Source organism: Paenibacillus sp. GYB006, from assembly GCF_036577645.1.
Lineage (GTDB): Bacteria > Bacillota > Bacilli > Paenibacillales > Paenibacillaceae > Paenibacillus.
In genome coordinates, this window is the sequence record NZ_JARBDA010000006.1 from 115,343 (window position 1) to 173,013 (window position 57,671).

Sequence of the window (57,671 nt, forward strand, 5' to 3'; positions counted from 1 at the left end):
ATATCTACCGGGTTAGAAGCGATTAGGAAAATGCCATCAAATCCGCTGTCCATGATTTCACGTACGATCGTTTTGAAGATTTTCGCATTTTTATCTACAAGATCAAGACGGGTTTCACCTGGTTTTTGCGGCAAACCTGCTGTAATAACAACAAGGTCAGCATCTTTGCATTCTTTATAAGAACCACTCCATACTTTGGTTGGAGAAGGTGCGAATGGTACACCATGATTAAGGTCCATTGCTTCGCCTTCGGCTTTTGCAGCATTTACGTCAACAAGAACGAGTTCCTCAGCAATCCCTTGGTTAATCATAGCGTAAGCGTAACTGCAACCTACTGCTCCAGTACCTACCAATACAACACGATTAATTTTATTACCTACCATAATAATAATCTCCCTTCAATCTCAAAAGCTGAATTTTTGTTCTTAATAAAGAGCCCAGTTTATTATCCCAACAACAACGAGTAAAATTACACTGATCTTGATTGTAAATTTAAACAATTCATTCTCTTTACCCGCAAGACCTACTGCCGCTGCAGCTACTGCTACCGATTGTGGCGAGATCATTTTAGCCATTGCACCACCCATTACGTTCGCAGCAACCATAGCTTCTGGCAAAATGCCGATTTGATTTGCCGTTACAGCCTGCAATGGTGCAAATAGAGATCCGCTGTTAACAACAGAACCGGTCAAGAATACCCCAATCCAACCCAGAATTGGTGCGAACAATGGGAAGATACTGCCCGTTGATGCAAAAGCAAGACCGAGTGTTGAAGACATACCTGAATAGTTACAAATGTAAGCAAATGCAAGCACGCTGCAAATGGTAATAATCGGGATGTACAATTCTTTAAACGTTTCTACTGCTGCTTCTTTAATGATGCTTCCTTTGATTCGATAAATCAAAATGGTTAGAAGCGCTGCAATGACAATTGCGGTAGTAGTAGATGAGAATAAATCAAGATTAAATACAGCAGCGTAAGGTGTCTCTTCCGGAACAACCGGAGGTTGTCTCAGAATTTGGTTGTGAACTCCTTTTATAGGGAAACTGAAGACCAGATTGTTAAGCGGTCCACCTGCTGCGAACAACGCTTTGACTGGTTTCAGTGAGAACAAAATAACCATAATCGTTAGCAAAATAAAGGGTAACCAAGCAAAAGCAACTTGTCCCAAACTATATGTTTCTTTCTTAACCGCTTGTTTCGTTTGTTTCGCTGATTCCTCTTTATCCAAACGGTAAATTTCTTTTGGTTTCCATACACGCAGGAAGAGTGCAAGCACAACCAGACTGACAAGGGCAGAGATAATATCTACGAGTTCAGCACCCAGGGTATTAAGTACAATAAACTGAGTGATAGCAAATGAACCTCCGCTTACCAGGATCGCTGGCCAAGTTTGTCTCATTCCTTTAAATCCATCAATTAAGTAAACCAACAGAAAAGCAATCATTAAACTGATAATCGGAATAACATACGATGTTCGGCTTGCAACATCAAGTCCAGAAAGTCCCGTAAGCGTAGCTGGTGTCGTAACAGGAATACCCATCGCACCATAAGAACCTCCGGCAATGTTAGCCACAAGACAAAGACCAGCTGCATATACAGGCTTGAATCCCAAACCAATCAGGATTACCGCTGTAATTGCCACAGGAGCACCAAAGCCAGCCGCTCCTTCCAAGAATGCACCAAAGGAAAAAGCAACAAGGAGTACTTGCAACCGCTGATCTTCGGTAATTGTTGCTATACTATTCTTGATTATATCAAATTTTCCTGTTTTTACCGTAAGTTTGTACAAGAAAATTGCTGCAAGTACAATTGAAGCTACTGGCCATAAACCAGCGAGTACACCATAGAAACCAGTACCAACCACTTTAACGAAAGGCATTTTATAGAAGAATAGAGCAACGCATGCTGCAACAACGATGCTGAGAATTCCTGCTACATAACCTTTCATTTTAAAGACCGTTAAAGCCACGATAAAGAATATGATGGGTATGGCAGCCACCAAAGCAGATAGCCATATATTGCCCATCGGGTCGTATATTTGATTCCAAACCCCCACTTGTATCCCACTCCTTAATCCTAATTGTTTAGATATTGTGAGCCGCGCTAGATTATCCTATTCACATTGCCGACAAAATAGAGATGCTTGTCTTCTAATCCAAGTATGTGAAAACTTTCACTTCGAAGTGATTAAAAAAAGCCGCTCATTTTCATTTATGATGTTTGTCACAATGCCCGGCCGCGTTTTTTTACTATAGCGATACTTATAGGTTTTGTATGTGATTTTCATCACACAATATAGATAATACATTATATTCCAGTGAACTATTTTCTAACTTTTTCTAATAATGAGATGATAATCCCCTCAAATTCCCCTCACTGTGACTTTATTCCCTAATCTTGATATGATGATCATAAGCAGATAAACTAGGAAGGTGATGAGATTTATGACAGTAAAAAAGGCAGTAATTCCTGCTGCAGGACTTGGAACCCGATTTCTTCCCGCTACAAAAGCCATGCCAAAAGAAATGATGCCAATCCTGAATAAACCAACCATTCAATATATTGTCGAAGAAGCGATCGCTGCTGGAGTAGAAGATATTATTATCGTTACCGGAAAGGGAAAAAGAGCGATTGAGGATCATTTCGATCATGCTTTTGAACTCGAACAGCTGCTTGCTGACAAAGGAAAATCCCTCGCTTTGGAAGAAGTTCTCTCTTCCTCTAACGTGCCCAATATTCATTATATCCGTCAAAAGGAACCAAAAGGTCTTGGCCATGCAATCTGGTGTGCTCGTAAATTTGTCGGAGATGAACCATTTGCGGTTTTACTTGGAGATGACATTGTTGTAAATCCTGTACCTTGCTTGAAACAATTGATTGATGAGCATGAAAAGGTAGGCGCTTCCGTACTGGGGGTCATGCAAGTACCCGATGAAGAAACACACAAATATGGAATTATGGAACCGCTTGAAAAAAGAGGTCGAAGTTATTCAGCACTGCGATTTGTCGAGAAACCGAAATCTGGATCCTCTCCCTCCAATCTTGCGATTATCGGTCGGTATGTACTGACACCTGATATCTTTCCGTTGCTGGAAGATCACCACATTGGTCTTGGCGGTGAAATTCAGTTAACTGATGCCATTGAGAGATTAAATCAAATTACGCCTGTATACGGTTACGAATTTGAAGGTAAACGATATGATGTAGGTGATATACTAGGATTTCTTGATACGAATATTGAATTTGCCCTAGCTAATCCTAAGTACCGCGATGAGGTATTACGCATGTTACATACCAAACTTGAGAATCCCTCTTTACAACGATAATTTTACAAGGATAGAGTATGTTTTGATTAAAATAAAGGAGTATGTCCCATGTTATGAGACATACTCCTTTTAATGTTTCTGCTTTGCTTCTTTAATCCGACAACATTCTGTGTTAGCCCTCAAATCTACTTTACTTCTTCGGGATAAGGATCAATCATACGAATCGTGCCATCCGAATTGTACGTAAGCTCCGCAAATTTTACGCAACGCTTGTAATCAATGCCGCCGGAAAGAGAACAATCGTGATAGAATAAATACCATTTCTCCTGGAATTGCACAATTGAATGATGTGTTGTCCAGCCTATTACAGGCGGTAAAATGGTGCCTTGATATGTGAAAGGTCCCATCGGACTGTCACCGATCGCATACACCAGCTTGTGTGTCGAACCCGTAGAGTAGGACAGATAATATTTGTCATTATACTTGTGCATCCATGGTCCTTCAAAATACCTGCATTCCTCGTTGCCTGCGGTCAGCGGCTGTCCTTCCTGGTCCACGATAACAATCTCCATCGCTTCGGAAACCATTGAGAGCATATCTTCACTTAGCTTCGCTATTCTTGGACCAAGCGCCGGCTCATCCGGAGCTGGACCTTCTGCATCTTCCACATAGCTTCCCGTCTGCCACTTCTCTAATTGCCCGCCCCACAGCCCGCCAAAGAGCATGTAAGCCTGTTCATCTTCATCAATAAAGACAGCAGGATCAATACTGAAGCTGCCCTGAATATACTGTTCCTCGGGTTTAAATGGACCTGCCGGGGACGATGACGTAGCTACGCCGATGCGAAAAATACCTTCATGATCCCGTGCAGGGAAAAACAAGTAATATTTTCCGTTTTTGAAGACGGCATCCGGTGCCCACATCTGACAAGACGCCCACGGGACATCCTTTACATGCAGCGCCTCACCGTGGTCTGTCACGGGTGAATCCAGATCATCCATTGATAAAACATGGTAATCCTCCATCTTATATTGATCACCATTGTCATTAATTGGACCGTCGTGATCCAAATCATGGGAAGGATAAATATAGATACGACCCTCGAACACATGAGCTGACGGATCGGCAGTGTAAATATGAGTGACTAAAGGTTCATGCGGTTTAGGCTGTTTAGGCATGGTAGACATTCAAATAACTCCTTCCAAAAGGTATAATGAATTGCTCTTTTATATCGATGTTCTACAGGTTCAAGTTATTGCATTAGTTCCTCTTGTTCATATTTAGATCAGGAATTCGGGCAACTCGCTGATAAGCTTCCTTGGGATGATGAGCCTCATCAAATAGGAAAGGCCAGTTTTTGCGTCCTCTGACCGGAAAATCATCAAGCCAGGTATAATCGTCAGCAGCTCCCCAGAAGGTTACGGCACTGATATGTTCACGATACTCATAAAGCACGCGGAAAATGGACTCATATCTTGCGGCTTGTAATTCCAGCATGTCCTGCGTAGGTTGAGCAAGATCCGTGCGCCTATCTTCGAAGCGAAATACCGACACATCCAGCTCAGTAAGCTGCAGCTGTAGACCTAGCTCTGCATACCGTTCAATCGCGGCACGAATATCATCCAGAGATGGATCGTACAGATTCCAGTGTGCCTGCAAACCAACGCCATGAATCGGCACACCTTGATCTAACAAGGAACGAACGAGGCGATAAATGCGCTCCCGCTTATGCGGATGGGACTCATTATAATCGTTATAGAACAAAAGCGCCTGAGGATCTGCTTCATGGGCGAATTCAAAAGCTTTGGCAATGAAGTCCTCTCCCGCAATATCCAACCATTTCGATGGCCGTAAAAATGCATTCTCATCATTCGCATCATCTGAAATCGCTTCATTCACGACATCCCAGGAGTAAATGACGTCTTTATATCGGCCAACGACGGTCTGAATATGCTTACGCAAACGTGCAAGTAATACATCACGTTCCGCAAGTCCTCCTATTCCATTCTCGAACAACCAGCCTGCAGTTTGGTTATGCCATACCAGTGTATGCCCGCGCAGCGCCATGTTATGCTCTTTGGCAAATGCAGCTATGATGTCCGCTTTTTCGAACGTGTACACCTCTTCCTGCGGATGCAAACTTTCGAATTTCATCTCATTTTCTGCTGTTAAGCTGTTGAAGTGATATGCTAGCAGTGATTCTTGGGTTACAATTGTTGTCGGATTAACCGCTGCTCCCATCTGGAAAGCGTCCTTGTATAAATCCTTCAGTGAAGCTTCTGTTCTGATCGGTTCCATGTTTCCCCTCCTCTTCTCTTGCCGTTCACCCGCCTCGTATGCATTACTGCGAATCAAACAAGATACTCAAACCAGTCGAAGCGAGCAGGTGTCTGACTTTCCTGGCCATTACCGGTAGCATATAGCCCGACCACTGCCCCGGTGAAGCACATTTTATGCACAAAAGCCTCTGGAGAGATTGCACGGGCTGTACCTGAACCTAAACGTAACCAGTTCTGTCCATCCTCCGAACAAGTTAGTGTATATTCCTTCTCTGTCGATTCGATTCGGAGTAATAGTTGCTCCGTTCCTAGCTCGCTCTCATGCACAATTTCGGACTCTCCACGTTCCGTCAGGCGGGCAAAAATAATATTCTGACCTGCCGATCGCCTAATGCCAATTTCATAATGTGCATCCTCATCTCGGCGAATACAAAGCCCCGCCTCTTCTCCTTCGAGAACCGGCACGAATGATATGCTAGCGGTAAAACTGGCATTGAGATGTTGCTGTCTTCGGCCAACAAATGTGATCTGCCGGGTGTCGTTAAGCCCTGCTTCATGACCATACAAAGTAAGGAAACCTGGTCTTTCCGTAACCGTACATTTCCCATCTGTTGGATTGCGAACATACAGCCAGTGCGGTCCAAGCTCTGCGTCAAAGTCCTCCCGGCCAACAACGATTGCTTCATTCCTGTCTAAGATAGAAGGTGCTGTCATCTCTAACCGCTGGACTGACATATCCAGGCTAACTGTCCCTTCATTGTTGTCGATGTGCGGCCAACCATCCTTCCAAACGACAGGTGCGAGAAACGTTTCTCGTCCAAGCACGCTGTATCCGCCATCTGTCAATCGAACACCAAGGAATACAGCCCACCAGTCGCCTTGATGATCTTCGACTAGATCGGCATGACCCAGATACTGGATAGGATGATCCAGATCACGATGAGTTAGAATCGGCTCAGGGTAGCGTTCAAACGGACCATACGGCTTGTCACTTCGGCCGATGATTTCACGGTGCTCCTTGGCCGTACCTCCAGAAGCGGACATCATGTAATACAAACCATTGATCTTATATAAATGCGGTCCTTCCGTCCATGGACCGCCATCTCCATACCAGACGATTTGCGGATTAGAGAGTGCCTCTCCTGTAGCAATATTGATCTCATACTGAATGGCGTGAGAGTCGTAATCGGCGCCTTGCTGAGCAGTAACATACACTTTGCCGTCATCATCAAAAAACAACGATGGGTCGATCCCTCCATAAGGAATGCGAATCGGATCTGACCAAGGCCCCGCGGGGTTCGTTGCCGTAACATAAAAGTTACCGATGCCTCTCACATCTGTCGTAATCATATAGAAAATGCCTTCATGATATCTAAGTACAGGAGCATAAATCCCGTCAGAACTTTTCTGTCCCGTTAAATCAAGCTGGCTGAACCGATCTAGCACATTGCCTATCTGCTCCCAATGGATTAAATCCCGGCTCCGAAAAATCGGAACGCCGGGGAAGTATTCAAATGAGCTGCAGATGAGATAAAAATAATCTTCTGCTTTCACGATACTAGGATCGGGATAGAACCCAGGAAGGATTGGATTCGTGTAACGGATCGTTTTTGATAATAGCTGATCCTTCATCTATTCCTTCACACTCCCTACATTAAGTCCTACAACAAAGTATTTTTGCATGAACGGGTAAACCACTAAGATTGGCACTGACGCAACAATGGTAACTGCTGCTCGGATGGAAATCGGCGTCACCTGGGTTGCGTTTTCCATTCCCACACCGTTGGCAACTGAAGGATTGCTGTTGGCATTCATACTGGAAGATAAAAGTTTCATCAATTCATATTGCAGTGTGCTCAGTTCTTGACGAGACGACGTGTATAGAAATGCATCAAACCAGGTATTCCATGCACCGACCGCAACAAAAAGGGCAATGGTTGCAAGAACAGGTGTACATAACGGAAAGATGACTTTCCAAAAAATTTTGAATTCTCCCGCACCGTCGATTTTTGCTGATTCGATCAAGGCTTCTGGAATGGTATAAATATAAGTCCGAATAACGATAAGGTTAAATGCACTGATAAGTGATGGTAAGACATACACCCAGAACGAATTAATTAAATGCAGGTCTTTGATCAGGAAATACCCTGGAATAAGTCCTGCGTTGAAATACATTGTGAGAACAAAGATCGTAGTAATCAGCTTACGGAAGACATAATCTCGCCGGCTCAGCGTATAGGCCAGCATACTAGTCAAGAAAATATTCAACACGGTGGATAAAACGGTACGTGCCACAGAAACTAGGAATGCGCTATAAATGGTACCTGAAGCAAATACTGCTTTGTAATTCTGCAGGGTGAAATCACGAGGCCATAAGTATAATCCTCCCCGAATGGTATCATTTCCTGCATTAAATGAAACAACGATCGTGTTCAAAAATGGATACAGTGTCACTGTCACGAGCATGATCATGAAAATGATATTGAAGGTATTGAACAGGATTGGTTCGATGGTTCCGTTTCCCGAGCGGCGTGTAGAAACTACCGCTGAACCAGACAATGGTGTTTTTTTCATCATAACAGCCTCTCTTCCCCAAGCCGCTTGGCGGTCCAATTCGCAAAGAGCAACATGGTAATGCTGACCACAGATTTGAATATCCCGCCTGCAGTAGCGAGTGAATAGTTGCCTTGTGCAATCCCGTATTTAAGCACGAAGATATCAATCGTTTCTGACCAATCAACAACAAGTCCGTTGCCAAGCAAATATTGAACCTCAAAGCCCGCTTCTAGAATATGTCCGATAGACATAATCAACAGGATGACAATCGTAGGCTTGATTCCTGGCAAAGTAATATTCCACATTTTTTGATAGCGGTTAGCTCCATCGATGTCGGATGCTTCATACAGCGCCGGATCAATAGAGGCAATGGCTGCCAAATAAATGATTGTATTCCATCCCACTTCTTTCCATACATGGGAGGCTGCGACGACTCCCCAGAAATACTTTCCTTCCGTCAACCACAGGATCGGCTGATCTATCAAATGCAGTTTCATTAGAATATCATTGACAATCCCATCGGAAGCAAGCGATGTTGCCACGATGCCGGTAACGATAATCCAGGATAAAAAGTGAGGCAGATAGGAAATGGTCTGCACCGTCCGCTTCCATAGTACCTTTTTGATCTCATTAAGCAGAAGGGCTAGAATAATGGCAGTTACAAATCCGAGTATTAAGTTGATAATACTCATTCCTAGCGTATTGCGAAGTACGCGTAGAAAGTTGTCATCTGTGAACAAAAATTTAAAATGTTTAAATCCCACCCAAGTTTGATCCGAGAAGCTTCGTGCAGGTTTGTAATCCTGAAAAGCCATCGTCCAACCCCAGACAGGTACATATGAAAAAGTGATGATATATGCTAACAGAGGAACAGACATGAATATGAGCTGTTTCTGTTCTTTAATCGTTTGCCAGGTCAGCCGCTTGTTTTTCGGTTTTTTCTTCGGGCTGTGGGGCTTGGTGCCCACTACAATTTCCTCCATAAATATCAAACTCCCTATCCATCTTTGTCATGAAAAGAAAAACGTAGAGTAGCGCATCTTCCATATAACAACGTGTTAAACATTCTTTTTGAATAAAAAATCGGGAAGGAAGGATACCTTCCTTCCCGATAGAAATAGCCTTACTTCGCAGACCAGTTATCAATTCTCCACTGCAATACTTCATTGATGCGATCTTCATAAGCTTTAACGTCCAGTTTTTGAATCTCAGAAACGTATTCATTCCAAACACCGTCAAATTCAGTTGGTTTAGCCAGAATTGCTCTAGGTAAATACTTGGTAGACGCTTCGGTCAACTTCGTATTTGCAATCTTGGCTGGAGATCCTTCAACCAGATCAACTGACCATGCTGGGTAATAAACCGGATTTTCCGGTGGAGCACTGAAGAAGTCAATATAGCTGTTAAATCCGTATGCATCCAAAACTTCTTTATCAAACGGTTTCAGGCTTGCTTGATATTCTTCCGGCTGATTACTTGCCGAAGTTGCGTTTCCATCACTGAAGTAACCTTCCAGCTTCGGTGCAGTTGCATAGAAAGCATCTGCTTTGTTTGCAAGCTTCCAAGTCGCGTCGGTTGCTTTGTCACGCTGTTCTTGTGTCTTCATGAAACGTCCTTCGTCGTTAACATAGTAATCTTCGTCCACAACACCCCAAGTGAATAACTTCTGCCAATCTTCTTCGATCAACTTATCAAGTACTTTGATAATTTTCACTGGGTCTTTGGCACTTACCGTAATACCAAATCCATTGTTTAAGTTCAGTGCTGCACGGTCACGGTAATAGTCTTGCGTGCTGGTGTCAAATACAAGCGGGAAACCTACATATGTTCGTTCGATTTTATTTTGCGTTATCAAGGAATCTTCCGCTTGTTGGAAGTTCCACTTCTGGTCGAACATGCCGAGTACTGCCCCACTGGACAATTTAGCCATGTACTGATCATAGTTTTGCGCAAACGCTTCCTTATCTAGCAAGCCTTTGGAATTAATTTCATTGAGTTTTTGATAATACTGTTTGGCATAATCTTTATCCGCAAAAATCTCGGCTTTGCCATCATTTACAACCACACCGCCATCATTTGGATGACCGATCAAATGTTGTGGTGCGTTTAGCAAGCCCCAGTTTTTCCAGTCATAGTTCAGTACTTCAAAACCAATGGTTGGCTTGCCGTCGATCGTTGGATACTTCTCCTTATATTTCTCGATCAAGTCAAAGTACTCATCGAGTGTCTTCAGTTTTGGATATCCAAATTCCTTCAACACTTCTTTTTGAACCCAGAATGCAGGTCCGCTGTAATAAGTATCAGACACTTCACCGTTATATGCCCCGTAGTTAGGCAGATAGTAGATATGTCCATCATTAGGGTCCTTCATCTGATTCCAGTACTTCTCGTAGTGTTTCTTCAAATTAGGTGCGTGTTCCTCGATCAAATCTTCCAGTGGAATTACCGAACCTGCCGCTGTCAGCTTGGTATCCGCAGAGATCAAGTCTGGATAATCACCACCAGCAATCATAACGCCGAGCTTTTGGTTCTTGTCACCGGCCAAAAATTCGAAATTAAATGTAACGCCAAGCTCTTCCTTGATTTTCTTGTAGATTTTGTTGTCTGCAGTTGGCTGTTGTCCGGCCTCGTTTAGGAATACCGAGATTTCTATCGGATTATCAGTTCCAACTTCGCCGCCCTTACTGTTTGTTTCTCCGCTGCCTGGTTCACTCGCACTGCCGCCTGAGCAGCCGGCCAGTACTACACCCAGTGACAACAACAATGTTGCCCCCGCACGAAAAAACGGTTTTTTTCTTTCCCCCATAAAGCACCTCCAAATTTTGGTCTTGCCATGTTGAAAGCCCTTACATTGCGTAATTTCATTATAGATTTAACGTGTCATGGAAACTATATCTGAATTATAGCTTTTTCCGAGAAAAGTACAGGTTTTCTTATATTTGGACATTTTTATTATAATATCTAGAAAAACTTCAGCGTATTGTCTTCTTGATATTGCAAGAAAAGTTCCCTCTATAGGCGGTCTGGCTTCTTTGCTGATACGTCGTTATATACTTTTCTTATAATCATTAGGCGACATGTTCATCCGTTTTTCAAATTGCTTTAAAAAAAGAGGGTAGCTTGAATACCCGATCTTTTCTGAAATTTCACTGTTTTTGTACTGATTCATCTGGAGTAAACGGCAAGCTTCCTCAATCCGCAGATTATGAAGCATTTCATTAAAACCAATCCCATTTTTACGTATTAGTAACTGCCCTAAGTAGGCCGGATGCAAGAAGAAATGTTCCGCCAGCATCTTAATGCTCAATCCCTCACGAAAATGCACATGAATATAATCATTGATATCTTGCACAATGCCTTGGGCTTCAGCAGGATTTTCCTTAAGCAAAAGCTCAAAGCAGACTCGTCCGCACGAATACAGCATGTCCATCAGAACATCAAAGCTCAGCAGAGCTTCATCCAGATTAGGAATTTCGAACAATTGGATTGGAATTCCTGAATTCTGCGCCATCTGCTTACCCATATACGCCCGAATCTCATGAAGAAGATAGATCACAAATTTTTGAGCTTCATCCGGATGGACCCGTGTTTGAAGGAAGGTCTGCTGCATATACTCTACGACAGATTGGTAGGCTGCGTGGTCAATGAGCTGAAATGCTGCCAGTATGCGCTCCAGTATCTCCAGCTGATTGTAATGCTTTGAAAAGTGCTGATCCTTGAGCTTGTCATAATCCAAAATCATGCTGTTATCCTCTTCATAAAAGGCATGCAGCAGCGCCTCTTCTGCCGTTATTTGGGACTGCCTAATACGAGTCAGTGAAGACACGGCAGAACCAGCAGCCATAAATGCACGAAAGCTCGCCAGACGGCGAGCCATTGCTTCCAGTTGTTTTCTAATGGGTGCACTCGATTCATGAGCAGCATCACCGAATACAATGGAAACCAAATTATTTCGCAAACGAATCATGTAAACGGGATCCCCTTGGTTTAAAAACTCTGCAGAAAGGCGGATCCACCGAGCTGCATTCTCTTGGGGCCCCTGAACCAGACATACATTCCATACTTCGGCGGACGGGGAGAGAGACTCTATCACCTGATGCGCTTCTATGGATAACTCTTTCCCCATGAGCGTCTCCTTTATTGACAAAATCTCGTGTTCTCGCTGTACGACTTGTCCAATATGAAGCTGTTCCTGCTCTTTGATTAGTTCTTGTACTACCGCACGAATTTCAAGCACTGCTTGATCCTCATCAAGAGGTTTGAGCAAATAACGAGATACTCGAAATTTAAGTGCTTTTCTTGCATATTCGAAATCACTGTATCCCGTTATAATAATGAATTTAGTCGACCCGTTTCCTCTTCGCCGCCACTCCTCAATCATTTCTAGTCCATCCATCACTGGCATATGAATATCGACCATGACAAGATCTGGCTTCCATTCCTCCATCCGCTTTAGTCCTTCCGCCCCGTTCTCACAAACACCGCAAATTTCAAATCCTAGCTGTTCCCATGGAATCCAAAGCTGTAAGCCCTCAAGCGCCCATGGCTCATCATCAATGAGCAGCACTTTAAATGTCATTGTCTCTGCCTCCTTCTCCACCTTGATTCTCAAGCAGCTGTAGAGGAATTTCAAAGGACACCTCGGTCCCTTCACCCAATTTACTCACAATTCTAAAATTCACTTTATCGTCATAATACAATTCAAGACGGCGATAAACGTTCCGAAGGCCAATATTATTTCCTCCACATTCCTCTTTGCCCCTCATATGGTACATCACCTCTTGCAGCCGTTCTTTATCCATGCCCTTGCCATTATCAGATACAACGATACGCAGGCAATCGCTCATGACTTCAGCTCGGATTTTCACATAACCAAGCCCTGGAGTAGCTTGTATCCCATGCTTGCACGCATTTTCCGCTAATTGCTGGATGCTCATTTTTGGTATTTTATAATGCCGTGCCTCATCACTGATATCAATGTAGTACTCAAACTTATCCCGGAAACGGAATTTTTCAATCCCGAGGTACATTACTGTAAAACTCATCTCCTCTTCCAAGGTAACCAAATCATCTTTCCAATTTAGAAGACGACGAAGCAGCTTGGACAGGTCTTTGATAATGTCTTTAACATCTACATAATTGTTCTTGGTACTAACCACGAGCAGCGCATTCAATGTATTGAATAAGAAATGGGGATTCATCTGGCTTTGTAATAAATTAAGCTCAGCGCGTATACGCTCGGCCTCTAAACTTCGTTGCTGAATTTCAAGCTTATACACATTGTTAATCAAGGAGTGGATCTGGGCGGTCATCATATTAAAATTACGGATCAAATCACCGATTTCGTCTTTTCCGCCATCGATGTTAATCAGATCGAATTTCTCGTTCCCCACCTTTTGCATATGCCTCGACAGACGTTTTACTCGGTAATTATACGAACGCAGCATAATATATATGAAAATTGAGGTAATTAAAGTAATAATGCCTGCCAGCATGCCAAAATAAAGCTGCATCGACAGCATCGCTTGTTTTGTTCGTGTTTCCTGAGGCACGCCAATCAGTTTCCATCCCTTCACATAGCTGGCATCACCGATTGGAACAATATGTAAGTCTTGCTCTGTCGCCTTGCTCGTATCAAATAACGCATAATCGCTGCCCATTTCGCCCTGGTACTTATCATTTGCAGATACGATAATTTGATTTTGGGCGTTGACTAGATAGAGATCGAGTGAGCTCTCTTCTCTTGCCATCACGTCATAAAAACGATTTAGATAAAAATCAATGCGCACCAACTTCTGATAAGCATTGTCCGCATAGTAGTAGTCCATTTTTTCAATAACGCTAAAATAAGATGAAGTCATCGTCCGATCATTAGCTGCCTGATCGCGATATGCGACCACTTGCAGAGGTTCCCCCACCGCTTCCCATCTCTTAAACCAGTTGCTCAAGCGCACCGAGCTATCTAGATAGTAATAATCGCCTCCAGGCACGATGGTTGGATTGTCCGTGTAAATACCAATTCGCTGAATTTGGTTATTCACAGGAATATAGGAGGTCACTCGGTGACGAAGCTGCGCATCAAGCGTCCTGTAAAAATCTAGTTGTCCATCGTACTGCCGGTCCATCGATTCAGACAACACCTTATCCGTGATTAAGGCATGACTGACAGCAACACCGCCGTCAATCATGGTATGGATATCCTTTCTTGCCCGCTCCAGTGAAATTTGTAAATTTTGTTCTTCCCGTTCTTTGATCAGCCCAGTCATTCGGTCCATAAACAGAGAATTACTCACGATGATGGGAAGCAAAATCCCAATAATATAGATCAGCATAAACTTGTAATTCAGGGGAATATCGTTCACGATGCCGCGAAATCGAAATTTCTTAAACATGGTTGTTATCGCCATCCTCCATTTGTTACTTATCAAGTCGTCATCATCGTTGTTTTCGATATGCAGAAGGTGCCATCCCGGTCATTCGTTTGAACTGACTTACAAAATAGTCGACATTGGGATACCCTGAATTCAATGAAACCTCAGCAATATTGAAACGACTCTGGCGCAACAATCGTTTTGCTTCCTCCATTCGTTTGTCATTTAAATATTCTCGAAAAGATTTGCCGGTCTGCTGTTTGAATGCTTGCCCTAAATAGTTAGCATTCATATGGAACTTTTGTGCAAGTTCCTGTAGTTGCAATTTTTCTCGAAACTCCTGATTAACGTACTGCACCACCTGAAAAATCGTGCTGTCCTCTTTTACTTTCCGCAGCTCCATCAGCATCTTCATCGCATTCTGAGTTAGCCTTAGCGCATATTCTTGAATCGCAGAATAGGAGCTGATTCCGGTAGTAAGACCCAGCGTATTTTGCATGTCTTGCATAAACTGATCCACATCTCCATCCAGCTCCTTCAACTGCTTACGAACACCCATCTCGAGTGCAAGTAATTGAACCCTGGCATAATCAATATCCGATACCGGCATCAGAGAATCAGAGTTAGCAAGCAGATCGTGCACTGCTCCTTCCAATTTTTCCTGTTCACCCGACAAAATCGTTTCCATCAGAATCGTCAACGCTTTCTGATTCACACTCGTCATACCCTCATTCTGTGGTAGATCCTCATAATGAATAATGCCATTTTCTCTTTGATAGCGCTTCCATTTAAGTGCAAATAATGCTTTTTCGTATGCCTGCTTCGTAGCCCCTGCTCCGCCTGGATGATGTCCAAGTGCCATAGTCATTTGCGTATGACTGGAGTACAGCTCATAGAGTTCTTTTCCAAGTACCTCCATCCGCTCCTGGGATGGTTCTGCCATCGCAGAGAATACTCCTACTCTTCCTTCTGCATCCGTAAAGAGCTCGGCGCGATAAGCACACGTTAGGCTGCGAACCTGCGATTTTATGTCTTCCTTATAAGTCTCCGTCTCAATTAAGAGACAGGCGATATTCTCATGGCCTTTCATTTGCAGTATCGCTTCTACTTCCGTTTTTAGTATGCTGCAGTCTTCGCCCTGGAGCAGTCGATTGAACAAGCTATTTACATATAAAGCATGCTCGCGTTGATGTACATCCTCGAAAGCCTGCTCTTCCTGAATTTTACGGCTGATCTGTTCCAGAACATTTTCTATCTCAACTTCATCAATGGGTTTAAGCAAATAATCCTCGACACGCTGTTCAAGCGCTGTTTTCGCATATTCAAAGCTATCATAACCGCTTAATATGACGAATCTAGGCGGCTTAGCCAGTTCCTGCATAGAACGGTCAATCAGTTCGAGACCACTCAGAGAAGGCATATGAATATCTGTAAGCACCAGATCCGGCTGAAGATCCTCGATTAAGGACCAGGCAGCATGTCCGTTTTCGACCTCTCCGCAGATTTGAAATCCATATTTGTCCCAATTCACCATGGTTCGCAAGCCCTCCAGCACCCATGGCTCATCATCCACCAATAAAACATTCATCATACTTGCTTCCTCCTTCATTTGAATGAAGCTTTCACGGTGTTCGAAAGCGAATGTAAATACTTGTTAAAATAACAATATTTATTGTAATATATCACATTTTCGCATGAATTGCCCAGACTATGATTATCGCTTACGTGAGCGACGGATGACCCAGCGGATGAGCTGATACAGTACAAATATGACTCCAAGCAAAATAAGCGTCCGGGTCAGCGAACGTTCAACGATCTGAAATACTTGCTTCCACTGTTCACCAAACACGTAACCAATAGAGAAAAATACAGTGACCCAGATGGCTGTGCCTGCGTAGGCGTACGTTGCTACTGTACGGTAAGGGAGACGGATAATGCCGATGAAATAGCCGATAAATTGTCTCACGCCGGGAACAAAAAAGACGTATAGCAACAGCTTGTCCCCATATTTATCATATCGTTTCCTTGTCTTCTCTAGGAACTCCGGATGAATAGACAGCCATTTTCCAAACCGATATACAAGCGGAGTTCCAAACCGATAACCAATACTATATGTAATCGTTACACCTAGAATGGCACCTGCCAGGGCAAATAAATAAGCAGGAAGCCAGTGCAGCAGACCTAGGTATACTAAATATCCCGTATATGTTAACGTACTATTTCCCGGAGGAATGGGCAAAGCAATAAAATCTAAAGGCAATCCGATAAGTAATACATAGTACCCGTATTGATCGAACAATCTTTCTACTACATCAATCAGATTCATGAAGTCTCCTTATGTACAGAAATAAATGTATTTTCTCTTCTAGAAATAGTAATCCAAATGTAGAACTTTAATCAAGTTTACCCTTCTGCCTTTCAAAAGAATCATAGAGAAAAGCAGAAGGTTCTTGCGCATGGTTTATAGCGGATGTTTCATCACAGAAGGTGCAATCAGGGGAAGCCCCAGCGGTAAGGTTTGAATGACTTGACTGCTAAGAATATGAACGGTATCCGTATCGTTCAACCAGTACTCCGCAGCATACCTGGTAACAAACGGTCTTCGCTTCCCACGACACAGTTGAAACCATTCCGAATTTCCGTTCAGGGAATCCTCCGTAATGATACTTCCCTCGGGTAAGCCAAAAGTGTAGTTTTGCCCCCTTATTATTTCAGTAATTTCTTGTTCAGTGCTTGCCGTAATGTCCATCCCTGTAGGAATTTGGCGAAGCTCCGGTCTTGATAAAGTGACCGCTTTCTTCTGAAGCTGATGATAGTCCGCCTCTTCTCCAACAAAGCTAACGCGATGTTTCTGTCCATCAGCTAACCAGTGTAGACTTCCTGCTGTACTCTGAATCCATCGATAGTTTGGATATAGATGGTAGGCGTATTTATTTAATTCAGGAGCGTTTTTTGTTCTTCGTATTTCTTTTGTTCTCAGAACAAGTTCATGGGGATTTCCCCACTTGGCTGCATAGAACTTCGCATTATGATCATTCGTCTGCTGGAACTGATCCGCAAGTCTTTTCATACTCACACTGCCATAATGGTGAATAAAACTGTCTCCTGCCACAGCTAATTTGCGGTCTAGTAAGCGAATACGAATGTTCCAATCTTCATCTTCATAGTTTCCGATGCGATATCCTTCGTCCAAATATCCAACTTCTGAGATAAGCTCACGCCGAAACAATAGACAGAATCCCACAAGCCTGTCTGTTATCCGCCACTGAGAAGGATCGGGGACACTGTATCTTTCCGCAAATGCCCACATGTCCTGGATCCGTTGATAAGATACTTCAATCTGCTGGTCTCCTCCAATGTAATTCGTGACGGGACCCACGGCTGCGATCTGCTCATCACTCTGTAGACAATGGAGCATATGAGTTAACCACCCTTTTGTTACTACTGTATCATTGTTCAGCATGACGATATAGTTGCCTCGTGCCATCATCAGCCCGTGATTAATTCCCCCTGAAAACCCGCGGTTTTCTTCAAGAATTGTATAGCGTATCCCTAATTTTTGATTCCTTAAATAAGCTGCTGTGCCATCACTTGATGCATTGTCCACGACAATGATCTCGTACGGCACGTCGGTGTTTGCCTTTATACTGTTAATGCATTCTTTAAGATAAGCAAGCTGATTAAATGTAGGAATAACAATGCTGGTCCCATCCATGTAGTTCCCATATGATACTGTCCCTGCTTTTAGGCCCTCTTCATAGCCCAGCAGGTATCCATCTTGATAAGCAGGGTTGGATCGCTGTGTGACTGCTCCTCCTTGTTTTTGCTTCCTTTTTCTAGAGATGATCCCTTTATTGCTGAAACTTTTTTTCATACGGATTCCCCTTTTATCAGCCAGGTGCTGCTTCATTCTTTATCATTTCATCCGCAACATGACCTATATCAATAGCAACCTTTCGGTACGTTGAAGCAATCCGCTGACAGATGACGACAGCTGGGACACCCGCTGCTACAAGTGCAATATCATATTCGTATTCCAAACAGGAAGCAAGAACCTGGTCGATGTCAGAAAAATCAGAGACCGGATAGATTGTACCGGTCACATTGATTCCTTTTTCCCGCAGGACCTGCGCTGTACTTACAGCTTTGTTCCCGATCAGCAGTATGCGCCTTCCGTACAGAAGCGGTATCAAATACCCTGTGTGATACAGGCTGTAGTTTATAGTAGAAGTCGTGAGTCTCATCTCTCTGATAGGCAGCTGGTAATGCTTGAATATACGAAACATCAGCATCTGAAAAGCTGGCTTACGTGATACAGGCACCCCGATATAATCAGCAGATTTAATCGCTTCGATTAAAGACATCTGTACAGAAGCATCAGGTACAGGCACTCCAGCATAAGGTAGGAATGCCCCTAACTCATCGACTTCTGCTGGAGACATCACTGTATCATAAGCAAGACTTAGCAGCTCCCCATCACCAATCCTTACCAGCGATAACGGCCTTTTCTCAACGATTGCAGTCCACAAGAGATCTCTAACCTCCGAGATGCCTGCAAGTTGCAACATATGAGATCGATAATACTCAAGTCCTGCCTGGATTATATCTTCACAAGTGACATCAGGCAGCAGCATCCCGTCAGGCATCCATTTCTCTACGAGGGCCTCTCCACCTGAATAAATTGCTTCTCTATATAAGGAATGAAGAGAAGGTTGATTTTTTGATTCAGCTTTCACAGCCTGCTTTCTTTTATTTGTTAACTGCTTGTCAGCCGGTTGCTTAGAAGCCTTACGACGGCGCTTTGACCCTGCAGAGGTTGATCTAGAGCCGCGAAAGTTACCTCTTCCTCTCGCTTTGGCCCTTAATTTGAACAAGTTTTTATTGGAACGACTCCCTTTCTTATGTTTGGAGACTTGCTTGCGACTCATTTGGACCACTCTCCTATGGCAGCAGGTCTTTCATTTTTTCGGCGGCCTCTTGTAAAGATTCAAAAGTCCCTGCATCACTCCAAAATCCAGGAACAATATCATACTCTAATCCTCCTGCTGCGGCATAAACATTGTTCACGTCCGTAATTTCAAGTTCTCCCCTTGCCGAGGGAGCAAGTCCGCTGATGAGCTGAAATACGGAAGCATCGAACATGTAGAACCCAGTTACACTATAATCAGACTTAGGTTGATCCGGTTTTTCTTCAATATGAGAAATAAGGTTTTTGTTAGCTGTGTCAAATACAGGGACGCCGTACCTTCTCGGATCATCCACTTCTTTCAGCAGCACCCGGGCCGTTCCTTGTGGCTGTTTTGCATAAGACGCAACATAGGGACTTAGATCATCTGCGAACAGGTTATCCCCCAGCAGTACGACGAATTTCTCCTCTGGCAAAATAAATCCTTTGGCTAGATCTAGCGCTTCAGCGATTCCACCCGCCTGTTCTTGGATTCGGTAGGTAATGCTCACGCCAAAAGCTGCTCCGCTGCCTAGAAAGTCGGTGTATAGACCTGAAGACTGCTTACTTATGACCATAAAAATATCCTTTATTCCCGCTTTACGCAAAGATTTAATTCCGTACACAATCATAGGATACTTCCCGACTGGCAACAGGTGTTTATTTAAATACAGGGTAAGCGGACGAAGACGTGTTCCTGTTCCTCCTGCAAGGATTACTCCTTTCAAGTCTATCCCTCCTTCGCATCATGTGACTTATCAATAAATTGCAGTGGATCGACCTTCCACTTCTCCATATATAACATCCGATTGCGGTTAAGAATTTGCTGTAATTTATCCTTTTTTTCTTTATTAAAACTTGCACTTCCCTCATGATGGACCAGAATATTACCCAAAACGAGGAGACGATATCCCGCAAGCCGAGCACGATAACAATAATCATCATCTTCATAATGACCTGGGCTGAATCGTTCATCAAGATAGCCGATTGTCTCAAGAACCTCACGTTTGAACAAAAAACAGAGGCCTACAATCCGGTTTACTTCTAACCATTTCTGAGGGTCCGGCCTATTATGTTCAGTCACTATTTGTTGAAACTGTTCCACCGAGTGAAACTCCACCGGAATCTGCTGAATCCCACTCGCATAATTGGTGACCGGACCTACAATTCCAATAGAAGGGTCACTATAAAGTCCTTGCAAGAGCAAGGTAAGCCAGTCTTTCGTAACCGTTACATCGTTGTTAAGCAGCAGCAGCGATTCCCCTCTTGCCAACCTTAACCCTGCATTACAGGCGGCAGGAAATCCTCCATTCTTCGGTAAAGAAATGAAACGAACCTTCTCCGAAGCACAATAGCCAAATGTATCATCCGTAGAACCATCATCCACGACTATAATTTCATAAGGTTCATCCGTGTACTGACGGATGGAATCGATACATTGCTTTAGCCAACCTCTCCCATTAAATGAGGGGATCACTATACTCGTTAGAGGGTAATGGTTCATTTGGCATTCCTCCAGCGCGCTACCTCTACTCTGCTTAAGAGAGAGGCTTCGGTTATTGCCTCAGCTTCCGCATGTAAAGTGCTTAGCAGCGATGACAGAGCCTCTGCATGATCTCCAATAATCATTTGTTCCACCGAATTCCCTTTCCCCACATTCCCTATTCTGCGGCGATTTTTTGTAATGACATCAACAGATGCAGCCACCTGTACAGTGCACCCTTTTTGGATTGCTGTCGTTTGAGCAAGCGGCGGAACAACCAAGCTAGAGTATCCTATCGTTTGTATACATTTTTTTGACAGGGCGTGCGGAACAGAGATAAGGGAACTTGCACCCAGATCTCGCCTGTTCAGTACCGAATTCAGATAACTTTTCAGACGTGTTACCGCATCCTGATTTGCAAAAGACGGTAAGTAGGAACGAAGATCATTTAGAGCCATATCTACCCCTGTATCTACAGCATATAGAAAAGGAGCCAATTGTTCTGCTTTGATGACCATATCACCATCTGTGAACAATACCGTATCTGCGGTCGTCATTTGAGCACCGATCGCCCGCCCGACATCATGACCGACCCGCTCCGGCTCATAGATAATTGTCACGAGGGGGTATTCTCTCGCCAAAGCATAACTATTGTCGCTGCATCCATTGAGTACTACGATGATCTCTTGCAAAGGCAGTCTGCTTAGTTCATTTAAAACAGCACCCAGCGTTTTTTCTTCATCTGATGCGGATACAACGGCTGCAGCTGAATGCGCAAGTGGCAGCAATATAGGCAGGTTAGTACTTTTCTTTTTGAGATAAAAAGCATGCTGATAGGCTTCTGCAATCTGTCTAACTTGACCATATGGCAGGGGTTTCGTTACGGATTGAAAATACCATGACGTAAATTCCGCATGCACATTTTGTATGGATTTTGAGGACTGGCGACGCAGTTTCTTCGAAGCAGCGAGACCTGCCTTTACTCCTAGTATCCGAAGGGTCTTAGGGACAGATGAGGTGCGAGAAACATGGATTCGCTTCACGCTTTTATTTTTCCGCTTTCGCGGCTTTATCGTTTTCTTTGCAGTGGAGTTTCTCATTCTCCTCACCTCGTCTCATTCACTTCACTTCACTTCGAACTAACTGCCGATCTCGATATAGATCGGTGTAACCTGCTCTTGGACCATAGTTCTCGGTCAGCCAATGTACCGCTTCCTGATGATCTCTGAGAATAACCTCTGTGAGTAGATCTGCTCCGCCTTTGCGCCGAGATGGATTCAGCTGACCCACGGGAATAGGATGAACCGCCTGAACATTCAGATCTCTTACTATTCCTATTGCCTGTGCAAGCGGCGGAGAGCCAAGGACACTTGATCCAATCGTTTCATATGCCTTACGGCTAATCGCATGAGGAACTGCCGTCAGTGAAGCACCCCCAAGGTCGGACCTTCCAAGCATAATATTTAACACATACTTGGCTTCGACGACCGGATGAACCGGTGTGCGCTGTATCGGACCTTTATAGTCGTTAAGTGCAATATCAACACCGGACAGAACTGCCTGAACAAACGGCCGAAGCTGATGAGCCGGTATGACCATATCCCCATCTATAAACAAAAGCACACGTCCCTTTGCTGCTTCTGCTCCCACACGTCTCCCGACATCATGACCGAGCGGATCATGATAACATAACACTTGGGCTCCCGCTGTCTCCGCTCGTACGGCTGTCTCATCTGTAGAGCCGTTAGCCACCACGATTACTTCACTGGATGGATGTATTCGGCGGCCCTCGAGGACTGCTTCTGCAATCGTAGATTCTTCATTCATCGCAGGAATAATAACCGAAACTACCGGTTCATCAGAAGGAATACTCCGGGTCAGTGCCATGAATTGATCCTGCTCTAGTTGGGATACCGTCGCCCAGATGGGTCTAGCTCTCTTGCTTCTGCGTTTCTTGTTCTTACTGCCAGATCTTTTTATTTGATGGGTTCGATGAGGTGTCATGGAACCTTTCTTTGTTTTTTTTCTAATCATTCCCGGGCGTTTAGGTTCTGAATTTTTTCCTGATCCGTTTTTTCTCTTCTGCTGTCTTTCGCTCAAATCTCCCATGCGCTGTATACCTCCCTTGCAGGCCTCCAGCATATAGATGGAGTTATCACGTACATCTTATGACCATTGTCATTTTTGGAAACGGCAGTTGCCCTTCCTTTTCTGAATAACCTTCTGGGGTGAACAGATCAACATAGGGCTGTAATCTTAGCATTCTATGCTACCCTTTGGGCGGCTGACACTGTTAGTCATATCTCCTCTCTTCCCCCGCCTCTCTGCGGGTTAACTCCCAGACTCCCGAATCAGGCTTGTATCATTTCTGCGAGTTCAGCTGTTGCCCTACCCGGGCTGTTCTCTTTTTTCATAGAATAAGAAGAATAACAACTAGGACAGGAAATAAAGAGGAAGGGGTATGGTGATGAACCGTGTAGGAATTTTACTGGATTCGAGTATACTTCGGGGCATCCCTGCAGGTAGAACTAGACAGGAATGTCTTGCTTGTTATGAGCTTGCTGCTGCTAGCTATGGTCTGACTGTCTGTTATCTAAGATTAGAAGATGTGGACCTACTTGCGGGAAAATGCAAAGCTTACATTCGTAAAAATCAACGTTACCAAATTCATCATATCGAAATCCCTAAAGTAATTCACAATCGGGCCATGCATTTCTCTAAAATCAGTCATTACTTAATTGCTGGTCTCATTCAGCGCGGCATTACTATTTTTAATGTGCGAAACCGTTATGGTAAAGATGAGATTTACCGATTGCTCATGAACAACACGGAACTATCCACTCATCTGCCGGAAACAGAACTTGCATCCATCGGGGCGATTCAGCGAATGCTCGAAAGACACCGTGATTTGATACTTAAACCGGTAAGCAGCAGTATAGGAAAAGGAATCATGCGTATCATTCACGAACATGGAAATGGGAAGATTTATATCTCATCGGCTCGAGATAAAAAGCAGGTTCATTATCCGATCAAAAAAGGAAAATTGCCTCCTGAACTATACGCTCGTATTCGGGAAAAGAATTATCTAGTGCAAGAACGGATTCCCCTAGCCACCTATGTAGGGCGTCCTATTGATCTTCGTGTCTCTGTGCAGCGAGGAAGCACGGGCTGCTGGCATGTCACGGGGATGTATGCGAAGGTTGCTCCGCCGGATCATTTTGTGACCAATGTGGCTCAAGGCGGAATGGCATTGCCTTATGACGTAATTCATCCCTTCGTTCTTCCCTCGTACTCATTACCTGCTGTTGTCCAACAGATCCATCACCTGGCTGTAACAGCCGCTCGGCATCTTTCCCGTACGTTACCTGGTCTAGCTGATCTAGGATTTGATATGGCGCTTACTTCACAGGGAGAAATCTATTTCATCGAATGTAATGGCAGAGACCAGCGCTACGGTTTTCGTAAAGCAGGAATGGATAAGGAATGGCTGGAAAGTTATAAAAGACCTATAGCGTATGCAAGATTTTTGTTGGATCAGGGCTAAGGCATCCTCTGAATCTCTCTATGCAGATCATTTGAATACGAAAAAAGCTGTATTGATTTCGCCTGCGTTCTGTGTCAATATAATGCAGAGTGGCCGGGCTGTAGAAACCCGGTCTATAAGGTACGTTTTATAAGGGGGATATGCATGTCGAAACCATTGCTTCGTCTGATGACAGAGCTTTCTTCACGTAAATGGATCTCCCGGATTACCGGCACTTTTTCGAAAAGCAGCGCAAGCCGACTGCTGATTCCATGGTTTATTAAAACATATGAGATCCCTGCACATGAAGCAGAACTTTCACCCAAAGAATATCCCTCACTGAATGCCTTTTTTACGAGGAGATTACAGACCGGTGCAAGAATGATTTACGAAGAACCAAATATGCTCCTGAGTCCTGTGGACGGTAAGATTACAGCGATGAGTCCTATTACGGGAGGAACACTCCTAAATGTAAAAGGCCATGATTACACATTATCAGACCTTCTCAACCATTCGCCTCATCTTGAAAAGTATAAGAATGGCTGGGCTTTTGTCCTGTATCTCAGTCCCAAAGATTATCATCGAATCCACTCTCCCGTATCTGGAAAATTGGTAGAAAGTGAACATATACGCGGTAAAGTATATCCTGTGAATGATTTTGGTCTTCGTCATATGAGATCGGTGCTCAGCCGAAATGAAAGACGGATTACATATATCAAACACGAATTTGGTGAGATCGCGGTGGTCAAAGTCGGGGCCATGAATGTAAGCAGCATTCAATATACAGACAATACAGCAACCGCTTGGGAACGCGGAGATGAGCTTGCTTATTTTGAATTTGGTTCTACAGTGGTTCTCCTCTGTGAAGAAGGAACTTTTGAACCGAACCATGATCTTTCTCTAGGACAAAATGTGAAAATGGGGCAGCCTCTTGGCTTGTTAAAGCCTAAAAAATCACGTTCCGTTTCCACTCAACCACATACCTAAAAAAAGCAGCCGCTTTCAGGATATCCTGACAAGCTCGCTGCTTTTTATCTATGGCCAATCATCATAATATGGACTGAGATTTAATTATCATTAACGTTAGAACCATATGTCTTCTGCCGGTTTACGACGCATACGCGTGCGGAATAAATTCCACCCTTTACCCGAGCAGCAACGATTACGAATTCTCCGTATGCCGTTCACGATTACACCCTCCTCACTGTACAAGCATCTTCAATCTACTATTTCAAGTAAATACCCTGCACAAAAGAGTTTGAAACGGTCTTGTCTCACCGAATTTCGGATGGACTCTTTCCTGTGTACTGTTTAAATTGCCTGCTAAAAAAGAAAATATCTCGATATCCCAGCGCATCGGCAACTTCAGTAACATTCATACCTGCATGAACCAACAGATGCTCGGCACGTTCAATTCTCATCTTTATAATATAAGACTGTACCGAATAACCGACCAGTTCTTTAAATTTAATTGAAAAATAACGCGGAGATAACCCTGCACGTGCAGCCAAATCCTCCACACGATGGTTAATTCCCGGATGCTGCCTTACGTAATTTGCAATCTCCTGGATCGCTTGTGCAAGCTGATTACTTACTTTCCTTTCCTCAGGCTCCTCTTTGTCAACCCGAAGCAGATGAATCATCAGCTGTTTAAGGATCAGTTTGATTTCTTCCTCTCTGCCATACGAATTAGACAAGAACAAACGCACATACCTAGCCAGCATGTGTTCAAAGTCAACCGTTTCTCTCAGTTTGCGATAAGGATCAGGAACTTCCTCTACCAAACCTTCCACATCAAAATGAATATATGTCAGGACAAACGGTTTTTGTGGATTATGAGTCGCACTCGTATGGTCACCAGGTCGAAATAAAAAACAGCTTCCTTTTTGGGCAGAAAAAGGTTCATCATTCAGGATAACGGTACCTTCTCCGCTCCACACATAAAATAAATCATAGTTTTGCATCGGTTTTTCGCGCTTCTGCCATTTCCAGCCTGGCTCACAGACAATCTTGGCGACGGCGGGCAAAATCACAAAAGACGACGGTGACGCCTGTAACATGTCGTCCTTCCTCCTTATAAAAGTGGTTCCTATGTACTTTTTCTATTATAGCGTGAAACGTCTTGAAAAAAAACAGACGGCTGCAGCGATCTGTGAAGGTTCTTAGTCGAGGAACGAATAAGGATGTAGAGAACCGAACTTATAGTGAATTTTGCCCCTTCCATACAGATCTAACATAAAAGTAACGCGTTCATGCAGCCGGAGCTCGCCCCTAAAGCCTTTTTTCCGTGACGGCACTAGGTGTTGATGCTATAATATGAGGCAGTAAATGGTGACTATCCGGGCTGCGTCTTATATTAACACCTTAGAAGGTCAGAACGGATGCAATTCAAAGACTTGGAAGGATGAATAAAATGAATCCACTAGCTTTACAGCTGAACGAAAGCATTCAAGCGAGCAGTAATCATGTGTACGACATGCTCTCGAAGCTTGGCAAAGAACTTTATTATCCGAAGGAAGGTATTTTGAGTCAATCAGCAGAAGCTTCTAGCCGTGCCAAGAAATATAATGCTACAATCGGAATCGCCACTGAACACGGTAAACCGATGCACCTTCAAGTCATTCAAGAAAAATTATCTGCCTATAAACCACAGGATTTGTATCCTTATGCACCTCCTGCAGGCAAACCGGCTCTCCGGGAAGCATGGCGTAAGAAAATGCTCGAAGAGACCCCCTCTTTACAAGGAAAATCATTTGGTAATCCCGTCGCTACGAATGCACTCACCCATGGTCTCAGCATTGTTGCTGACCTATTCGTAGACGAGGGAGATGCTGTTATATATCCAGATAAAAACTGGGAGAACTACGAACTGACTTTTGGAGTTCGCAGACAGGCTAGACTCATTAACTATCCGCTGTTTAATGAGAACAATCAGTTTAACAGCGCAGGACTCAAAGAAGCTCTTCTCGCTCAAAAAGATCAAGGAAAAGCGATTGTTGTACTTAATTTCCCGAATAACCCAACAGGGTATACTCCAGGGGCTGAGGAAGGCAAAGAAATTGTGGCTGCCGTGAAGGAAGCCGCAGACGCAGGCATTAACGTGGTTGTCGTAACCGATGATGCTTATTTCGGTCTCTTCTTTGAAGACTCACTGCATGAATCCCTGTTCGGAAGTCTGACTAACATTCACCCGCGTATTCTGCCTGTAAAAGTGGACGGCGCAACGAAGGAAGAATTCGTATGGGGGTTCCGTGTTGGCTTCATTACCTATGGTCATGAAAGTGCTGATGTATTATCTGCACTGGAGCAAAAAACGCTGGGTATTATTCGGGCAACGATTTCAAGCGGTCCACACCCATCCCAGACTTTTGTACTCGATGCACTGAATTCGCCAGAATTCTCTGAACAAAAACAAGAGAAGTTTCTCATCATGAAAGCAAGAGCTAATAAAGTAAAAGCTCTGCTCGATAGTGGAAAATACAGCGGTGCTTGGGATTACTACCCGTTTAACTCCGGTTATTTTATGTGTCTCAAGCTTACAAAAGTATCTGCTGAAGAACTGCGAACTCATCTGCTGAATGAGTACGGAATCGGCACGATTGCCATTGGCGAACACGATCTTAGAATTGCATTTTCTTCCCTTGAAGAAGAGCAGCTAGAGGATCTGTTTGATCTCATTTATCAGGCTGTTCAAGATTTAATTCAGGAGTAGAATTCCACACTTCCTGTTCCAGATTCCAGACTACGCTCTAAACAATCATAAAAGGGAACTCCGTTGCTCTTCAGCACGGAGTTCCCTTTTTTTTCACACATTAAGGCGTAAGCCCAAACCCTCAAGGTACACCTGTCATACAATACGTTGTACGCTTCGTTAAGAGGCGCACGACAAACCGATTTGAAAGGGGAATGTACAATGTCTGGATCTGAAGAAAGAAGCGGATATGGATACGGTGGAGGTTACGGCGGAGGTCACGGTGATGGCAAAAGCATTGGTGCAATCCTCGTACTCTTTATCTTGCTCGTGATTATCGCTAAATCGTTCATGAGCTACAGCTACTAATCACAGACCTGTTCTTGTAACCATTACAAGACAAAAGGCCGGGATATCCCGGCCTTGTTTACTTCCAAGCGGATAAATGGCAGGGACCTATATCATCATGTTGATCCTCCCTGCACCTTCCGTTTATTCCGCATCTTCCTCGTTTGACCACTTCTTACGTTCCGAAGTTCGGAACCAGCGGGCGATGAGTATACCTATTACTAACGTAATTAAGGTCTCTACCCATCTGCCCCACCCCCCAATGAATAGAGGGATGAATAATAAGATTGCTCCCGCCATCTGTAATACATAGACAAAACCAAGTACCTGCTCTCTTCGGCTTTGTGGTGTCACAGGATAAATATGAATCCAAAACGAATCATGGTGATTTCGCCGAAGTCCAGACAGCTGAATTCCTAGCAAGAATAAGAAGAACAAATACACTCCGCTTCCCCATAAACTGCCTGCTGTCCAATATACGAATAATCCGCCAATTACCATAAGCCTTACGGTAATTCCAAGCAAATCACTGCGCAGGAACGTTTTGAAGATAAGATACTGAAATGCGGCCTGCTGTCCCCACCGAAGCCGATCAGCAAGCGGTGCCAGCCACTTCCGGGCATGAACCCGCTGACGAGAAGCAGGAACTTCCACAAACCAACCTAACGTCTTCATTGCTCGTGAACTTTGGTTTTGTTCTGTCTCGATCAGATATTCCCAGTGTACAGGCAGCTTCACTGGAAATCGAAGAGAAACCAGATATAATCCGGCAAGCAAGGCAATAAAGATCAGACTTAGCGCAAGCGAATGCCATAGAAATGCATATAAACTTACTACAATAAAGCCATATCTTAATACTCGATATCCTAATCGAGCGGACCGTGATATCATCTGCTGCTCGATCCAGCCTCCGTAGCTGGCGAAGTATTTAAGCAATAGAAGCACAATTAAGAATAGATAAAAGGGCTTCGGCTCTCCTTCACTGCGAATATAAAGCGGCCATAGAAGAATGATTAATAGAACCAGACCTACCGACTTATAGACGATCCCTCTTACAAAACTGTTCTGTAAATACAGATTCATTCGATATTCCTGAGGTCTTAGGAAGACGATATCTGCCTGCTGTAGATAGGTTCTAAAGCTGCTGAAAATTACGGGAGGAGCAAGTACAACAAGCATTACCAGACCAATCGGAAATCCTTCAGGAATATCCTGAACAAGAGCGGTATACCATGCGGAAAAAGCAATCAGGGCGAACCCCATCATCACCGCTACCCCGCTCTGCATTACATATCCTAGATAAGGAGTAATCTGATTCCAGAATGCAGAACGCCTTGTTTTCCATAGCTGCTTCAGATCCATCTTCAATCCCTGCCTTGTACAAGTTGATAGAATAGATCTTCAAGCGGAGCTTGCTTCATGCCGAACTGTTCACGCAGTTCTGTGAGTGTACCCTGTGCAATAATTTTGCCGCTGTGAAGAATGATGAACCTGTCACAGTAATTTTCAATAGTCGATAGAATATGTGAACTAAGCAAAATGGAAGCGCCCGATGCGCGAATTTCCATCATAAAATCCAGTAAAGACCGGATACCAAGCGGGTCAAGACCAAGGAAAGGCTCATCGATAATGTAAAGCGGCGGTCTAGCGACAAAAGCGCTCATAATCATCACTTTTTGCCGCATCCCTTTGGACAAATGAGAAGACAAAGTATCTTTCTTATCTCTCATTCGGAACATGTCCAGCAAATGATCAGCCCGTTCCTTAAACTCTGCTTTGGTCACATTATAAGCACGTGCTGTAAATTCCAGATGCTCCATAACGGTCATTTCCATAAACAGTTCCGGTGATTCAGGAACAAAGGCCATCCCGCTCTGATACGACTCTGGATCTTCTTCCCTTCGTTTCCCTTGAATCAGAACCTCCCCTTGCTGCGGAACCATCAGGCCGAGTATATGCTTCATGGTCGTACTTTTCCCCGCCCCGTTCAGTCCAATCAGGCCTACCATTTCACCAGGAGCCACCTGAAAATCAATATGATGCAGCACGGGTTTTTTGGCACTATACCCTCCGCTAAGATCATTAATTTGCAGAATCGGTGATTGTTCCATGATATCCCCCGCTTTCTTCTATATTAGGCTTATTGCTCTTTTTTCTTGTCCTTAAGCCATTTTGGAGCTCCTTTGTTCTTCCGATCGCGTTCTCTCTCGTTCTTGCGTCCTGGAACAGCGGAGGATTGCTCACGATCTTTCGCACTGCTTGTGCGAACCGCTGGTTTTCCATGTGAAGAGGAAGCAAAAGAAGAAGCTCCTTTTTTAGTGAATGATCGCTGAGGTCTATTGGAGGAAACGGCCGATCCATCTTTTATTTCTCCACCTTGCATTGCCCGTTCGTTCAGCTCAATGCCAAGTTCTCTAGCGAATTTACGCATGATAAAGGTCTCTTTCTCCCCAACAATGGATACAACAGTCCCCGTCTTGCCCATCCGTCCTGTTCTGCCTGCACGGTGAACATAATGATCGGAGTCAAAAGCAGGGTCAAAGTTAATAACGAGCGGTAAATCTTGAATATCAAGACCACGTGCAGCTACATCACTGGCAATGAGAAGTTTAATCTGTCCATCACGGAAAGCACTCAAAACCCGGGTCCGAGTCATTTTATCCGCATCACCGTAAAGAGCAGCAGCAGAGATACCCATGTAGTTCATTTTGGCTTCTACTTCCGAAATCGTCTCCGCATTATTAGCGAACACAATCGCTTTGGTTGGATCAAAATGACGCACCACGCGGCGAAGCATATCAATTTTCTCGCGCTCACCTGCTACAAAATACAAATGTGTCAGTCCTGTTGCCGTCATTTGCTCCGGATCAATACCAATCGAAACAAAATCTTTCATTTCACGTTCAGCGAGTCTCCGTGTTCCTTCATCCACCGTAGCGGATAAAAAGACGAGCTGGCGATCTCTGAGTGCACTGCGCAGAATATGATTCACATCACCTGCACCGCCCAGCTGAAATACTTGATCGGCTTCATCGATAACGATTGTTTTGACCTGATGCATTTTGAGTTTACGTACTTCAATTAATTCACGAACTCGGCCCGGTGTCCCTACGACAATCTCCGGATGCTCTTTCAGCTTTTCGATCTGACGTTTGATGGCAGCACCGCCAATAAGGCCGAGTGTCTTAATTCCCTTATATGCGCCGTACACTTCTGCTTCTCGTACAATTTGCATAGCAAGCTCTTGTGTCGGAGCAAGAATGACTTTTTGTGTACCTTTTACATTCGTATCTACCGTTTCCAGAAGCGGCAGTAGGTACGCTAATGTTTTTCCAGTTCCGGTCTGGGAACGAGCAAGGACATCTTTTCCTTCACGTATCACAGGAATCGTCTGTTCCTGTACAGGAGAAGGCGCTGTAATCCCTTTATCCGAAAGCAATTGTATTAAATCCGGGTGTAACCCGAGTGAATCAAAACTTGTTGTCATTTTTAATAGTCCATCCTTTGTTTGAAAATCGATTATATTTCATTATATGCGAAAACAGGCGCTGTACCAAATGCGATCTTTTTTCGCGCCATAAAAAAACAAAAAATAAAGCCCCTAAGCTTATAATTAGCCAGGAGCTTTCCCTTTATTTTCGGTTCATGAGTCCATAGGTCAACCTATCTGCAAATCTGGGAAACAACTGATAAATCCGCATGCCAAAAGCCGCTGATCGGGGGAGATTTACCTCTTCCTTGCGGCGGATGATCGCCTGTACAATCTTATCAGCAACGTATTCGGGTTTCATGATGAAGCCGCCTAGATTTTTCATATAACCGCCGTCCGGATCTGCCTGTTCAAAAAAAGGGGTGTCAATGGGGCCCGGGTTAATCGTTGTTACGTGAATGCCCGATTTTCTATATTCCTGTCTCAGTGCATTGCTAAAGCCGAGAACCGCATGTTTCGTCGCTGTGTAGGAAACCGATTTTGCCGTTCCAATCTTTCCTGCCATAGAGGCAACATTTACGATTTGACCCTGCCCTGCTTCCAGCATATAAGGCAATACGACTTTCGTTACCCGTACTGTTCCCATATAATTCACGTCCATCATATCTTCAAATGAAGAAACAGGCATATTAACGAACGATTCAAATTGTCCATAGCCCGCATTATTAAGTACGATATCAATTTTCCCGTACTTTTCTATAATTTTCTCTACGCAAGACTGTACTTCCCTTGCATCTGTTACGTCCATCTTCAGCCATTCATGAGTACCACCTATGGACTGACTGATATCAGTTAGCTTTTTCTCTGATCTTGCCGTCAAGATCGGAATCGCACCCTCCGCACTCAGCTTCTGTGCACATAAAGCGCCAATACCGCTTGATGCTCCTGTAATCAGTACCACTTTGCCTTGTAACCTCATCGCCATTTATCCTCCAGCCTGCAGTTCGCTTATTCTTATTATGATAATGCACCCGTATGTAAAAAACAAAACTAGAATAGCGAGCTGCTGCTTAGAGAACGGTTTAAGAGATCATAACTTGAATATCCAGCTCTCCAATGCCGTCCATTGAGATCGGAATACAAAGTGCCTGACTGACGAGGTCCATGCCGGGATGAGAGGATTTCACTACCTGCGGCGGAGTAATATCAACAGAGTATCCCTGGTTATATAGGATCGTACTTGCATTCCCGCTAATCATATTACCGAGTTCTGAAATTGCGCTCTGCCCCATCTCATCCATCTCAGCAATGATAAATCCGCCCATCATAGCGGATACGATACGTAGTGCCACCTGTTCCTCAATTCCAAAAACAACGTTGCCGTTCAGTTGTCCTGTCATTCCGATCATGATCCATATATGGTCCTCTAAGTACTCCACATTTTTGATACCCAGTTGACCGGTGGAAGGTGATTTTTGAATCAATTGTTCAAATACGAGCCGTGCGGACTCCAAAAACGGATTAATCACTTCGGCTTTCAACAATTTTGCCCCCTTACTGAGTTAATGGTCACGACCCAAAAGTCCCATTATAATTAACATTATTATACTTTAAGCCACATTTCAATTCATCACGAATTAAATCTAAAGGCCCATAATAACTGTTATCGACAGATCAGAAGGGATTGTTTATACATGAATAAGAAAGTCGTATCCATCGAAAGCAAACAATTAGGTAAGTCCAACGATTCACCAGCTCATTTTCCTAGTTCAAAAGACCTCCATTCCTGTTCTTACCACGTGAAACCACTAGGTGTATAACGGTCCGGTGGTACAGAGGGATCATCATCCTCTGCTGCTTCTCTTTCCCCTTTTGATAAATCGACCTTCGTTAAGAACCACATCCCTGCTAAGAAAAAGAACATAACGGACAAGATCGCAAGCCGGCTTGTGCCTGTTAAGGCTGCGGTAAGGCCAAATACGGCTGGGCCGAGCGCGGCAGATACTTTTCCGGACAGACTCATAAAGCCAAAAAATTCAGTAGCTTTGCTTGCAGGGACAAGCTGACTATAAATAGACCTTGCGAGGGACTGGCTTCCTCCTTGCACCATACCGACCATCGCCGCGAGAATATAGAAGTGAAGCGGACTGTTCATAAAATAACCAACAATAACAATCAACACATAAAACCCAAGGGATAAATAAAGTGCATTTTTAGCACCGATTTTCACCGGCAGTTTCTCAAATAGAAAAGTAAATGGTACACCCACAAACTGAGTAATCAATAACGCCGCGATCAGATGCGTAGCCCCAATGCCAATCTCGGCACCATAAATGGCAGCCATACTAATGATCGTGCTGATTCCATCATTAAAAAGCCAAAAAGCTACTAAATATTTGAATAGTTCGGGATATTTTTTGATATGTAACAAGGTACGAAGAACACTTTTTACACTTTGTTTTACGGTGCGGAATACCCCCGTCTGGGGAGATGATTGGGAAGGATCTGTATGTTTATGTTTAGGCTCAATCAGCGGTACGTTGCGAAAAAGCGGGATCGAAAACAGCAGCCACCATAAACCGGCGGTCATAAAGACGATTTGCATCGCCTGAATTTGAGAAGTAAATCCAAAGCTCGCCCATCCTTGAATGAGCACAATGTGCACAAGAAGTAAGAGGCCGCCTCCAAGATAACCGTACGTATAACCGCGTGCAGACAAAGCATGACGCTGATCTGGCGGCGCGATATCACGTAACATAGCGTCATAGAATGTATTTCCGCCGGAGAAACCAAGCGTTGCAATAATAAACAGGACAGAGACAGCTACATAATCTCCTCTTCCTGTAAAGCCAATAAGTGCACTTGCAACAGCCCCTACAATAGCAGCGACCAGAAGAAAAAGTCCTTTCCTTCCCCCTTGATCAGCCGCCGCACCAAGCAGAGGAGCCAGCACAGCAACAAGAATCATCGCTATGGTTTGAGAGAAAGCCCAGTAACTCGTAGCTACCGCCCCATCAAGATCAGCTGCAGCCACTGTTTGATAGAACACAGGAAGCACAGCTGCGATCATTGTCGTTGCAAACGCAGAATTAGCCCAATCATACATCGCCCAGGCTCTTGCCCTTTTTTGGTTCACCTAAACCCCTCCATCTTTATACTAATCTTTGATATAGGCCACTTTACAGGAGATGTATGAAATATATTCAAGCTTTCTATTAAAAATGAAAACATGACAGCGTTGCCCTCCACCTTTCATTCCCCTATAATTTATAAAAGAACGATATCTTATGCACTCTTCAACGTCAGGAGGCACGTTATGAACATCAGTCAACTGGAGACACTGATCACCATTTCTAAAACGATGAGCTTCCGCAAAGCCGGAGAGCTACTCAATCTAACGCAACCTGCTGTGTCGGCTCAAATAAAAAGTCTGGAAGACGAGTTTCGTACGGTGCTGGTTGATCGTACGCAGCCCGTAACATTAACCGATCGCGGCATGGTATTTCTAAATCATGCGGAACGGATTCTTGATATTGTGGATGAACTCAAACTTAAGCTCTCCGACCTCGATCAAAATCCGCAAGGACATATTGTGCTTGGAACAACGACTTCGATCGCAATTCAGATTCTACCGCGAATTCTGTCCTATTTTCAGGATCAATTTCCTTTAATTAAAACCAGTATTCAGTCCATGCCCTCCTCCCAAATTTATCAGCAAGTAGAAAATAGCATGATCGATGTGGGAATCGGTTATCTTATTGAACGTAACCCGAATTTAAATACGTCTGTACTTTACTATGATACGTTTGAGCTTGTGGTCTCGCCGCATCATCCATTAGCACAGAAAAAACATGCAACCATTGATGTATTAGGCACAACCCCCTTAATTATGCTTTCTCCTGATACCGTAGGAAGAAAGTTTGTTGATGACATTCTGCAGAAGCATCAGATTGAACCCAATGTCGTTATGGAATTATCCAGCAGTGAAGAGATCAAAAGGATGGTGGAGCTTAACCTGGGTGCGGCAGTCATCTCCAAACAGTCAACAGCAAGTGAACTCCGCTCAGGCTCCCTAGTTATGATCCCACTTAGCGAGCTTGGTGTCGCTCATCCCGTTGGCGTCATCTACAAATCCACCCGATATTTAAACTCCGCGATGCAGCAGTTTTTAAGTGACCTGAAAGGCATGCCAGAAACTCAGTTTGTCAGTTCCGAATAGAATAGGAGGACTCTACCCTTGAAATTTGATCTGCACACGCACCACGTTCGCTGTGGTCATGCAAACGGAACCATAAGGGATTACGTTGAAGCAGGAATATCTGCAGGCCTTCAAGTGATCGGCATTTCTGATCATACCCCTTACTTTGGAAGGGAAGAAGAACAGGCTTTTCCCAAAATTGCGATGGCAAAAAGCGAACTTGTAAACTATGTAGAAGAAGTACTCTCTCTCAAGAAAGAATATGCAGGAAAAATTGATGTTCTGCTTGGCATTGAGTCAGACTTTTTTCCGGAGTTTGCCGAAGTGTATCGCGAGACGCTAAACAAGTATCCGTTCGACTATATTATTGGTTCCGTACATAGTACGGGAGGAGTTAGTATTTTTAACAAAAATCGTTGGAAGAATCACGATGAAAAGGCGAGAATCAAAGTCAAAGAAACGTATTATGATTTGATTCGACAATCTGCCAAAAGCGGGATGTTCCAAATCCTTGGACATATTGATGCAATGAAAGGGAATTACCCTGACTTTTCTAAAATACCGGCGGAAAAAGCAATTGATGATACGCTTCAGACGATTGCGGAAGAACGGATTGCTATTGAGATTAATACATCCGGCAAAACCAAACTTAGCGGCGGCTGGTACCCTTCTGATGAGATTCTGGAACGGGCTCATCACTACGGTGTGTATGTTACATTTGGTTCTGATGCGCATAAACCAGAGCGTGTCGGTGATGAATGGGAAGAGGTTCGCAGCAAGCTGAAAGAAATCGGATTTGAAAGTTGGGTCTATTTCAAACAAAAAGAAATGCAAGTTGTTCCGCTCTAGCTTGACTCCAGATAAAAAAAGGGACCCGGTGAGCTCGCTCACGGGTCCTAACTGCATTTTATATTATCAAAAAGGGGGTCATGAGATCAGTTTACCCTGTCTCTGTTAGAGTTTAGTGTCAGCAATATTTCATTTGTGTAACAAGATATGTTAATGCGATATCATGGGGTGTTATTCGTTGTTTTTAGCCGCTTCAAACGCTTGTCCGAAACCGATCGATTCACAATGATTATACCGCTGACCACGAGCGATAGAGATACCGCAATCCAGCCTGACAGCTGTTCCCCGAGGATCAGAGAAGATAAAATCACTCCGAATACGGGAATGAGAAATAAGTACATCGAGACCCGGCCTACTTCATTATATTTCATAATGGTATTCCATAATCCAAAACCAGCAGCTGACAACAAGGCAAGATAAAATAAATATAAGAATGTTGTTCCGTCCATTGGAAATGGGGCAAGTCCAGTAACAGGGACACTAACGGCAAGCAGCATCACTCCGCCGAGCATCATCTGTCTTCCCGTCAAAGATAAGACGGGTTCATTTTTACTTTCCTGCCTAGCGAGTACGTTCCCTACTCCGCCAAACATCGCAGAACCGAGCAGCAATAATTCTCCCCATCCAAAAGATATCTCCATATTCCCATTTCCGATCCCGGCAGCCGCAATACCTGCAAACCCAAGGAACAAACCTGATATTTTCATCAAAGTAAGTCGCTCTGATGAGTCAAACATCCGAACCGATAACATTTGAAATAGGGAAGTGGAGCCGACGATAATAGACCCTTGTATTCCTGTACTGTAACTAAGTCCTACATAGAGCAGCAGATACTGAAGAAATGTCTGAATGAGTGCGAGCCGGCCAAGCCGTCTCTTTCTTATTCTTTGACCCGCTCCGCTCTTCTTTCTCTGGAACAGATAGTGAAATAGGATTAGCAGTAATCCTGCCAGTGTAAAACGGTATCCTGCAAACAACCACTGCTCGCTAACATGAGCCGCCTCGATATCAAGCGCTGCATAACCTTTTTTAATGACAGGCATCGCGCTGCCCCACAGTAACGTGGCCACTGCTGAACTTACGACAATGCCTGCCGGATGTCTAAACCAATTTTCCGCTTTCATGATAACCTCTTCTATTATGTCTGTATTGTTCCCTGTCGATCTCATAGACAAGAATGTCTTGCTTCTGCATTTGAAGCAGGGAAAAGTGCTGTTGTGTCTTTTTATGGGTAAAACCGCTTCTCATCAGCAGTTTCTTGGAACGATCATTCTGCTCATGAATTCTTGCTTCCAGCTGAGTAAAATCAAACTCCTCAAAACCAAACCGGATCAGCCGCTCTAATGCTTCTGCCGCATATCCTTGACCCCAATACGCTCGATTAAACATATAGCCAATCTGTGCTTGCTTTTGCGACTCTTTCCACTGCTGAAAGGAGATAACCCCGATTAGATGCCCTGATTCCTGCAAACAAATTCCGTAGTGTATGGATTCCAGTTTTGCTCCAGATAACCGAATTTCTTTCATAATGCGCCTTGCACGGATCTTGGTCGGCAAGTTTACACGATTTAAATATTGAATCACTTCACTATCGTTTAAAAATTGAAAGATTACCTCGTCATCTTCAGGCGCCAAAGCTCTCATACGCAAGCGCTCTGAAGTCAGTACCGGCAAACCCTGTCTCAGCGCAAGTTTTGTAAACATGAAAGTGAGTGTACTCCTTCTTCGAAAAAAGTTACTTGCCTTGTAATCCGCGATAAACTCCAGTTCGAATCTCATTGATGTATAGATCAATATTAGGTGCATCCGATTGTAGTGCTTTCGATACTTCAGCTTCAATATCATAAGGTACACGAACAAACTGCACATTAAAAGGCAGAGGCTCGCTTGGAGCATTGGTTTCAAGTTCAGCTTGTTCTTCGCTAGTTCCCTCCATAATACAGTAGGAAGCCTGCGGCAAATCAAGGGGATTGCCGACACTGCCTACATTGAATAACAATTTACCGTTCAAATACTGTAAGTAGGCATTGTGGACATCACCATAAGCAACGACATCCGGCTCTCCAGCATCCATTTCCTGTGAGGCAGTCTCTGAAATAGCCCCAAACATCCCCATTCTTTCTTCGAGTGTATCCCATGGCTGTACTCGGTGATATACACTCGTAGACGAAGCATGAACGAGCCGAATCAGTCTGCCGCTTAGCCGAAAGTGATAACTGAAAGGAAGTGCTGCCAAGTAGGATAACCGCTCCTCCCCGAGACTCTCCGCATGCCACTCAAAATGTGGACCTGGCTGTCTCTTTGCAACAAGTTCATCCCAATTACCACGCACAACAACTTCACAATTCTGACGAACAGAATCCACAGCAGAGATCGAGTCAGGACCTTTGCCAACCAGATCACCCAAACAAAAGATGCGGGTAATCCCTCTTTTACGAATATCTTCCAGAACGGCATTCCATGCCGTCATGTTGCCATGAATATCGGAAACAATAGCGATTCGCTGCATGTTATCCTTCCTTTCTGCCCTCTTTGCCGAGCTTTACTTCTACGATGCCATAAATGTTACACATGAAAAATGGTCAGCTCCGGTCTGCACAGAAACCGTATAGGCAGCTGAGTCATTCCGACTCCACGATTCACATAAACAGGCATGGATTTTCCTTTTTCACCTGTATAATACAGTCCTTGAATGTACTTTTGAGAACCCCTTGGAGTGGTAAGTGCCCCTATAAAAGGTGCTCTAACCTGACCTCCATGGCTATGTCCTGATAATTGCAGATCATAATCGTAATCCTTCGCGATATCTGCATAATCAGGCTCGTGCATGAGCAGGATAGCAAACGTTCCTTTTTCCAGCCCTTTGCGGGCCGCTTCAGGATCAGGTACTCCGTTTAGTGCATCATCTATTCCTACGATGGCTATTTGTTCTCCCTCGCGCTCCACAGTGATATGCTGATTCACAAGTAATGTGAACCCTGCTTCCCTGTACATTTGAGCGAGTCGTTCATATTCACGTCCCCGATAATCATGATTACCGAGTACGGCATACTTGCCTAGCGGGGCTTTCATTGATTGTAACAGTGGAATACATTCTACCATGGGCTCCGCTCTGCCTTCTAACATATCTCCAGTAAAACAGATTAGATCGGGAGTTTGTCTGGCTAGTGCTGAAGCAAGACGCTCCATATCCGATAGATCCATATGAAATCCCAGATGCATATCACTGAAATGAGCAATTTTCATACCGTGAAAAGCTTTGGGCAGCCGCGGTAATGTAAGCTCCACATGCTCTACTTCAAGTCGCCTTGGCTCCCATAACCACGCATATCCTCCTGTAAAAATGCCGGCACTTGCTGTAAGAGCAAGTTTACTTGCTTTTTTAAGAAAACGCCGACGGGAGGGATCATGCACTTTCTCTTTTCCTGGGAAAATCGCTGGGACCGTTTCGCGTCCATCTTGTGGTCGCACCGGTTTACGGTCATTCTGCTCTGAATGCACTCGTTTTTCCTTCATTGGAGGTCCCCTTTCTTCACCTAGCCCATCGCTTAGGTTTCCTTATCCATCTTTCTATTTGTACTCAACCATGTTTTTGCATAATCAACCAAGGCACGCTGCGGTGCCATAAAACATGGAGCCCAGCGAATCTGAACTTTATTATAAGGCGAAACTGCGGATTGCTCATAATCCGAACCCAGCTTTTGAAAATCATCAGAGTTAATGTTGTAGTCTCGGTATGTAATCCACTGCTTTACTCCATTCGATAGAACAGGTGCACGGTGCTGGACTTCTTCCTTACCTGCATAATAGGCTCGATATTCAGCTAGATGAAATGAAGTATTCCGCTCATGTCCGCAGCCAAGTAAGACAACGTGTGCATCCAGTTCATATAGACGTCCTAAGGGGGATTGTTCCCCGAGACTGTAATCATAACTGTGGTCTTCTAATATATAGGAAGCCATCGGTCCTGATGCAGCAAAAGACACATGCGGATGTCTGCTGCGGCGGGTATTTTTAGACTGCCGGAATGCATCTACAATGACGCCCATTCCTGCGGTTTCCGTGAGATCGGGTTCATAGGCTGGCATCTCATCCCGAATCAAATCCCACCATTTGGAATCAGCCGGTGGATTCATCCATGTAGAAGGATCTGTCAGATCCATCGATTGGGTAGGCATAACTATTGTTCCTTCCGGTCCAATCACATCTTGGAGCGCTAAAACAACCGCTGGAGGACCGCCTGGGACCCAACCTCCAAGACTCTTCATTGAAGAATGGACAAGAATCGTCATTCCGGGCCTCAGTCCAAGTTTCGTAAGTCCTTCCGCTATTTCAGAACGTGTGACGGGTCTTTCTATAATGGCGTCTGCCATAGAGATGCACTTCCCTTCTAGTGATTCAAATTATACCATAATCTAAATTTAAGTAAGGAACTTAAGTACTGCAGGATAACATGCTGTATCCCCTATATAGAAACTTATCTTTGTTATTCCAAACAAAAGAACCCCGTGCATAAAGAACGGGGTTCATGCTCTATCGTTACTACTCGTAAGTTACGCGCCAAGCCAACGTTTAAACATATGTTTTGTTGTGTCTTTGTTCATCTCCGCGATGGAAGTGGTGAGCGGAATTCCTTTTGGACAAGCGCGTACGCAGTTCTGAGAGTTACCACAGCCTTCGATACCACCGTCGTCCATGAGTGCATCCAGTCGTTCTTCCTTGTTCATCTCTCCTGTTGGGTGAGAATTAAACAGGCGAACCTGCGAAATGGCAGCAGGACCGATAAAGTCTGTTTTTTCATTTACGTTTGGACAAGCTTCAAGACATACACCGCATGTCATACACTTCGACAGCTCGTAAGCCCACTGACGTTTCTTCTCAGGCATCCGAGGACCTGGACCCAGGTCATAGGTGCCATCAATTGGAATCCATGCCTTAACGCGTTTGAGCGCTTTAAACATCCGGTCACGATCGATAACCAGGTCACGAACGACCGGGAAGGTCTTCATCGGCTCAAGTCTGATCGGTTGTTCGAGCTGATCCACCAGCGCCGCACAAGCTTGGCGGGGTTTCCCGTTAATGACCATAGAACAAGCGCCACACACTTCTTCCAGACAGTTGGAATCCCAGCAGACAGGGGCAATTTGTTTGCCCTCTGTGTTCACTGGGTTCCGCTGAATTTCCATCAAAGCACTAATTACGTTCATCCCCGGGCGGTACGGAAGCTCGAATTCTTCATTATACGAAGCGGAATCCGGCTTATCTTGACGGGTAATAATAAACTTCACAGTTTTAGATGATTGTTTTGTCACCGTAGTTTCTGCCATGATGTTTCCCTCCTCACTTATTACTGCAAGATTGCTGCTGATATCCTGACTTAGTCTTTAGAGTAGTCGCGAATACGCGGCGGAATGAGCGATACGTCAACATCCTCATAAGAAATCTTAGGTCCTTCTTTACTCCATGTAGCGATACTTGTTTTTAAGAAGTTTTCATCATCACGTTCTGGGAATTCCGGTTTGTAGTGCGCCCCGCGGCTTTCGTTACGCAATAAAGCACCCAGTGTCATCGCTTCAGACAGCTCAAGCATGTTCCAAAGTTGTCTTGTAAACGAAGCACCCGCATTGTTCCAGCTCGATGTATCGTTAACATTGATGTTCTTATAACGTTCTTTCAGTTCTTTAATCTTACCGATCGTTTGCTCAAGCTTGTTGTTGTGACGAACAACCGTCATGTTGTCTGTCATCCACTCGCCCAGCTCTTTATGAATAACATAGGCATTCTCGCTGCCTTGCATTTTAGTAATTTGATCATATTTCTCTGATTGTTGTTTTCTATATCCATCAAAAACAGAAGAAGAAACATCTTGTGTCGATTTCTTCATTCCTTTGATGTATTCCACTGCTTTCGGTCCTGCAACCATGCCGCCGTAGATCGCTGATACCAAAGAGTTTGCACCCAGTCGGTTTGCACCATGATATTGATATTCGCATTCACCGGCTGCAAACAAACCAGGGATATTTGTCATTTGGTTATAATCCACCCACATGCCGCCCATAGAATAATGGACTGCAGGGAAAATTTTCATTGGAATTTTACGCGGGTCATCACCCATGAATTTTTCGTAAATTTCAATAATTCCGCCGAGTTTTACATCCAGTTCCTTCGGATCTTTGTGAGACAGGTCAAGATAAACCATGTTCTCGCCATTGATTCCAAGCTTCTGACTAACGCACACATCAAAAATCTCACGAGTCGCAATATCCCGCGGTACAAGGTTACCGTAAGAAGGATATTTCTCTTCAAGGAAATACCATGGCTTGCCGCCTTTATAAGTCCAGATTCGGCCGCCTTCACCACGCGCAGACTCAGACATCAGTCTTAGTTTGTCATCCCCAGGAATCGCAGTCGGGTGAATTTGAATGAATTCACCATTCGCATAATTTACACCTTGTTGATACACAGCACTTGCAGCTGTTCCTGTGTTAATTACGGAGTTTGTTGTTTTACCGAAAATAATACCAGGGCCGCCTGTTGCAAGAATGGTTGCATCTGCTGCAAAAGTAACAACTTCCATGTTACGCAGATCCTGAGCCACGATTCCGCGGCATACGCCTTCATCGTCTACAACCGCTTGCAGGAACTCCCAATGTTCATGTTTGGTTACGAGTCCTGCTGTCTCCCAGCGGCGTACTTGCTCATCCAGTGCATATAGGAGCTGTTGTCCTGTCGTTGCACCTGCGAACGCAGTACGGTGATGCTTCGTTCCACCAAAACGGCGGAAATCAAGAAGTCCTTCCGGCGTACGGTTAAACATAACGCCCATCCGGTCCATCAAGTGGATAATACCCGGCGCAGCTTCACACATCGCTTTAACGGGTGGCTGGTTTGCCAGGAAGTCTCCGCCGTATACGGTGTCATCAAAATGTACCCAAGGTGAATCCCCTTCCCCTTTGGTATTAACGGCTCCGTTGATACCGCCCTGTGCACACACGGAGTGAGATCTTTTTACAGGTACGATCGAAAATAAATGTACATGGACGCCGGCTTCAGCTGCCTTAATGGTAGCCATTAAACCTGCCAGACCACCGCCCACTACGATAACGTTAGTTGTAGCCAATTCAGTTCACTCTCCCTTAAACCTCAGACTGTCTTCAATATTTGAATAAAAGCGGACGCTTCATCGAACTCCACGCCGCGGAATGCGAATAATGATGCGATAAACATAACGGAAACGAGTGCAAACATGCTCATACAAATATAAGAAGATACGCGCTGCGAACGTGGTCCGCGTGTGATCCCCCAGCTTACCAAGAAAGACCAAATACCGTTTGCAAAATGGTATGATGCGGATACTACACTGATCAAATAGATAACAAAGAAGATTGGATTCATCACGATATCGTGCATCACACTGCCCAGCTGCTCATGTGTTACATTCCCAAGAGCTACCTGAACTCGTGTCTCGTATAGATGCCAGATTACAAATACAAACGTAATGACACCGGAAATCCGCTGCAGAGTGTATCTCCAGTTACGTTCGTTACCAAAGCGTCCCACATTCGGTTTCGCCTGATAAGCAATATACAACCCGTAAACACCATGGAACAGAAGCGGCAGCCAAATTAAGAACATCTCCAGGACAATTACGAGCGGAAGACTGTTCAGAAAAGCAACCGAATCCTTAAACGCTTGCGGGCCGCCCTCAACGGCTGAAAAATTCGTGATTAAGTGCTCGAGGAAAAACAAGCTCAGCGGGATGACACCAAGAAGCGAGTGGAGCTTTCTCGAATAAAACCCTTTCATAAATTGACGTTCCCCTTTCCCATGTACAGCGTTTTCATATTTTGAATTGAAAGATCACCGCATTACCCTTTGCGTACAAAGGGATCGACAAATTGCTCCATATTCCTACTTGTGAACAACTTGTGTCTTGTTTTATGTTACCTCTTTTTCTCTTATAATGGAATTGCAATATAATTATTACATGTTATAACTAAAAGGTATAAGCATACATTCCTGATCCAAAGGATCCATTGGAGGTGCACGTATATGTTTGAAGAAATGCAAGCCTTTGCTACCGTTGTAGAACAATCCAGTCTAAATCAGGCATCCAAATTACTAAATCTATCCCAGCCGGCCTTATCACGCAAAATAGCCAAGCTCGAAGGTGAGCTTGGCGTGACACTCTTTAATCGGAAAGGAAAAAGGCTTGAACTGACAACTATCGGTCGTCTTACTTATGATTTTGCACTGGAGCAGCGTCAGCATCAATTAAAATTTCTGCAGTCCTTGGCTCAGTTTAAGGATGACACCGATAGTATCATCACACTAGGAGCGAGTCTTACAACGCTTCAAACCACGCTGCCTCCCCTGATCTCGGCTTTTATGGATAACCATCCCCATGCAGAGATTAAGCTCGTCACAGGGAAAACACATGAGATTGTATCGGCAGTAAGAGATCGGCGAGCGGATGTAGGCATCGTTGCTTCATCCATCAGTGAGCCAGGTCTAAATTGTTGTCCTTTATTTGAGGATCATCTTGAACTTGTAGTCCCCAGCACTCATCCGCTGAGCGGAAAAGAATCGTTCATGGAAGATTTACAGAAACTGCCGATGATTACTTTTTCCAAGGGGACATGGTACCGTAAATTAACCGATGATCTGTTTCACCGAACAGGGATTATGCCTGACATTCGTATGGAGATTGATTCCTTTGAGGCTATTATCCGTCTGCTTCCTACTTGTAAAGCAGCTGCTCTACTCCCTAAATCCTATGTAAGACCGCAGCTGCTGTTAGACAATGATCTTGTCACCGTTCAGATCGCCGAGCTGAAGCAGACGCTGCGTACGACCTGTATGATTTACGGAAAAAAAGAAGAGCTCAGCGCAACCGCCAAGCAGTGGATTCAGGAAACGACTGAATTTTTTGCATGCCCGCCGCTCACGATGATGCGTCTTCCTTTTACTCGTTAATTACTTCTTCTTCGAAACGATCAATATTGGAATGGGTACCGATAATGACCATAATATCTCCGCTGTTAATGGCATCAAGTGCAGTAGGGGCGATAATTACGCCATCTTTCTTTTGCAGAGCGACCACACTGCAATTGAAACGTGCTCTTGTATTTACCTCACTTAGAGTTTTACCGTTCAAATGCTCTGGAGCTGTAATTTCAACGATCGTGTAGTTATCCGACAGATCAATATAATCGAGCAGATTGGGAGTAACAAGCTGATGAGCGACCCGCTTACCCATATCCCTTTCAGGATAAACTACACGATCGACTCCGAGCTTCTCCAGCGCCCTGCCGTGCAGTAAGGAAATTGCTTTAGCAATGACTTTTTTTACACCGAGTTCTTTTAACAAAATCGCACTTAAAATACTCATCTGCACATCATCGCCAATAGCGACAATTCCGCAGTCAAAGTTTCGGACACCAAGCGAGCGCAGCATGTCCTCGTCTGAAGCATCCGCTACAACGGTATGAGTCAGCACATCACTCATGTCATTTACGATCTCTTCATTGCGGTCTATACCGAGTACTTCATATCCTTTTTCAACGAGTTCCATTGCAAGGCTCGATCCAAAACGACCAAGCCCCACCACTACGAATTGTTGTTTCTTCATCTTTATATTAATAACTCCCTTACCCTATAATGATCTTGCCTTCAGGGTGCCTGTATAGTTCTTTATTTTTTTTGCTAAGCGCGTAACCTAGTGTAATCGGACCAAGACGACCGACAAACATCGTTAAACTGATCAATAATTTCCCAATCGTTGAGAGATCTGGTGTAAGTCCCATGGAGAGACCGACCGTCCCAAAGGCAGAAGTGGTTTCAAATAAGATTGCTAAAAACTGACTGTCTTCCGTTGTCGATAGAATCATCGTTACTCCGATAACCACCACCAAAGATAACATCGTAATCGTCAATGCTTTAAATATTCGTTCTTGCGGAATTCGATAACGGAACATCACCACATCATCTTGTCCTTTAACCATGGAGATAACTGCCCCTATAAGAATCGCAAATGTTGTAGTCTTGATCCCTCCGCCTGTTGAGCCCGGGGAAGCACCAATAAACATCAATATAATTATGAAAAACTGAGTTGCTTGCCGGAGTCCGGCAATATCGACCGTATTCATGCCCGTTGTCCGAGTGGTTACTGACTGAAAGAATGAAGCGAGTATTTTGCCCCCCGCATCCATTTGTCCCAGTGTCCTAGGATTGGTAACCTCCAGAATAAAAAATACGACAGCTCCGAAAATAATGAGAAACGAAGTCACAGAAATGACTACTTTAGAATGTAAAGATAATTTTCTAATCTGACGTATTCCGACTAAATCAGACAAAACCACAAATCCAAGACCGCCAAGAATGATGATAGCCATACTAACGATATTGATGACCGGATCATTTACGTACAGGGTTAAACTGCGGAAATCGCCAAACAAATCAAACCCAGCATTATTAAACAAAGAGATCGAATGAAACACACCAAAATAGAGGGCTTTGCCAAACGGCATATCAAAAGACCAGCGTATTGTTAAGATGAGTGCTCCAATCAACTCTATAGAAATAGAGTAAAATAATACTTTCCTTACCAGTTTTACAATGCCTTCTATCGAATTTTGATTTAAAGCTTGCTGTAAAATAAGCCGTTCACGCAGGGATATCTTCCGCCGAAAGACAATCGCGATCAGAGTCGTCATTGTCATAAATCCCAGACCGCCAAGCTGAATGAGTACAGCAATCACCACTTGGCCAAATACAGAAAAATAATGTCCCGTATCCATTACGACAAGTCCAGTTACACATGTTGCCGATGTTGCCGTAAAAAAAGCATCTATAAATGCGATCCTTTCCCCTGTCGTATTAGCAATCGGAAGCATCAGCAGCAAAGTACCAACCATAATAATTGCTGCAAAGCCGAGCACTAATATTTGAGGCGGGTTTAATTTAAAGATACGGGCAGTCATGTTAAACACATGTTCACCTCATTCATTAGCTTCAATTAAAAAGAGAACCTTTTCCGAGCAATTTGTATAGCTCTAGGTAATGGTTCCCCCTGTTTTTTCTTTTTAGGATTTATTCTGCCCATGACCATAAGAAGTTCATCCCCGATTATAAGTCTTTCCCAATCATGAACACAAAATGAAAGAACCGATAATTTAAAAGAAATTCATTCAAATTAGCATAAATTCATCCATAAAGATTAGATTATAAGACATTATTGTATATTTACAAGCTTATAAAGGCTTTATCATAGATTTGCTCGATCCACTCGCTTTCACTAAGTGGCTATGCTATCTTTACAGTAAACTTATTATGGCGATTTACCTGCAAATTACAAGGAGGAATAACATGAATCGAACAGGGCAACCCCTTGTGCTTACCCCCAATTTTAAGCGGCTTTGCGTGCTGGGAGCTATCGGCCTTATTTTGTTTGTTGTCTTTCAGATTTTACCAGGAACTGCGATGCAGTCCACTGAACAGCAGACACAGAAGGTGATTACAAAACAAGAAGCCTTTGAGGCAGCTCTGCCTTATGCACAGCAGCAAGTAGGAATTATAGCAGCCAATGTCTCATATGAAGATGTACTTGTCACCTATAAGTCTCACTCCGATCTCTACGGCTATCTGGTAGATAATAAGTTGCTTGTTTCTTATAACGAACAGTTTAAACAGCAATATCCTTATGATCTATACAGTGTAAGGATACCGGATTCAGAAGGCGGGCAGGTGACTGTCGATGTACATATGAATACGGGGATACCCGTTAGCTATACTCATGAGTCCCCTTCTTCTTCTTATGTGGACCCCGAAGTGCTTCCCGCATCTCAAGTAGAAGAAGCGCTGCTAATCAACCGAATGGCAGAAGGAGGGATTACCTTATCAGAAAAGCAGCAACTAGCTGCTCCCATCTTAGCCGCTGCAGGTTATACACCCAGTAAGCTGAACCTTAAAAATACGGATGAATCGGATACAGGCCTTATCTATACGGATCCTTCCATGAAAATTGGCGACTCTGTTCTTGAACTTCGATTCACCTTTGAGAATGGAGAAATACGTTCATATGAGCCTCAGTTCTCTGTTCCGGCAGCTCATACAGCCTATGTAGAAAAACAAACGTCTCAAGCCACCATAATGACGCTTGTCGGTTACGGTTTATTCACCTTACTGCTTGGTGTTCTAGCCATTGTCTACAGTGTCCGTACCCGAGCATACACCTCTTTTAAACGAGGAATCTGGCTATCCATTTTGTACTTCCTGTTTACCATGATCGGTACCTTTAACCTGCTTCCCACGTTTCAGGCAGAAGGCTATTCAACGGCGATGCTTATCATACTGCTTAGTATACAAGCATTGTTTACACTGGCGATGACTTGTCTCGTGTACTTCTCCCTTGTGGCTGGTAATGGACTCTGGCGTAAAGAAGGAATGAATCTATGGCCGCAGGCCAATGAAGAAGGGTATGGACGTTATGTACTAAACAGTATGTTTTCCGGTTACCTCTGGGCATTCGCTTTGTTAGGGCTCCAATCCATCATTTTTATCTTTTTGGAAAAGGGTCTTGGTTCCTGGTCAACAACTGATGCAAGCCAGTCACCGTATAACATGCTCTATCCATGGCTTATGCCTCTACTTGCTTGGATGGCTGGCATTGGAGAAGAAGCTGTATATCGTCTGTTCGGTATCCGTATGTTCAAAAAAATGGTGCGCAGCACCATTCTCGCAAGTCTGATCACTTCTGTGATCTGGGCAATGGGACATACGCTGTACCCGATCTATCCTGTCATTACAAGACCGATTGAACTTACCATTATCGGACTCGTGTTCAGCTTTATTATGATACGATACGGATTTATTACTTCCATGTTTAGTCACGTTATATTTAACAGCATTCTCATGGGAGTAAGCTTGATCATGATGATGGATACAGTAAATGTGTTCGCGGGTGTTTTCTGGATCATTCTTCCCGCTATTGTGGGTTACATTATATACCGATTTAATCCCGCACCTAAAAAAAAGAAGCCGTTATTCACGGCTCCTCATCTTGAAGAGAATCAATAATTTGTTTGGCTAGTTTATCGCCAATGGAAAGAGGCCGGAAGTCTTCAATGCTGGCCTCTTTAATTTTGCGTAAAGAACCAAAATGTTTGAGTAACATCTTGCGTCTCTTCTCCCCGATTCCTGGAATGGAATCCAGCTTAGAGACAACCATGGATTTACCCCGCTGCTCACGGTGGAACGTAATGGCATAGCGGTGAACCTCTTCCTGGATCCGGTGAAGAAGATAAAATTCCTGACTGTCGCGTGCAAGCTGCACCGTTTCGTAGGTATCGCCTTTCATTAGCTGCGCAGTCTTATGTTTCGCATCCTTTACAAGTCCGCAAACCGGAATAAATAACCCTAACTCATCATGCAAAATCTCCTGAGCTGCTGATATTTGACCTTTCCCGCCATCGACGATAATTAGATCAGGTCGCTTCAAGTCTTCCTTCAGCACCCTTTCGTATCGGCGCCGTATCACTTCACGCATCGTCTCATAATCATCAGGTCCTTGTACTGTCCGAATCTTATATTTCCGATATTCTTTCTTCTCTGGTTTTCCGTCAATGAATACCACCATACCAGATACGGGATTTGAACCTTGAATATTTGAGTTATCGAACGCTTCAATCCGGTTTAATGACGGTAATCCAAGGGCATCAGCCAAGCGTTCTGCTGCTTTGGAGGTCCGTTCTTCAGTCCGTTCAATTAAACGGAATTTCTCATCAAGAGAAACTTTCGCGTTTTGAATCGCCATGGTTACCATTTGACGCTTGAGTCCGCGTTTTGGCAGAAGCACTTTTATACCAAGCCAATCTTGCAAAAGTGCAGCCGCAGAAATCGGGTCATGCGTTCCAACGGATTCCGCATTTTCGGATCTCAATAACGCTTCGGCTTCATCTTTTTCTTGATCTTCCTTATGATCCATTTCCTCTGCTACAGGAAGGAGAATCTCTTTAGGTAATGCAGGATTGTCACTATAGTACTGCGTTACGAAGGATATAAAATCACCGTAAGCATCCCCATAGAACGGAAAAGTCGTCACATGTCGTTCAATCATTTTCCCTTGGCGGACATATAAAATTTGAACACACATCCACCCTTTATCCACAGCAAAACCAAATACGTCCCGGTCTTTATTATCTGCGGTCGTAATTTTCTGTTTCTCCATAAGCGCATCTATGCTCATGATCTGATCACGTAATTCTTTTGCCCGTTCAAAATAAAGATCTTCTGCGGCTTCATGCATTTTTTTCTCTAAATCTTTTTTTATTTCTTCATGACCACCGCTAAGAAAAGAGCCGATCTCCTGACTGATGCCCTCGTACGTTTCCTTCGGTATTTCTTTCACACATGGAGCCATACACTGACCCATATGGTAATAAAGACAAACGTCTTTAGGCATCACACCGCATTTACGAAGTGGATACATCCGGTCGAGCAGCTTTTTCGTCTGATGTGCGGCATAGGAGTTTGGATAGGGACCAAAATACTTTGCTTTATCCTTGAGAACTCTCCGCGTCACCTCTAACTTGGGATGGCGTTCATTCGTTATTTTTAGATAAGGAAATGTCTTGTCATCTTTTAAAAGCACATTATACTTCGGTTGATGTTTTTTTATGAGATTGAGCTCAAGTAACAATGCTTCTTTGTCACTGTTTGTGACAATATATTCGAAGTTGCGAATATCCGCAACGAGTCTTTGTGTTTTTCCATTATGACTGCCTGTAAAATAAGACCGTACCCGATTCTTCAAAACTTTGGCTTTACCTACATAAATAATCGTTCCTTGTGCATTCTTCATGAGATAGCAGCCGGGAAGATCCGGAAGTAAAGCGAGCTTATGCCTGATATTCTCAAGTGCTTTTTCTTGTTCTTCTATGCTCTCCAAATGCGAATCCATCGCGGTTTCCCCTCCTAACCATGAACTAAGCTTTATATAAAAAAGGATCTCATCCTAAATCATTTATCGAATACATGTTCTTATCTCATAGTATAACTTCTGTTTCTTCTATTCAAGTGGAAGCCTATGGATTACATAAAAAACGCCCCTGGCATAGATGCCAGAGGCGTTTCCCTAATCACAAGCGGTATTAGTGCTTGGAAATCAGGTTTTTCAGGTTTTCTTTGGAGTTCAGTCCAACAACTTTATCAACGGGCTGACCATCTTTGAACAGAATCAAAGTTGGAATACTCATTACGCCAAAACGGGAAGCAGATTCAGGGTTCTCATCTACGTTCACCTTAGCAATTTTAACGTCATCGCCAACGTCAGCAGCAAGCTCTTCCAAGATTGGAGCAAGCATTTTACAAGGACCGCACCAAGGCGCCCAGAAATCTACAAGAACCGTACCTGTACCTTCAACTTCAGTGTTAAAGGATTGATCGGATACATTTACAATAGCCATGAGAAAGTCCTCCTTCTATATCATGCACAAGTATTATTTAAACACCTTATCGTTATCATAAACGATTACTTTATTATAGCATATAACGATGTGTAATGCGAAACGTTTGATCATTTCCTAACCTTACAATTTCTTTACAAAATCTTCCTATAACCGTTATACTTGAATAAATTCGTACACGCTGTTATCTGAAAGATCTTCAGCGTATACAGTCTTATGAAGGAGGGTCCATCATGGAACCAAAAGTGCTTCGTCCTTATGATCCACGTTCCCACAAGAATGAAGAACCCCGTAATGATTTATTCGATCTTATGGGTGGATTTTTTGGCATGTTCCTGTTCATGACGGTCATCTTTTTTGGAATGGTCATTATTAAATTCCTGATCAGTTAGGCACCGAAGATCCAGGAGACACCAAAGTCTGATTCTTTCTCTATGAAGAGATAGGATCAGACTTTGTTTATTTTGCTGCTTAGAGCGATTTATTATTCAGTTTTTCAAAAAGAAAGTTCCACTGTCTTATCTAACTTTATCCTCGATGTTTTCCCCGCTGATTCTCTCCACGTACAGGAACAACTTCAACAAAAGGCCGGATACGGTCCATGAGTCTTTGCCCTTTGTGTCTCTCTTCCCCATCCTTGCTTGTAAAACTCAGATGTTGTTCCAAACTTTCCAAACTGTAATTGGAGGTATAGAACGTTGGTTTACGGTTCATTCGGTAGTTTAAAATGGAACCAAGAACATGATCGCGTACCCATGGACTTAAGTTCTCTGCCCCGATATCATCGAAAATGAGCAAATCACAATTTTTTAACATTTCCGTTGTTTCTTTTAGCTTCTGTCCTTCCTGAATCATGGATTTCAGATCTTCCACAAAATCAGGCATGTAGACGATCACACCCGTATAACCAAGAAGAGCAAGTTCATGAAGCAAATACCCCATTAAAAATGTCTTCCCTGTTCCAAAACTTCCTTCCAGGTAAAGCCCTTCTGGAGATAAACCATTTTGCTTCGTATCATTAATATAACGGAACACTTTATTCACAGCAGGAGCACGCTGGAGATCTTTACGTAAAATCTCTGCGACATTATATCCTTCACTTAAAGTACGCTCATCCACATAGAAACTGCGGATTCGCTCTTTCACCTGCTTGTCATGATCGCTTTTCAGCTGTAGAGAACAAGGTGTCTTCTTATCTATAATTTCAGGTTGTCCATTAAAATATTCAACCGAAAGTTTGGAATAATGACCCTGAAAATCATTGGGGCAATTCGCAAGTCCCGGACAATTAGCACAATGATTACGGTCTTTGGCGTATTGATAAAATTTACTTAATGAGAGCTTAAACTTCATATCATCCACTTCAGGATGTTCTTCCCTGAATTTTTGCACATAGGGATCTGCTTTAACCTGATCTTCAATGCGCTTTGATTGCTGACGAAAGGATGGATTCAACTGTTGCAAAATGGGGCCTAAAGATTCCATAGGTATAGTTTGCGCCCACCTTTCTTCTTAGATTGTTAATTAAACTCGCTCAGCTCCGCCAAGCGTACCTAACCGAAACTCAAGAAAAAGTAGTTCGTTTCGCCTGCATTTCCTCTGCAAAACGAATCATTTCCTCCAGTTCTTCCTCACTTACTACATCCGTGTTGCCTGTATCTTGAACAATAGGAATCTCGGGTTTTGATCTTGTCTGCTGTTGATATGAACGAGGACGGCTTGGTTTAGAAGTCCGTTCTCCAGCTCCCGTTTTTTCTTTGTTCCCTTTTATTTTCGCTTGATCCCGAATATATTGAACTGCTTTTTCATAAGTATAAACTTGTTTTAGCAGCATATTTGAAGCTATAGCTTCCACAAAATTACGATTGATTCGCTGATCGCTACCTGTTACAAGCATCGTCATCAGATAGTGGATCAGTACATTGATCACTTCTGCTGGCAGCTTATAGCTCAGATCAACCTTTTCAAAAATATCAATCAAATTATCCGGAACAGAACCTGGGAAGAACGTTTGTAATAGACGTAAATAAGGCTCATTCCTAAGCATCATATTATATTGATGAATGTCACATTTGGTTGCAAATTGAGGAGGAACCTCCAGATAGTACTCCATTTCAACGACATGTTCAACAGGGAGTTCATCGCTTGGTTCACTCTGCGCTACCTGACGAAGATTAACCACTTTGGCTGCATGGATACTTTGTTCTTCTTTCCGTTTCTTCCCTTGCCGGAATGTTTGACTCGCCAGTTGCTGAAGTCGATCTAGAATGACCTCGCCTTGCTGATTAAACACACCATCTTCATCAAGCAATCTGCATACATCTTGAACACCTAAGCTATATTTATGGACTACATAATTAATAATCCCCAGCTGTTCTGTATCAAATCGAAGATGTTCCACATGACGACGATTTACGGATTCCTTCGGGAACCGAAGAATAATATCTGAATAGTTCAGTTTGCTTTCTTCCGGTACAGAAACAATCGCTTGATCGGCTCTGCCGCTGGATACTTCGGACAAAGCTTGTTCAAGCTCATAGTCAATTACATGCGTATTCAGCTCGAAAATCTCATAAAAAGGCACCGAAATATTTTCTTTATTCATAGCAGGCATACCAACATCCGGGGCATCTTCCGTCCACAACTGGGACCGCAAAGCCAGCACGGCAAACTTGCCAATTCGATCTCTGAGAAGCAAAGTCAAATGCTGTGTCCTGAAAAACTCTCCAGGCGAAAGCGGTGGACTAAGCTCGTATTCATAGGTATATTCATCTGTCTCTGGTACATACACCCGTGATGTTTGTAAAAGACCGACCGCTTCCAGCTTGGAAGTTTGTTCCATCAGGAACGACCGCCCCTTCTCACTTGGATCTATTCCCAAAGTCAGAAATAATTTACGTTGCTGTTCCATCCCTGAATAACCAATCTGATCAGCTCTTATATGCTGAAACAGCAAATGGTACAAACTGATGGCAAACGCGCCTACCATCGGCTGATAGGCAGAGCTGAGCATCCGTTCGTCCAGGCTGCTAAGGCCAAACTCACGGAAAACGCAGTAACGATGATTTTCTGTAAAGTGAAGCATATTCTTCACGCGCATTGCTCATTACTCCTTCTCTCCGATTTGTAGTGAACTCTATTCTATCATAAAAAGGGCCGGCTTAAATCTTCAAATATAGCCAAAATCCCTGCTTAATCTTTCCGCTATTCCCTCTTATCTGACAAATGTTCGCATTCCCTCTGTTTTTGAAATAGGGTGTTTTATTGTACTCTACTATTCTATGAAAAGGAAAGCGTTTCATGACAAAACCCTCTTCTCAAGATATGAAAAGAGGGCAAGTATACACCTAAATATAATATTGTAAAATCAAAACATTTTGTAGCCGCCTAAACGCAGCTTTTGGATCGTCCATCCACTAAGAATCGCACCTGCCACACCGCTGAGTCCGATTAAATAATCAACAGGTCCATAAGAACTCATATGTGTACCGAAACTTGCGCTTCGATCCCACATGGAGAAAATGACAATGGGTATAAGGACAATGATAAATAGATAAGCAGGAAACCAAGTCGTTTTCATGAGCATATTCAAAATAAAGCCGATTCCAAACATCATAACAAAAAACAAGATCATAAGCACGAGCACAGGTAAAAACTGCATTCGCTTACACCCTCCTTCTTTCTACCAAATCATGAACTACCATCCATAACAGATAATAAATAGTGTAACCGAAAATAGGTGTCTCGGCAATGAACTTTCTAGGTTCCGCCAGCGTATACCGACTTTTAATGAGATCTTCATTTGCCCTGCTCCTTCCGCCTTTGATACAATAGAGTCATTGATTTGATAGATGAAATAATCTGATATACAAAATTTAATATCATATAGGAGTGAAACAAATGAACGAAGCTGCATCGACTCTGGAAGGCTGGTATGCTCTTCATGATTTCCGATCCATTAACTGGGCCGCTTGGCGTTCTGCTGATGAGGAAGCACGCGCTGTTGCTTTAGACGATCTGCAAGAATTTTTACAAGAGTGGACTTCTGTTGAAGAAGCTGGGAAAGGCAGCTCAGCCGTATATACGATCATCGGTCAAAAAGCTGATTTTGTAATGATGCATTTACGTGAATCTTTGGAAGACTTGAATGCACTTGAAAATGCATTTAACAAAACGACTTTTGCTCGTTTTACGACCAAAGCTTACTCTTATGTCAGCGTAGTTGAACTGAGTAATTACCTCGCTGGTAAAGACGCTGATCCGATGCAAAACCCAGAAATTGTAGCACGTCTGAAGCCGATTCTTCCAAAAAGACAATATATTTGTTTCTATCCAATGAATAAAAAGCGTGAACTAAGCGATAACTGGTACATGCTCTCTATGGACGAGCGTAAAGCGATGATGAGAAGTCATGGTCTGATTGGACGCAGCTATGCAGGCAAGGTAAAACAAATCATTACCGGTTCTGTTGGTTTCGATGATTGGGAATGGGGCGTTACTCTCTTCGCCGATGATGCTCTTCAGTTCAAAAAGCTGGTATACGAGATGCGTTTTGATGAAGTTAGCGCACGTTACGGAGAATTCGGATCTTTCTACGTGGGTAGTCTGCTGAATCCGGAATCTTTCGAAAGTATGTTAAAAGTATAATGTAAATGAGCTCATATAATAAAAAGGATGCCCTTATGCGGCATCCTTTTTTGCATGTTTATTCGTTTAGTCATTCTCTTCTTCCAGCTTTTTTAAGGATTCCAGGAATTCAGCCGTGGCCCGATCCCGGTCCCGACCTTTTTCTTTTAACCTTTCAATAGCGGGTAATATCAAAATGTCGATTTCCTTTTGCACGATATAGGATAGATCATACTTTTCCTGCTCTTCGAGATAACTGCCAACTTCCATTAAGGCATGATATCGATCCAGTTCATCTCTTTTGAGTAGTCCTCTTACCTGTACACTGCAATGTCTCATGGTTTAAAAGAACCTTCCTTTTTGGAGTACAAGCGGTATGCCGCCAATCACATATAGATAGCGAATATCCACTGCTTTTTTCAGCTGTGCTGCTTTCCATCCCTTCCACTTCTTCCCGTTCACAATCGCTATGGCTTCCCCTTTACCGAGTGAAGCGACCGTTCCTTTGTGGCTAAATGTGAACTTGCTCAGCTGTTTCCCGCGAATCGAAAGGGCTATATTTTTCGCACAATTAACCCCTTGCTGCATAGCAATTTGAGCCGTCGGTGGATAAGGGCGGCCATCCTTGTTTAGTACGA

General features: G+C 43.7%; 53 protein-coding genes (2 of these 53 running past the window's edge). 11 read left to right on the forward strand and 42 right to left on the reverse strand.

What is annotated here, in order from left to right; all coding sequences use genetic code 11:
• Positions 1–383, reverse strand: the 5' end (the start) of a protein-coding gene (locus PV403_RS15510; RefSeq protein WP_213533968.1) for an L-lactate dehydrogenase. 571 nt of this gene lie to the left of the window's left edge; the window shows 383 of its 954 coding nt (coding positions 1–383); its start codon is at positions 381–383; the stop codon falls past the left edge of the window.
• A 42-nt stretch (positions 384–425) separates the two neighbouring features.
• A complete protein-coding gene (locus tag PV403_RS15515; RefSeq protein ID WP_332085220.1) occupies positions 426–2,060 on the reverse strand; it encodes a lactate permease LctP family transporter in 1,635 nt (544 codons plus the stop codon).
• Between the two features lie 388 nt (positions 2,061–2,448).
• On the opposite strand from PV403_RS15515, the gene galU reads away from it, so the two are divergent.
• The gene (galU, locus tag PV403_RS15520; RefSeq protein ID WP_332085221.1) at positions 2,449–3,330 is read left to right on the forward strand and encodes a UTP--glucose-1-phosphate uridylyltransferase GalU; all 882 of its coding nucleotides are present in this window, start codon (positions 2,449–2,451) and stop codon (positions 3,328–3,330) included.
• A gap of 125 nt (positions 3,331–3,455) precedes the next feature.
• On the opposite strand, the gene PV403_RS15525 is transcribed toward galU, so the two are convergent.
• From PV403_RS15525 to PV403_RS15600, 16 genes are all read right to left on the reverse strand, one after another.
• Positions 3,456–4,448, reverse strand: coding sequence for a glycoside hydrolase family 43 protein (locus PV403_RS15525; RefSeq protein ID WP_213534168.1), 993 nt, complete (start codon positions 4,446–4,448; stop codon positions 3,456–3,458).
• Positions 4,449–4,530: 82 nt separating this feature from the next.
• A complete protein-coding gene (locus PV403_RS15530; protein WP_213533974.1) occupies positions 4,531–5,568 on the reverse strand; it encodes an endo-1,4-beta-xylanase in 1,038 nt (345 codons plus the stop codon).
• 53 nt (positions 5,569–5,621) lie between these two features.
• Positions 5,622–7,181 carry a glycoside hydrolase family 43 protein gene (locus PV403_RS15535; protein WP_213533976.1) on the reverse strand — a complete coding sequence of 520 codons (1,560 nt, stop codon included), beginning with the start codon at positions 7,179–7,181 and terminating at the stop codon, positions 5,622–5,624.
• Positions 7,182–8,126, reverse strand: coding sequence for a carbohydrate ABC transporter permease (locus tag PV403_RS15540; protein WP_213533979.1), 945 nt, complete (start codon positions 8,124–8,126; stop codon positions 7,182–7,184).
• Positions 8,123–9,088 carry an ABC transporter permease gene (locus PV403_RS15545; RefSeq protein WP_213533980.1) on the reverse strand — a complete coding sequence of 322 codons (966 nt, stop codon included), beginning with the start codon at positions 9,086–9,088 and terminating at the stop codon, positions 8,123–8,125. The genes PV403_RS15540 and PV403_RS15545 overlap by 4 nt, the downstream gene beginning before the upstream one ends.
• A 140-nt stretch (positions 9,089–9,228) precedes the next feature.
• Positions 9,229–10,911 carry an ABC transporter substrate-binding protein gene (locus PV403_RS15550; protein ID WP_332085222.1) on the reverse strand — a complete coding sequence of 561 codons (1,683 nt, stop codon included), beginning with the start codon at positions 10,909–10,911 and terminating at the stop codon, positions 9,229–9,231.
• 240 nt (positions 10,912–11,151) lie between these two features.
• Complete coding sequence (locus PV403_RS15555) at positions 11,152–12,684, reverse strand: response regulator (RefSeq protein ID WP_332085223.1); 1,533 nt, start codon at positions 12,682–12,684, stop codon at positions 11,152–11,154.
• On the reverse strand, positions 12,674–14,497 hold the full coding sequence (locus tag PV403_RS15560) for a sensor histidine kinase (RefSeq protein WP_332085224.1): 1,824 nt from the start codon (positions 14,495–14,497) through the stop codon (positions 12,674–12,676). Before PV403_RS15560 ends, PV403_RS15555 begins: the two co-directional genes overlap by 11 nt.
• Before the next feature lie 43 nt (positions 14,498–14,540).
• Positions 14,541–16,067 (reverse strand): helix-turn-helix domain-containing protein, encoded by a 1,527-nt coding sequence (locus tag PV403_RS15565; protein WP_332085225.1) that lies wholly within the window; start codon positions 16,065–16,067, stop codon positions 14,541–14,543.
• A gap of 123 nt (positions 16,068–16,190) precedes the next feature.
• Positions 16,191–16,802: a DedA family protein gene (locus PV403_RS15570; protein ID WP_213533989.1), complete on the reverse strand. Its 612-nt coding sequence runs from the start codon at positions 16,800–16,802 to the stop codon at positions 16,191–16,193.
• A gap of 135 nt (positions 16,803–16,937) precedes the next feature.
• Complete coding sequence (locus tag PV403_RS15575) at positions 16,938–18,350, reverse strand: glycosyltransferase family 2 protein (RefSeq protein ID WP_213533991.1); 1,413 nt, start codon at positions 18,348–18,350, stop codon at positions 16,938–16,940.
• Positions 18,351–18,366: 16 nt separating this feature from the next.
• Positions 18,367–19,404 (reverse strand): GT-D fold domain-containing protein, encoded by a 1,038-nt coding sequence (locus tag PV403_RS15580; RefSeq protein WP_213533992.1) that lies wholly within the window; start codon positions 19,402–19,404, stop codon positions 18,367–18,369.
• A gap of 13 nt (positions 19,405–19,417) precedes the next feature.
• Positions 19,418–20,149 carry a sugar phosphate nucleotidyltransferase gene (locus PV403_RS15585; RefSeq protein WP_213533994.1) on the reverse strand — a complete coding sequence of 244 codons (732 nt, stop codon included), beginning with the start codon at positions 20,147–20,149 and terminating at the stop codon, positions 19,418–19,420.
• A 2-nt stretch (positions 20,150–20,151) separates the two neighbouring features.
• On the reverse strand, positions 20,152–20,925 hold the full coding sequence (locus PV403_RS15590; RefSeq protein ID WP_213533996.1) for a glycosyltransferase family 2 protein: 774 nt from the start codon (positions 20,923–20,925) through the stop codon (positions 20,152–20,154).
• Positions 20,922–22,004, reverse strand: coding sequence for a glycosyltransferase family 2 protein (locus tag PV403_RS15595; RefSeq protein WP_213533998.1), 1,083 nt, complete (start codon positions 22,002–22,004; stop codon positions 20,922–20,924). Before PV403_RS15595 ends, PV403_RS15590 begins: the two co-directional genes overlap by 4 nt.
• Before the next feature lie 19 nt (positions 22,005–22,023).
• Positions 22,024–23,013: a glycosyltransferase family 2 protein gene (locus tag PV403_RS15600; RefSeq protein WP_332085226.1), complete on the reverse strand. Its 990-nt coding sequence runs from the start codon at positions 23,011–23,013 to the stop codon at positions 22,024–22,026.
• A gap of 352 nt (positions 23,014–23,365) precedes the next feature.
• Between PV403_RS15600 and PV403_RS15605 the strand changes: the two genes are divergently transcribed.
• Both PV403_RS15605 and asd read left to right on the forward strand, forming a co-directional pair.
• Complete coding sequence (locus PV403_RS15605) at positions 23,366–24,448, forward strand: YheC/YheD family endospore coat-associated protein (protein WP_332085227.1); 1,083 nt, start codon at positions 23,366–23,368, stop codon at positions 24,446–24,448.
• Between the two features lie 144 nt (positions 24,449–24,592).
• Positions 24,593–25,414 carry an archaetidylserine decarboxylase gene (gene asd / locus PV403_RS15610; protein WP_213534002.1) on the forward strand — a complete coding sequence of 274 codons (822 nt, stop codon included), beginning with the start codon at positions 24,593–24,595 and terminating at the stop codon, positions 25,412–25,414.
• A 287-nt stretch (positions 25,415–25,701) separates the two neighbouring features.
• Here asd and PV403_RS15615 read toward each other — a convergent pair whose 3' ends face one another.
• Positions 25,702–26,487, reverse strand: coding sequence for a helix-turn-helix domain-containing protein (locus tag PV403_RS15615; protein ID WP_213534004.1), 786 nt, complete (start codon positions 26,485–26,487; stop codon positions 25,702–25,704).
• Between the two features lie 353 nt (positions 26,488–26,840).
• Here PV403_RS15615 and PV403_RS15620 point away from each other — a divergent pair, with 353 nt between their 5' ends.
• Positions 26,841–28,139: an aminotransferase class I/II-fold pyridoxal phosphate-dependent enzyme gene (locus tag PV403_RS15620; protein ID WP_213534006.1), complete on the forward strand. Its 1,299-nt coding sequence runs from the start codon at positions 26,841–26,843 to the stop codon at positions 28,137–28,139.
• 201 nt (positions 28,140–28,340) lie between these two features.
• Entirely contained in the window at positions 28,341–28,487 is a 147-nt protein-coding gene (locus PV403_RS15625; protein ID WP_191802052.1) for a sporulation protein YjcZ, read from the forward strand.
• Positions 28,488–28,610: 123 nt separating this feature from the next.
• Here the strand turns inward: PV403_RS15625 and PV403_RS15630 are convergent, their stop codons facing one another.
• From PV403_RS15630 to PV403_RS15655, 6 genes are all read right to left on the reverse strand, one after another.
• A complete protein-coding gene (locus PV403_RS15630) occupies positions 28,611–29,828 on the reverse strand; it encodes an ABC transporter permease (protein WP_213534007.1) in 1,218 nt (405 codons plus the stop codon).
• Positions 29,829–29,830: 2 nt separating this feature from the next.
• The gene (locus PV403_RS15635; RefSeq protein WP_213534009.1) at positions 29,831–30,577 is read right to left on the reverse strand and encodes an ABC transporter ATP-binding protein; all 747 of its coding nucleotides are present in this window, start codon (positions 30,575–30,577) and stop codon (positions 29,831–29,833) included.
• 29 nt (positions 30,578–30,606) lie between these two features.
• Positions 30,607–31,953 (reverse strand): DEAD/DEAH box helicase, encoded by a 1,347-nt coding sequence (locus tag PV403_RS15640; RefSeq protein ID WP_332085228.1) that lies wholly within the window; start codon positions 31,951–31,953, stop codon positions 30,607–30,609.
• A 145-nt stretch (positions 31,954–32,098) separates the two neighbouring features.
• Positions 32,099–32,875: an SDR family NAD(P)-dependent oxidoreductase gene (locus PV403_RS15645; protein WP_374705826.1), complete on the reverse strand. Its 777-nt coding sequence runs from the start codon at positions 32,873–32,875 to the stop codon at positions 32,099–32,101.
• A 103-nt stretch (positions 32,876–32,978) separates the two neighbouring features.
• Positions 32,979–33,437, reverse strand: a complete 459-nt coding sequence (locus PV403_RS15650; protein WP_213534015.1) for a chemotaxis protein CheX — start codon at positions 33,435–33,437, stop codon at positions 32,979–32,981.
• 251 nt (positions 33,438–33,688) lie between these two features.
• Entirely contained in the window at positions 33,689–35,032 is a 1,344-nt protein-coding gene (locus tag PV403_RS15655; RefSeq protein WP_213534017.1) for an MFS transporter, read from the reverse strand.
• A gap of 180 nt (positions 35,033–35,212) precedes the next feature.
• Between PV403_RS15655 and PV403_RS15660 the strand changes: the two genes are divergently transcribed.
• Complete coding sequence (locus tag PV403_RS15660; RefSeq protein ID WP_160034853.1) at positions 35,213–36,115, forward strand: LysR family transcriptional regulator; 903 nt, start codon at positions 35,213–35,215, stop codon at positions 36,113–36,115.
• Between the two features lie 18 nt (positions 36,116–36,133).
• Positions 36,134–36,943: a histidinol-phosphatase gene (locus PV403_RS15665; protein ID WP_213534018.1), complete on the forward strand. Its 810-nt coding sequence runs from the start codon at positions 36,134–36,136 to the stop codon at positions 36,941–36,943.
• 161 nt (positions 36,944–37,104) lie between these two features.
• On the opposite strand, the gene PV403_RS15670 is transcribed toward PV403_RS15665, so the two are convergent.
• The 8 genes from PV403_RS15670 to PV403_RS15705 form a co-directional block, all read right to left on the reverse strand.
• Positions 37,105–38,067: a DMT family transporter gene (locus PV403_RS15670; RefSeq protein ID WP_213534020.1), complete on the reverse strand. Its 963-nt coding sequence runs from the start codon at positions 38,065–38,067 to the stop codon at positions 37,105–37,107.
• The gene (locus tag PV403_RS15675) at positions 38,045–38,647 is read right to left on the reverse strand and encodes a GNAT family N-acetyltransferase (RefSeq protein WP_213534022.1); all 603 of its coding nucleotides are present in this window, start codon (positions 38,645–38,647) and stop codon (positions 38,045–38,047) included. The genes PV403_RS15670 and PV403_RS15675 overlap by 23 nt, the downstream gene beginning before the upstream one ends.
• Before the next feature lie 31 nt (positions 38,648–38,678).
• On the reverse strand, positions 38,679–39,452 hold the full coding sequence (locus PV403_RS15680; RefSeq protein WP_213534024.1) for a metallophosphoesterase family protein: 774 nt from the start codon (positions 39,450–39,452) through the stop codon (positions 38,679–38,681).
• Between the two features lie 56 nt (positions 39,453–39,508).
• Positions 39,509–40,459 (reverse strand): metallophosphoesterase, encoded by a 951-nt coding sequence (locus PV403_RS15685; protein ID WP_213534026.1) that lies wholly within the window; start codon positions 40,457–40,459, stop codon positions 39,509–39,511.
• Between the two features lie 32 nt (positions 40,460–40,491).
• Entirely contained in the window at positions 40,492–41,316 is an 825-nt protein-coding gene (locus PV403_RS15690; RefSeq protein ID WP_332085229.1) for an aminoglycoside N(3)-acetyltransferase, read from the reverse strand.
• Between the two features lie 180 nt (positions 41,317–41,496).
• Positions 41,497–42,270 (reverse strand): succinate dehydrogenase iron-sulfur subunit, encoded by a 774-nt coding sequence (sdhB, locus tag PV403_RS15695; protein WP_332085230.1) that lies wholly within the window; start codon positions 42,268–42,270, stop codon positions 41,497–41,499.
• A gap of 50 nt (positions 42,271–42,320) precedes the next feature.
• On the reverse strand, positions 42,321–44,063 hold the full coding sequence (sdhA, locus tag PV403_RS15700) for a succinate dehydrogenase flavoprotein subunit (protein ID WP_332085231.1): 1,743 nt from the start codon (positions 44,061–44,063) through the stop codon (positions 42,321–42,323).
• Positions 44,064–44,086: 23 nt separating this feature from the next.
• Entirely contained in the window at positions 44,087–44,749 is a 663-nt protein-coding gene (locus PV403_RS15705; protein WP_213534034.1) for a succinate dehydrogenase cytochrome b558 subunit, read from the reverse strand.
• Between the two features lie 246 nt (positions 44,750–44,995).
• Here PV403_RS15705 and PV403_RS15710 point away from each other — a divergent pair, with 246 nt between their 5' ends.
• Positions 44,996–45,919, forward strand: a complete 924-nt coding sequence (locus tag PV403_RS15710) for a LysR family transcriptional regulator (protein WP_213534036.1) — start codon at positions 44,996–44,998, stop codon at positions 45,917–45,919.
• On the opposite strand, the gene PV403_RS15715 is transcribed toward PV403_RS15710, so the two are convergent.
• On the reverse strand, positions 45,909–46,574 hold the full coding sequence (locus PV403_RS15715; protein WP_213534038.1) for a potassium channel family protein: 666 nt from the start codon (positions 46,572–46,574) through the stop codon (positions 45,909–45,911). The genes PV403_RS15710 and PV403_RS15715 overlap by 11 nt on opposite strands.
• 19 nt (positions 46,575–46,593) lie before the next feature.
• On the reverse strand, positions 46,594–47,925 hold the full coding sequence (locus PV403_RS15720) for a TrkH family potassium uptake protein (protein WP_191802018.1): 1,332 nt from the start codon (positions 47,923–47,925) through the stop codon (positions 46,594–46,596).
• Positions 47,926–48,310: 385 nt separating this feature from the next.
• On the opposite strand from PV403_RS15720, the gene PV403_RS15725 reads away from it, so the two are divergent.
• The gene (locus PV403_RS15725; protein ID WP_213534040.1) at positions 48,311–50,020 is read left to right on the forward strand and encodes a CPBP family intramembrane glutamic endopeptidase; all 1,710 of its coding nucleotides are present in this window, start codon (positions 48,311–48,313) and stop codon (positions 50,018–50,020) included.
• Here the strand turns inward: PV403_RS15725 and uvrC are convergent.
• Both uvrC and trxA read right to left on the reverse strand, forming a co-directional pair.
• The gene (gene uvrC, locus PV403_RS15730; protein WP_213534042.1) at positions 49,989–51,902 is read right to left on the reverse strand and encodes an excinuclease ABC subunit UvrC; all 1,914 of its coding nucleotides are present in this window, start codon (positions 51,900–51,902) and stop codon (positions 49,989–49,991) included. The two genes, PV403_RS15725 and uvrC, sit on opposite strands and share 32 nt — an antisense overlap.
• Before the next feature lie 190 nt (positions 51,903–52,092).
• Positions 52,093–52,407, reverse strand: coding sequence for a thioredoxin (gene trxA / locus PV403_RS15735; protein ID WP_191802012.1), 315 nt, complete (start codon positions 52,405–52,407; stop codon positions 52,093–52,095).
• A 233-nt stretch (positions 52,408–52,640) separates the two neighbouring features.
• Between trxA and PV403_RS15740 the strand changes: the two genes are divergently transcribed.
• Positions 52,641–52,799, forward strand: coding sequence for a YqzM family protein (locus tag PV403_RS15740; RefSeq protein ID WP_191802010.1), 159 nt, complete (start codon positions 52,641–52,643; stop codon positions 52,797–52,799).
• 136 nt (positions 52,800–52,935) lie between these two features.
• Here PV403_RS15740 and dnaI read toward each other — a convergent pair whose 3' ends face one another.
• The 3 genes from dnaI to PV403_RS15755 form a co-directional block, all read right to left on the reverse strand.
• The gene (gene dnaI / locus PV403_RS15745) at positions 52,936–53,892 is read right to left on the reverse strand and encodes a primosomal protein DnaI (RefSeq protein ID WP_213534044.1); all 957 of its coding nucleotides are present in this window, start codon (positions 53,890–53,892) and stop codon (positions 52,936–52,938) included.
• Between the two features lie 79 nt (positions 53,893–53,971).
• Complete coding sequence (locus tag PV403_RS15750; protein WP_332085234.1) at positions 53,972–55,507, reverse strand: DnaD domain protein; 1,536 nt, start codon at positions 55,505–55,507, stop codon at positions 53,972–53,974.
• A gap of 267 nt (positions 55,508–55,774) precedes the next feature.
• Positions 55,775–56,068, reverse strand: coding sequence for a YuiB family protein (locus PV403_RS15755; protein WP_332085236.1), 294 nt, complete (start codon positions 56,066–56,068; stop codon positions 55,775–55,777).
• A gap of 239 nt (positions 56,069–56,307) precedes the next feature.
• Here PV403_RS15755 and hemQ point away from each other — a divergent pair, with 239 nt between their 5' ends.
• Complete coding sequence (gene hemQ, locus PV403_RS15760; RefSeq protein ID WP_332085237.1) at positions 56,308–57,054, forward strand: hydrogen peroxide-dependent heme synthase; 747 nt, start codon at positions 56,308–56,310, stop codon at positions 57,052–57,054.
• 66 nt (positions 57,055–57,120) lie between these two features.
• Here hemQ and PV403_RS15765 read toward each other — a convergent pair whose 3' ends face one another.
• The gene (locus PV403_RS15765) at positions 57,121–57,372 is read right to left on the reverse strand and encodes a hypothetical protein (protein ID WP_160034815.1); all 252 of its coding nucleotides are present in this window, start codon (positions 57,370–57,372) and stop codon (positions 57,121–57,123) included.
• A gap of 3 nt (positions 57,373–57,375) precedes the next feature.
• Positions 57,376–57,671, reverse strand: partial view of an NAD(P)/FAD-dependent oxidoreductase gene (locus tag PV403_RS15770; RefSeq protein WP_213534052.1) — the final stretch only. The gene runs 895 nt beyond the window's last position; the window shows 296 of its 1,191 coding nt (coding positions 896–1,191); the start codon falls outside the window, past its right edge — the gene reads right to left on this strand; it ends in the stop codon at positions 57,376–57,378.

What these genes read in the sequence shown, in the direction of transcription:
- galU (WP_332085221.1), top strand. Translation starts at nt 2,449, where the DNA reads ATGACAGTAAAAAAGGCAGTAATTCCTGCTGCAGGACTTGGAACCCGA.
- PV403_RS15525 (WP_213534168.1), bottom strand. Translation starts at nt 4,448, where the DNA reads ATGCCTAAACAGCCTAAACCGCATGAACCTTTAGTCACTCATATTTAC.
- PV403_RS15530 (WP_213533974.1), bottom strand. Translation starts at nt 5,568, where the DNA reads ATGGAACCGATCAGAACAGAAGCTTCACTGAAGGATTTATACAAGGAC.
- PV403_RS15535 (WP_213533976.1), bottom strand. Translation starts at nt 7,181, where the DNA reads ATGAAGGATCAGCTATTATCAAAAACGATCCGTTACACGAATCCAATC.
- PV403_RS15540 (WP_213533979.1), bottom strand. Translation starts at nt 8,126, where the DNA reads ATGATGAAAAAAACACCATTGTCTGGTTCAGCGGTAGTTTCTACACGC.
- PV403_RS15545 (WP_213533980.1), bottom strand. Translation starts at nt 9,088, where the DNA reads ATGGAGGAAATTGTAGTGGGCACCAAGCCCCACAGCCCGAAGAAAAAA.
- PV403_RS15550 (WP_332085222.1), bottom strand. Translation starts at nt 10,911, where the DNA reads ATGGGGGAAAGAAAAAAACCGTTTTTTCGTGCGGGGGCAACATTGTTG.
- PV403_RS15555 (WP_332085223.1), bottom strand. Translation starts at nt 12,684, where the DNA reads ATGACATTTAAAGTGCTGCTCATTGATGATGAGCCATGGGCGCTTGAG.
- PV403_RS15560 (WP_332085224.1), bottom strand. Translation starts at nt 14,497, where the DNA reads ATGTTTAAGAAATTTCGATTTCGCGGCATCGTGAACGATATTCCCCTG.
- PV403_RS15565 (WP_332085225.1), bottom strand. Translation starts at nt 16,067, where the DNA reads ATGATGAATGTTTTATTGGTGGATGATGAGCCATGGGTGCTGGAGGGC.
- PV403_RS15570 (WP_213533989.1), bottom strand. Translation starts at nt 16,802, where the DNA reads ATGAATCTGATTGATGTAGTAGAAAGATTGTTCGATCAATACGGGTAC.
- PV403_RS15575 (WP_213533991.1), bottom strand. Translation starts at nt 18,350, where the DNA reads ATGAAAAAAAGTTTCAGCAATAAAGGGATCATCTCTAGAAAAAGGAAG.
- PV403_RS15580 (WP_213533992.1), bottom strand. Translation starts at nt 19,404, where the DNA reads ATGAGTCGCAAGCAAGTCTCCAAACATAAGAAAGGGAGTCGTTCCAAT.
- PV403_RS15590 (WP_213533996.1), bottom strand. Translation starts at nt 20,925, where the DNA reads ATGAACCATTACCCTCTAACGAGTATAGTGATCCCCTCATTTAATGGG.
- PV403_RS15595 (WP_213533998.1), bottom strand. Translation starts at nt 22,004, where the DNA reads ATGAGAAACTCCACTGCAAAGAAAACGATAAAGCCGCGAAAGCGGAAA.
- PV403_RS15600 (WP_332085226.1), bottom strand. Translation starts at nt 23,013, where the DNA reads ATGGGAGATTTGAGCGAAAGACAGCAGAAGAGAAAAAACGGATCAGGA.
- PV403_RS15605 (WP_332085227.1), top strand. Translation starts at nt 23,366, where the DNA reads ATGGTGATGAACCGTGTAGGAATTTTACTGGATTCGAGTATACTTCGG.
- asd (WP_213534002.1), top strand. Translation starts at nt 24,593, where the DNA reads ATGTCGAAACCATTGCTTCGTCTGATGACAGAGCTTTCTTCACGTAAA.
- PV403_RS15615 (WP_213534004.1), bottom strand. Translation starts at nt 26,487, where the DNA reads ATGTTACAGGCGTCACCGTCGTCTTTTGTGATTTTGCCCGCCGTCGCC.
- PV403_RS15620 (WP_213534006.1), top strand. Translation starts at nt 26,841, where the DNA reads ATGAATCCACTAGCTTTACAGCTGAACGAAAGCATTCAAGCGAGCAGT.
- PV403_RS15625 (WP_191802052.1), top strand. Translation starts at nt 28,341, where the DNA reads ATGTCTGGATCTGAAGAAAGAAGCGGATATGGATACGGTGGAGGTTAC.
- PV403_RS15630 (WP_213534007.1), bottom strand. Translation starts at nt 29,828, where the DNA reads ATGGATCTGAAGCAGCTATGGAAAACAAGGCGTTCTGCATTCTGGAAT.
- PV403_RS15635 (WP_213534009.1), bottom strand. Translation starts at nt 30,577, where the DNA reads ATGGAACAATCACCGATTCTGCAAATTAATGATCTTAGCGGAGGGTAT.
- PV403_RS15640 (WP_332085228.1), bottom strand. Translation starts at nt 31,953, where the DNA reads ATGACAACAAGTTTTGATTCACTCGGGTTACACCCGGATTTAATACAA.
- PV403_RS15645 (WP_374705826.1), bottom strand. Translation starts at nt 32,875, where the DNA reads ATGAGGTTACAAGGCAAAGTGGTACTGATTACAGGAGCATCAAGCGGT.
- PV403_RS15660 (WP_160034853.1), top strand. Translation starts at nt 35,213, where the DNA reads ATGAACATCAGTCAACTGGAGACACTGATCACCATTTCTAAAACGATG.
- PV403_RS15670 (WP_213534020.1), bottom strand. Translation starts at nt 38,067, where the DNA reads ATGAAAGCGGAAAATTGGTTTAGACATCCGGCAGGCATTGTCGTAAGT.
- PV403_RS15675 (WP_213534022.1), bottom strand. Translation starts at nt 38,647, where the DNA reads ATGTTTACAAAACTTGCGCTGAGACAGGGTTTGCCGGTACTGACTTCA.
- PV403_RS15680 (WP_213534024.1), bottom strand. Translation starts at nt 39,452, where the DNA reads ATGCAGCGAATCGCTATTGTTTCCGATATTCATGGCAACATGACGGCA.
- PV403_RS15685 (WP_213534026.1), bottom strand. Translation starts at nt 40,459, where the DNA reads ATGAAGGAAAAACGAGTGCATTCAGAGCAGAATGACCGTAAACCGGTG.
- PV403_RS15690 (WP_332085229.1), bottom strand. Translation starts at nt 41,316, where the DNA reads ATGGCAGACGCCATTATAGAAAGACCCGTCACACGTTCTGAAATAGCG.
- sdhB (WP_332085230.1), bottom strand. Translation starts at nt 42,270, where the DNA reads ATGGCAGAAACTACGGTGACAAAACAATCATCTAAAACTGTGAAGTTT.
- PV403_RS15705 (WP_213534034.1), bottom strand. Translation starts at nt 44,749, where the DNA reads ATGAAAGGGTTTTATTCGAGAAAGCTCCACTCGCTTCTTGGTGTCATC.
- PV403_RS15710 (WP_213534036.1), top strand. Translation starts at nt 44,996, where the DNA reads ATGTTTGAAGAAATGCAAGCCTTTGCTACCGTTGTAGAACAATCCAGT.
- PV403_RS15715 (WP_213534038.1), bottom strand. Translation starts at nt 46,574, where the DNA reads ATGAAGAAACAACAATTCGTAGTGGTGGGGCTTGGTCGTTTTGGATCG.
- PV403_RS15720 (WP_191802018.1), bottom strand. Translation starts at nt 47,925, where the DNA reads ATGACTGCCCGTATCTTTAAATTAAACCCGCCTCAAATATTAGTGCTC.
- PV403_RS15725 (WP_213534040.1), top strand. Translation starts at nt 48,311, where the DNA reads ATGAATCGAACAGGGCAACCCCTTGTGCTTACCCCCAATTTTAAGCGG.
- uvrC (WP_213534042.1), bottom strand. Translation starts at nt 51,902, where the DNA reads ATGGATTCGCATTTGGAGAGCATAGAAGAACAAGAAAAAGCACTTGAG.
- trxA (WP_191802012.1), bottom strand. Translation starts at nt 52,407, where the DNA reads ATGGCTATTGTAAATGTATCCGATCAATCCTTTAACACTGAAGTTGAA.
- PV403_RS15740 (WP_191802010.1), top strand. Translation starts at nt 52,641, where the DNA reads ATGGAACCAAAAGTGCTTCGTCCTTATGATCCACGTTCCCACAAGAAT.
- dnaI (WP_213534044.1), bottom strand. Translation starts at nt 53,892, where the DNA reads ATGGAATCTTTAGGCCCCATTTTGCAACAGTTGAATCCATCCTTTCGT.
- PV403_RS15750 (WP_332085234.1), bottom strand. Translation starts at nt 55,507, where the DNA reads ATGCGCGTGAAGAATATGCTTCACTTTACAGAAAATCATCGTTACTGC.
- PV403_RS15755 (WP_332085236.1), bottom strand. Translation starts at nt 56,068, where the DNA reads ATGCAGTTTTTACCTGTGCTCGTGCTTATGATCTTGTTTTTTGTTATG.
- hemQ (WP_332085237.1), top strand. Translation starts at nt 56,308, where the DNA reads ATGAACGAAGCTGCATCGACTCTGGAAGGCTGGTATGCTCTTCATGAT.
- PV403_RS15765 (WP_160034815.1), bottom strand. Translation starts at nt 57,372, where the DNA reads ATGAGACATTGCAGTGTACAGGTAAGAGGACTACTCAAAAGAGATGAA.